Origin of the sequence: Actinomadura mexicana, from assembly GCF_900188105.1 — a bacterium.
In the GTDB taxonomy this organism is placed as follows: domain Bacteria; phylum Actinomycetota; class Actinomycetes; order Streptosporangiales; family Streptosporangiaceae; genus Spirillospora; species Spirillospora mexicana.
This window is the reverse complement of the sequence record NZ_FZNP01000023.1, coordinates 1-56,759: the sequence shown is the minus strand read 5'-3', so window position 1 is coordinate 56,759 and position 56,759 is coordinate 1. Positions and strand designations below refer to the sequence as shown.

Genomic DNA, 56,759 nt, shown 5'->3' with positions numbered 1-56,759 from the left:
GCCGGGCCCAGCTTTTCGACGATCAGGCGGTAGAGCTGGCGGGGGCGGCCGGGCTGGGGGGTGCGGTTCGGGGGCAGCGGCCAGGCGAGGCCCTCCTCGACCAGCGTGCGCAGGAGGCGGCGGGCCGTGCGGGGCGTGACGCCGAGCATCTTGCCGGCGTTCTCCGCGTCCACGATGAGGGGTTGCTCGTGGTCGCCGAGCTTGTCGGCGAGCCGGGCCAGGATCTCCAGGCCCTTCGGCTTGACCTGCGGCTGGGTGCGCGGCGGCGTGCGGGGCGCGGGGACGAGCGCGCGGCCGTCGCGGTCCAGCGCGAAGCCCTGCGCCCGCTGGGAGCTCTGGGAGCGTGCCAGGGCGGCGCGGGCGTGGTTCTCCGCCTCGTGGGCCGTGCGGCCCATGCCGATGCCGACCTCGATGGCCAGGCCGAGCTCCTCGCGGACGCGCTCGACGAACGGCGGCGTCCGGAAGCCCTCGGTGGACGCCGTGACCGAGCCGCGCGTGGCGATGACGAGGTAGCTGTGGTCGTCGACGGGCCACACCGAGGCGTTCATCCGGTGCGCCTCCTGGAGGAGCACCCGGTGCAGGGCCAGCTTCAGCTCGTCGCGCCAGTAGCGCGGGGTGACGCGGCGCGGGGTCTCGCGGAGGGTCGGGACGTCCACCAGCACGACGACGAGCTGCGACTCCTCCAGGCGGTGGTGGGCGCCGAGGAGCGCGGCGGTCTGCAGGGAGCTGCGGATCGCGGCGCCGGTCGGCCGGACCCGGATGGTCGGGACGCCCGCCATCTCCATGCGCTCGGCGGTGGCGTGCACGCAGGTCATCGCGACGGTGGTCGCGCCGCGCCGCCAGAGCCGCTCGTGGAACGCGGCGAGCGTGCCGGGACCGGCGGCCTCCTCGCGCAGGTGCACCTGCTCGGTGCCGAGGCTGATCTCGGAGTAGGCCTCCTCGACCTCGGCGCGGCCGAGCACGTCGATGCTGACCCGGGACGGGTCGAAGCGCTCGTCGAGGGACGCCCGCAGCAGCGCGCCCTGGAGGGCGGCGCCGTTCAGCGGCACGTAGGTGGCGGGCATCGTCAGGACGCCGGCCTTGCGCGCGAAGTCGTACGGGACCGGGCTGGCGAACAGGCACACGTCCACGCCCGAGCCGAGGCGCACGACCTTGTCGGCAGCCTCCTGCTCGTCGCGGTACGCGGCGGCCACCAGCCTGCTCGGTACGGGTGTGGGGCCGTGGCCCATGAGCATGACCCGTTCGACCAGGTCATGGGGGCCGACGACCCCGATCGTGAGGTCGGGGGTGACGGACCCCGCTCGCGCAGCCGTCATCGAAGATCGCTCGCTTCCCATCCGGCCTCTCGGCGGGGGCGCCGCCCCGGCCATCTGATCGCGCACGTTCCGCCCAACGGTTGACTCATGGCTTGACGCCCCTGCCTTCTGACCCAGCACCCGCAGATCCCGTGCGATTCGACTTCCCGCGAACCCGCCTCCGGAAAGTGGAGGAGGGCCGTCCGTCCCGAGCTCCCGCCCGCCTCGGTGAAGCGGAGGAGATCTCCTTCTAGCTGGCAGATCGGGTCAGGGCGACGCGATGTGACACCCAGACGCGAAATCGAATCAAGAGTGCGGCGAAAAAGTAACCTACGCGACCCCCTGGTCAGTAATTTGTCACCAATCGGCCAGCCTTGATCCTGCATCTTCGGATGTCCGAAGTTGAAAAACAAGACCCGAAATCACGGCGGGGGCCCCTTCCTGACGCTCCTACGTACTGGAGGGACCCCTGCGGCGTCCGTTTGGTTTACGCGAGGGCCGAAATCCGGCGACCCGATCTCGACCGCTCCGGAAAGACGAGTGATCCGTCCAGACCGCGTGGTCGGGGGCGGCCGGTGATTTTTTACCGCGTTACGGTCCGGTCGATTCGGACCGTTCCACGCATGACATCGCAGGTCAGAGAGTCGGTGTTCGGGTGGTAAGGAAGCTCCGTCCGAGCCGTGCGTAACCGGGCGGTAACGCACGGCTCAACGGATTTGTCGCGAACCGTTACACGGCTCGTCAGGGATCAACCAGGAGTTGGTCAGGCCCGAGGCCACATTCGGCCGATCGGTGCGCGTGATCCCGTTCGCCGCGCGGCGCTAGCCGGCTTCTCGGACGATCTCGGCACCGAGCTGGGAGAGCCGCTCGGCCGTGTGCGCGTGCCCGCGGTCGAGGTAGTAGGCGGAGGTGATGGTCGTCTCGCCCTCGGCGGCGAGGCCGGCCAGCACCAGGGCGCTGCCGCAGCGCAGGTCGTGCGCCTCGACCTCGGCGCCGCGCAGCCCGCGCGGGCCGTTGACCTTCGCGCGGTTGCCGTCCATCTCGATGTCGGCGCCCATCTTCGCCAGCTCGCCGGCCAGCTTGAACCGGCCGTCGAAGATCCGCTCGTAGATGTAGGACGGGCCCTCGGCCAGGCAGGACACCGCCATGATCGGCGACTGCAGGTCGGTGGCGAAGCCCGGGTACTCGTCGGTGATGACGTTGATCGGGCGGAGCGTCCGGTCGCGGCGCACCTGCAGGACGGCGCCCTGCTGGTGGAACTCCACGCCCATCTGCTCCAGCTTGTCGGCGGCGACGCCGAGGTGCTCCAGCGAGGCGCCGACGAGGCTGAGGTCGCCGCCGGTGATCGCGGCGGCCATCACGAACACGCCGGCGTCGATCCGGTCGGGCATCACGGTGTGCTCGACGGCGGTCAGCTCGTCCACGCCCTCGACCGTGATGAAGCCGGTGCCGCCGCCGCTGATCCGGGCGCCCATCGCCTGGAGGATGGCGATGTTGTCCAGCACCTCCGGCTCCAGCGCCGCGTTCTTGATCAGCGTGGTGCCGTGCGCCAGCGCCGCGGCCATGATCAGGTTCTCGGTGCCGGTGTGCGAGGGGGTGTCGCAGTAGAGCGTGCCGCCGCGCAGGTCGCCGGCCTTGATGTGGATGATGCCGTCGCCGTTGTCGGCCACGTGCTCGGTGACCGTGGCGCCCATCCGCTTGAAGCCGTTGTAGTGGAAGTCCAGGTTGCGGCTGCCGAGGTTGCAGCCGCCGACGCCCTCGATGACCGCCTCGCCGAGGCGGTGCAGCAGCGCCGGGACGAACAGGAACGAGCCGCGGAACCGGGACGCGATCTCGGCGGGCAGCACGGGGCTGCTCAGCGTCGAGGCGTCGATCACCAGCGTGCGCTCGGTCTCGTGCAGCTCGGCCTTGGCCCCGATGGCCCGCGCCAGCTCCACCGCCCGCCGCACGTCCTCGATGATCGGGACGTTGCGCAGCACGGTGCGTCCCCGGGAGGCCATCAGCGAGGCGCCGATCATCGGCAGGACGGCGTTCTTCGCCCCCTGAATGAAGACCGTGCCGTGCAGCTGCCGGCCGCCGCGCATGCGGTAGCGAACCTCGTGGCCCATGCTCATGCCGCCTAACTTCCTCTCGGGTGCGCTTGCGTGTGCGATCCAGTTGGGAGCACGAGGGCCGAGCGTGCCTGACGGTGTCCCCCCGCTGCCGACGCGACCCCAGTAAACCATCGGGCCGGAGGTGTGGCGTCCGGCCCGGCCCCGCGGGCGTCAGTCTGCTCGTTGAGACCTCCGGAACACGCCAAAGGTTCGCGTTCCCTCGGAAAATTCCCCGTGGGGAGCCTAGGGGCGGCGGGCCTTCGCCGCCGGGGTTTTGAAGATCATCAGGGGTGGCGGGCCGCCACGACCTCCACCGGGTCGCCCACCCTGAGCGTGCCGAGGACGCGCGGGACGCAGTTCTGGCCGAACTGGATGCCGCGGTCCCGGGTGCGGTAGGAGGCGAGCGTCCGCAGCGGCTCACGGCCGCGCTCGGCGGTGCGCTGGTCGGTGGTGGTGATGACGCAGCGGGTGCACGGTTTGACCATCTCGATGACGGCCTCGCCGACGCGCAGCAGGCGCACCTCGTCCTCGCCGTAGGGGCCGAGGCCCTCGACGACGAGGGTCGGGCGGAACCGGTTCATCGGGAGGGGCTCGTCCAGCCGCGCGTTGAGGTCGGCGAGCGACTCGGCGGAGATGACCAGCAGGGGGTAGCCGTCGGCGAACATGACCTCGCCGCCGCCGCGGGCCGTGGGACGCAGGCCGGTGAAGCGCACGAGGCGGCAGTCGGCGCCGAGCAGGTCGCCGAACCAGGCCGCCGCCTCGTCGCCCTGGTCGACGCCCCGGCACTGCGACCGCTGGACCGAGACCTCCCGCACCTCGCCCTCGTCCGCGGCCTTGTGGACGAGCCGCGGGGCGCCGGGGGCGTCCACCGTGAGGACCGTCCCGTCGTAGGACGGGCGCAGCAGCGCCATCCGGGCGTGGTCGCGCTGGGACAGGAAGCGGCCCTCGGGGGTGACCAGCATGAACTCGCGGTCGAACGGCAGGCCGCGCGCGGTCAGCTCGGCGCTGCGCAGCGCGGTCCCGCCCCCGCTCTTGAGCGGGTAGGCGTTCAGCTCGGTCACGGTCCCCTGCACGGCCCCTCCTAACTGAGAGCTGTCAGGCGGTCGAACATCTGGCCGAGGCGCTCCACGAAGCGCTCGGGGCGGCACACCTCGTCCAGGCGCTTCTCGTCCAGCGTGAGGCCCGCCTCCGCCGCGTGCACGCGCAGGGTCTCGCGGAACGGCGTGCCGGTCTCCCACGTCTGCATGGCGGCCTTCTGGACGAGCGGGTACGCCTCCTCGTCGCGCGACATGCCCGCCTCGACCAGCTCCAGCAGGACGGTCGAGGTGTAGATGAGCCCGCCGGTCGACTCCAGGTTCTCCCGCATCCGCGCCTCGTCAACGACAAGTCCGGACATGAGGCGATTCGTCAGGTTCAGCATGTAGTCGAGCGCGATGGAGGCGTCCGGCAGCGCGATCCGCTCGGTGGAGGAGTGCGAGATGTCGCGCTCGTGCCACAGCGGGATGCCCTCCAGCACCGGGACGATCTGGGCCCGCACGATCCGCGCCATCCCCGCCAGCCGCTCGGAGATGATCGGGTTCTTCTTGTGCGGCATCGCCGACGAGCCCTTCTGGCCCTTGCCGAACGGCTCCCACAGCTCCCGGACCTCGGTGCGCTGCCCGTGCCGCACCTCCAGCGCGATCGCCTCGCACACCGTCGCCATGATCGCCAGGGACGAGACCCACTCGCTGATCCCGTCCCGCAGGACGACCTGCGTCGACACGTCCGCGGCCCGCAGCCCGAGCTTGCGTGCGACGTGCAGTTCGATCGCCGGGTCGATGTTGGAGTACGTCCCGACCGCGCCGGAGATCGCCATCACGCCCACGGCCTCGCGGGCGCGCCGCAGCCGGTCGCGGGACCGGGCCATGGCGAACGCGAAGTCGGCGACGCGGTGGCCCCACACGTCCGGCTCGCCGTGGATGCCGTGCGTGCGCCCGACCCGCAGCGTCGCCTGGTGCGCCAGCGCGTGGTCGCGCAGCGTCGCGACGAGCGCGTCCGCCTTCTCCAGCAGGATGTCGGTGGCCTCGACCAGCTGCAGCGCGAGCGCCGTGTCGAGCAGGTCGGACGACGTCATGCCGAAGTGGACGAACCGGGCGGCCTCCCGGGGCTCGGTGTTGTCCGCCCACGCCGACAGGAAGGCGATCACGTCGTGCTGCGTCACCGCCTCGATGGCGTGCACGGCCTCCGGCGTCGGCGGCGGCGCCTTGCGGACCGGCCCCACCACCTCCGCCGGGATCGTGCCGGCCTCGGCGTGGGCCTCGACGACGAGGACCTCCACCTGGCACCACAGCTCGTACTTGTGCGCGTCACTCCAGACGCGTCCCATCTCCGGAAGGGTGTAGCGCTCAATCACCCGATGATTGTCCCAGGCCGGGAACCGCGGCGTCCGGCCGGGTCGCCGCGTGTTCGAGCGCCAGCGCGGCGGCGATGACCAGGACGAGGGCGGCGATCTCGGCGGCGGCCAGCCAGAGGCCCAGCGGGGTGACCGCGAGCGCGGCCGCGGCGGCGCCGAGCCGGATGCGGGACGGCCCGATGCGGACGGTCCGGCGGAACGCCACGTCGCCCGCCAGGTAGAGCGCGACGCCGCCGGCCAGGGCGAGCGCGGGGCCGGTGTGCAGGCCGTCCCAGGCGTGCCCGACGGCCGTCCCCATGCCGGCCGCCGCGACGATGATCCCGACGACCAGCGGGATGTGGGCGTAGAAGTAGCCGAACATCGTCATCTGGGTGCGGCGCACGTCGTCGGCGGCGCTCAGCGCCGCCTCGGCGCGCTCGTCGTCCCGGGCGAAGTAGCTCCACCAGACGGCCGCCGCGAGCGCCAGCCCGAGCAGCACGGCGACGACCAGGCCCGCGTCCAGGTGCGCGTGCTCGGCGCCCGCCCCGACCGCGATCACCGACTCGCCGATGGTGATCATGACGAGCAGCCCGTGCCGCTCGACGATGTGCGCGGGCTGGATGGTGAACAGCCCGCCCGCCGGCACGATGTACGGCTGGACGATCGGGACGACGAGGGCGAGCGTCCACAGCACGTACACGGCCGGCCCGTGGTCGAGGATCCCGGCGACGATGATGAGCGCCGCCGCGAGCAGGTTGGCCGGCAGGACGCGCAGGATGTTCGGATTGCCCTGCGCGTACAGCGTCACGTGGGCGAGCACCAGGACCAGGTACCCGAGGCCCCACACGACGCCGCCGCCCTTGAACGCCGTCGGGGTGGCCAGGGCGACCATGAAGAACCCGCCCATCCCGACCAGGAGCAGCAGGCGCCGTGCCGCCGTCGTGGGCGTGAGGGTGTTGGTCAGCCACGCGTAGCCGCCGTACATCCACCACAGGACGCCGAACATCAGCACGACCTGGACCAGGCCCAAGACGTTCAGTTCCTTGACCAGGACGTGGCTGAGCTGGGTCACCGCGAAGACGAACACCAGGTCGAAGAAGAGCTCCAGCGTCGTGACGCCATAGACCTCTTCGCCCGCGGGCACGGAAGGGGAAGCCATGCCTGACCTGCCTTGTATCGATGTAATCAGGTAATCATGGCATGGAGACCGCCTTCAGGGCGATGTCCGTCCGGTGGTGGGACCCGCGCAGGCCGATCTTGGAAGCGGCCTCGTAGGCGGCGGCGCGGGCGGCGGCGAGGCCGGGCCCGGTGCCGACGACGTTGAGGACCCGTCCGCCGTTCGCGACCGGCCGCCCCTCGCCGCCGAGCGCGGTGCCCGCGTGCAGGACGTAGGCGCCCTCGACCGCGGCGGCCTCCTCCAGGCCGGTGATCTCGTCGCCCTTCGCCGGCGCGGCCGGGTAGCCCTCGGCGGCCACGACCACCGTGACGGCCGCGCCCGGCAGCCATTCGAGCTGCAGGCTCGGGTCGAGCCCGCCGATCGCGCACGCCTGGAGCAGCGTGGCGACGGGCGTGGCCAGCCGGTCGAGCACCACCTGGGTCTCGGGGTCGCCGAAGCGCGCGTTGAACTCCACCACCCGCACGCCCCTGGACGTCAGGGCGAGCCCGGCGTAGAGGACGCCGACGTACGGGGTCTCGCGGCGGCGCAGCTCGTCCACGGTGGGCTGGACGACCGTGGACATGACCTCGTCCACCAGGCCGGGCGGCGCCCAGGGCAGCGGCGTGTAGGCGCCCATGCCGCCCGTGTTCGGGCCCTCGTCGCCGTCGTAGGCGCGCTTGAAGTCCTGCGCCGGCAGCAGCGGGACGGCGTGCTGCCCGTCGCACAGCGCGAACAGGGAGACCTCGGGACCGTCCAGGTACTCCTCGACCACGACGCGGTCGCAGGCGTCGGCGTGCCGCAGCGCCTCGTCGCGGCTCTCGGTGACGACCACGCCCTTCCCGGCCGCCAGCCCGTCGTCCTTCACCACGTACGGCGGGCCGAAGGCGTCGAGCGCCTCCTCGACCTGCCCGCTCGACTCGCAGACCCGCGAGTCGGCGGTGGGCACCCCCGCCGCGGCCATGACCTCCTTGGCGAACGCCTTGGACGCCTCGATCCTGGCGGCGGCCCGGTCCGGCCCGAAGCAGGGGATGCCGGCCTTGCGCAGGGCGTCGCCGACCCCTGCCACGAGCACGGCCTCCGGACCGATGACGACCAGGCCGACCCGGAGCCGCGCGGCCAGCTCCACCACCGCCGTGCGGTTCGTCGGATCGAGCTGGTGATTGTCCGCGATCTCTGCCGTGCCCGGATTGCCCGGGGCGCAGTGGAGGGCGGTGACGGAAGGGTCGCGGTGCAGGGCGCGGGCGAGCGCATGCTCGCGGCCGCCCGATCCAAGAACGAGTACTCGCACGTCGCGAGCCTACTGGTCCCCCGCCCCGCGCCGGGCGCGCACAACCCTTGCGCGAAGGGGCATGCGGCGGGGTGAGGCCGCCGTCACACCGGGGTCGTGTGAACCTCACCGATACGGGCGGCGTCCTACATATCGGCTGGTACGCTGCCACGGGCTTGACCGCCCGGTGTCGAGGTGCCCGAAAGGAGGTGGTCGGGATGAGTCCTGGTGATCCTTGCAGTTCGCCGGAGAACCCTCACAGTCCGAGCAGGACTGTTCCACCGTCCGCCTCCCTCTGGCGCCCGGTCATGGCTCTCGCGCGCTCCCTTAGCTGACCAGCCTGGGTCGAGCGCGCGCTGCGTGCGTGGCCGGCGGGTTTAGGAGCACCTCCATGGCCATGACACGAGTCCGCCCCAGCCGCGTACTCTTCAAGACGCGCGGCCGCCCCAGCGGCGTGCAGGCCGCGAACCGCGACTCCGCCGTCATCGACTGGGCCGCCTACATCGACGGCCACCGCGTCTGCACCGCCACCGTCGCCGACGCCGTCCGCCTCGTCCGCGACGGCCGGCTCGTCCCCGAGGGCGACAGCGCCGGCTTCGTGTGGGTCGGCCTCCACGAGCCGTCCGCCGGCGAGCTCTCCGACCTCGCCGAGGTCTTCGGCCTGCACCCGCTCGCGGTCGAGGACGCCATCCACGCCCACCAGCGCCCCAAGCTCGAACGCTACGACGACGTCCACTTCGTCGTCATGAAGACCGTCGGCTACGTCTCCAGCGGCCCCGGCGGCGGCGCCGAGGTCGTCGAGACCGGCGAGATCATGCTGTTCTGCGGCCCCGACTTCGTCGTCACCGTCCGGCACGGCGCCCACGGCGCGCTCGGCCCCGTCCGCCGCGACCTGGAGAAGGACCCCGCGCGCCTCGCCCTCGGCCCCGCCGCCGTCCTGCACGCCGTCACCGACCGGGTCGTGGACGGCTACGTCGGCGTCGCCGACGCCGTCATGGAGGACATCGACGAGGTCGAGGAAGCCGTCTTCTCCCCCGAGCGCACCGACGAGTCCCGCCGCATCTACCGGCTCAAGCGCGAGGTCATCCAGCTCAAGCGCGCCGTCGGCCCGCTCGCCGGCCCGCTGCGCAACCTGACCGGCCGCCGCTTCGTCCCGGTCGAGATCAAGGAGTACCTCCGCGACGTCGAGGACCACCTCACCCGCGTCCGCGAGCAGGTCGAGTCCTACGACGAACTCCTGAACCCCATCCTCCAGGCGCACATGACCCAGGTCACCGTCGCCGACAACAAGGACATGCGCAAGATCTCCGCGTGGGGCGCCATCTTCATGGTCCCCACCGCCATCGCCGGCGTCTACGGCATGAACTTCGACCACATGCCCGAAACCCGCTGGCAGTACGGCTACCCCATGATCCTCAGCGTCATCTCCCTGGCCTGCTTCGCCCTCTACCGAGGCTTCCGCCGCAACGGCTGGTTGTGATTTATTGCTTTTTTCTCCTCCTTCGGGCCTGGCGGCCCTCCATCGTCGATAAAAGCGGGCGATCGCTGGCATCGCTTCGTCTCGCCTGGCAGCTCGCTGCGCGATCAGGTTCTCGCAAGCTCGAACCTGCCTTCGGACGCGATCGCAACCATTGAGGTCGCTGCGTGGTGCGGCGGGGCTGAGCGGTGCGGTTCAGGGGGCGGAGGCTGGGCGCCGACCCCCGCCATTCGGTTGTTACTGGTTGCGGTGGTGGCTGGGCCCTCTGGACTCAGAGGGCGGGGGTTGGTGCTTGGAGGGATTTGAGGCGGTCTGGGTAGTCGGTGACTATTCCGTCTACGCCGTTCGTGATGAAGCGGGTCATGTCCGCGGGGGTGTTGACCGTCCAGACGATGACCGGGAGGGCCAGGGAGTGGGCCTGGTCTATCAGGGCGGGCGTGGTGATCTCGTGTTCGGGGGAGACGGCCGTGGCGCCCAGTGCGAAGGCGGCGGCCACCGGGTCGGCCGGGGAGTGGCCCGCCAGCCAGTCGGTTTCCGGGACGAGGGTCTTGCGTTCCATCAGGGCGACGCGGCCCAGGTCCGGGTAGTGGCGGCGGGCCTCGGCCAGGACGCGCCAGTCGAAGGCCAGGAGCTGGGCGCGTTCTGTGCAGCCGAAGGCCCTCAGGACGGCCGCGACGGAGGCGGTCAGGAGCTCCACCTCTTCGCCGGTCCAGGACGGGTCCGTCTTGAGTTCGACGGAGAGCCCGACGCCGGTGGGGGCCAGCAGGGCGCACGCCTCGGCGAGCGTGGGGATGCGGGTGCCGGGCATCAGGGCGGCCTCGCAGCTGAGGCCCGCGTCGAGCGTCCGCAGCTGCGCGAGGGACAGCTCGCGGACGGGCTTGCCGAGGTAGGGGTAGGCGGGGTCGCCCGGCCGGGCGGGGCCCGTGTCGGCGAGGACGGCGGGGGAGAGCACCTGGTCGTGGCCGAGGACGACGACGCCGTCCGAGGACAGGCCCACGTCCAGCTCGATCGTGTCGACGCCGAGGTCGAGGGCGTGGGCGAGACCGGGCAGGGTGTTCTCCGGACGGAGGCCGCGCGCCCCGCGGTGTCCGTGCACCTCGACGGAAGAGATCACCGAACGAACGCTACCGTCCGTGACCGAACGCACGAGCACAGACCCCACAAGTCCACGGCCCCCAACAGCCCGCAGACCCCAGCTCCCGCCGCAACCAAGCGTCAGCCTCAAGGGTCGCGGATCGGCGCCCACCTGCGCCTCGTGTTCCGCATCCCCGATCCTCGCTGCGCTACGCGTCAGCTCAAGGGTCGTGGGTCGGCGCCTACCTGCGCCGCATCGCCCGGTCCTAGCCGCGCCACGCGACAACATCAAGGGCCACGGCCGGGGCCCAGCCCGCGCCCTCTGCACCGCATCGCTCAGCCCGCGCCGCACCACGCAGCGACCTCAATGGTTGCGATCGCGTCCGAAGGCAGATTCGAGCGAAGCAAGAATCTGATCGCGCAGCGAGCCGCAAGGCGAGACGAAGCGATGCCAGCGATCGCCCGCGTTTATCGACGATGGAGGGCCGCCAGGCCCGAAGGAGGAGAAAAACGCCTTAAACAAGAGGCCGTAGGGAGAGGGTCTGGGTGCGGCCTGGGCCGACGCCGATCGCTGAGATCTGGGCGCCGGACATCTTCTCCAGGGCCCGGACGTACGCCTGCGCGTTGGCGGGCAGGTCCTCGAACTTCTCGGCGCGCGTGATGTCCTCCTGCCAGCCGTCCAGGTACTCCAGGACGGGCTTGGCGTGGTGGAACTCGGTCTGCGTGGTGGGCAGCTCGTCCACCCGGACGCCGTCGACCTCGTAGGCCACGCACACCGGGACCTGCTCCAGGCCGGACAGGACGTCCAGCTTCGTGAGGAAGTAGTCGGTGATGCCGTTGACGCGGGTGGCGTAGCGGGCGATCACGGCGTCGAACCAGCCGCAGCGGCGGTCGCGGCCCGTGGTCACGCCGTACTCGCCGCCGGTCGTGCGCAGGTACTCGCCCTGATCGTCCAGCAGTTCGGTGGGGAACGGGCCGGACCCGACCCGGGTCGTGTAGGCCTTGAGGATGCCGATCACGCGGCTGATCTTGGTGGGGCCGACGCCGGAGCCGACGCAGGCGCCGCCGGCCGTGGGGCTGGACGACGTCACGAACGGGTACGTTCCGTGGTCGATGTCGAGCAGCGTGCCCTGCGCGCCCTCCAGCAGGACGACCTTGCCGTCGTCCAGCGCCTTGTTCAGGACGAGCGTGGTGTCGGCGACGAACGGCTTGAGGCGCTCGCCGTAGGCGAGGTACTCCTGGACGATCGGCCCGGTCTCGATACGGCGGCGGTTGTAGACCTTCGTCAGGACCTGGTTCTTCTCGCGCAGGGCCAGGTCGAGCTTCTGCGTGAGGATGTTCGGGTCGAACAGGTCCTGGACGCGGATGCCCATCCGGTTGATCTTGTCGGCGTAGGTGGGGCCGATGCCGCGGCCGGTGGTGCCGATCCGGGCCTTGCCGAGGTAGCGCTCGGTGACCTTGTCGAGGGCGCGGTGGTGCGGCATGATCAGGTGCGCGTTCGCCGAGATCAGCAGCCGCTCGCAGCCGATGCCGCGGTCCCGCAGGCCGTCGATCTCCTGCAGCAGCACGGCCGGGTCGATCACCACGCCGTTGCCGATCACCGGGATGACGTCGGGCGACAGCACTCCGGACGGCAGCAGGTGCAGCGCGTAGCTCTTGTCGCCGATGACCACGGTGTGGCCCGCGTTGTTGCCACCCTGGTAGCGGACGACGTAGTCGACGTCCCCACCGAGCAGGTCTGTCGCCTTGCCCTTGCCCTCATCTCCCCACTGGGCACCGACAAGAACGATGGCAGGCATGCCACTTTCCCTTCCCACGACGAAGGCCCCGGTCGCCGCAAGCGCGAAGGGGCCTCTTGCGATCAAAGCGTACCCGCAGGCGGCCGACAAAGAAACCGGAGGCCGGCCGGTCCCTGGTCGAGGGCCGTGGGAGCCCGCCCGCCGGTCCCCGGCGGGCGGCCCGGGGACGGTCCGCCGGCGGCGGACCGTCCCGTGCGTCAGGAGCCGTTGAGGGCGTCGGCGGCCTCGGCGCTGCTGTCGCGGAGGAACGTCTTGCAGCGCTCGGCCTCGGGCTCCTCGCCGATGGCGGCGGCGGCCCGGGCGAGGGCGTGCAGGGCGCGCAGGAAGCCGCGGTTGGGCTCGTGCTCCCACGGGATGGGGCCGTGGCCCTTCCAGCCCGCCCGGCGCAGCTGGTCCAGCCCGCGGTGGTAGCCGGTCCGGGCGAACGCGTAGGAGTCGATGACGCTGCCCTTGGCGAAGGAGCGGTCGGCCAGCTCGGCCCACGCGCCCGGGTGGTCCGGGTGGCGCGCGGCTACCTCGAACGGGTCGACGCCCTCCTCCAGGGCCGTCCGGGCCTCGACGTTGTCCGGAAGTTCGGTCGGAGCGGGGCCGCCGAGCAGGTTCTGGGTCATGCCGGTCATGGTAAGCGGGCGCCCCCGTCCGGAATCAACCGGCCGGGGTCAGGCGGGCACGGGGAGCGGCAGGCGGAAATGGGCGGACCCGCCGTCCCTGGTGGATCGGGCCGCCGGCCAGCCGCTCCGGACGAACATGAGCGCCTGCCGGTTGGTGAGGATGACGTCCGCGTCGAACTCGGTGATGCCGCGCCGTCCGGCGAGCTCGGACAGGCAGCCGACGAGGGTGCTGCCGAGACCCCGGCGCTGCCAGGGGTCGGCGACCAGGACGGCGAGGTCGGCGCGCCAGGTCCGTGCCGTGTCGCGGACGTACTCGGCGATGCCGAGGACCTCGTCCCCGTCCAGCGCGACGAGGGCTTCGCGGTCCCAGTGGTCGAGGCCCTCCAGGAGGCCGACGTAGTGGTCGGGGAGGCGTGGCGTGCCGGAGAAGAAGCGCGTGTAGAGGCTGTCGGCCGACAGCCGGTCCGACATCCGCCGCACGCGGTCGCGGTCGGTGACGCCGTACGGGCGGATCCGGACGTCGGCCGGCTCGGTGCGGATGCGGGCGACGGTGCGCACGTCGAGTTGCTTCACGCAACTTATTGGACCGCACAAAGTTGCGTGACGCAACCTCATGGGGTCTCGCACGCCGTCGGACGGCGGCCGAGGAAGGCGAGGAGACGGTCGCCGGGCGACGCGTACGGGCCGGGATCCACCGGCTCGCCGAACAGCGGCCGTCGGCCGCAGGGCGGCGCCAGCGTCCTCGACACGTCCAGGAGGTCGGCGGCCAGGTCCGGGGGCAGGGGACGCCCCGTGCCGGTCGCCTGGGCGATGTCCCAGCCGTGCACGGCCGCCTCCAGGGCGCCCGCGCCGGCCACCGCCTCGACGGGGAGGCGCAGGTCGCCGATCGCCGCCGTCCCCGCCCCGCGGCCCGCGCGACCGGGGGAGGCCATGGTGTGGCGGAGCAGGCGGACGGCGCGGACGCGCAGCGCCGACACCGGGTCGCCGGACGCGTCGGCCGCCCCCGGGCCGATGCCGACCCGGCCCGCCGCCAGACCCTCGTGCACCGCCGCGAGGGAGTCGCCGACGTGCAGCAGCAGCATGTGGAGATCCCATGCCGCACACGGCGTCGGGTGGGCGAGCATTGGCCGCGTAACGGGCTGGACGGCGGTCAGGAGAAAGCCGATCGAGCGCTCCAGGATGCACGCGCCCGACCGGAGGGGCGCCGATGCGCCGGTCGCCTCACGCATTCGGCTCCTCAGCTCGCTGGAATGATCACCTGTATGGACCTCCGCCGCGGCGAGAAGTCATCGGTGACCGCGGCCGAATGCCTCGTGAGGGGTCGGCGAAAGCGAAGCGTCGCCGTTTACGAGGGAAGACGCACGATCCGCAGGAATGCGGGGAGCACCCAGGGGCGCCGGCCCCGAATGACGACCTTCCTGCTCAGCACCGCCCGCGCCCTGCTGATCCGTCCGAACAGCATCAGGTTGAGCGCCGTCGGGTCGAAGAAGAGCCGCACGTCGGGGCGGTCGCCGGGCTCCTCCACGGTGACGAACCCGTCGGTCATCGCCATCACCACGGGGGCGGTGTGGTCGGAGCGGAACTCGACGGTGATCCGTCCTGCGGGCGCGGGGCCGTGGCCGTCCAGCAGCCCCCCGTACCCGTACTCGGTCACCCCGACGAGGAACATCTCGAAGAAGGGGGCCGCTTCCCGCGGCGGGACGTCCCAGCGCCTGCGCATGGGCCGGGCCATGTCGCGCCCGTGGATCTGGAGTTCGTTGAGCAGGTGCGCCAGCAGCCCGCCGACCGGGACGCGCGAGCCGCCCAGCCAGGGCAGCGCCGCCGCCGGATCGGCGTCACGGGTCGCCGTCAGGACCCGGTCGACATCGCGGAGCAGGACGTCCGCGAGCGCCCGCGGATCGCGCTCGGGAAAAAGGCGCAGCAATTCCTCATTTGCGGAGTCGACCGTATCGACGATCGTGCTCCGGATGAGGTCGCCGGTCACGGCCAGTGGTTCGTCGCAACCGGCGGGATCGACCATCTGGTGATAAAGCCGTGCGAGGGTGGCGACGTGCGCCGCCGTATCGGCGACCGTCCAGGTGGCCGTGGCCTTCGTTTCCGAACCGGGCGAGGTCAGGAGCTCGGCGAACCGGTCGCCGGTTCCGCGCAGATACTTTCGGGTCGCCGCCCAGTTCTCCTCGGTGAGCCGAACCACCATGGCCTGATGGTCGCAATTTCCTGGGGATCGGGCAAGAGAGCAAAGGCGGACGGCCCTCTCCAGGACGGCCCCGTCGCCGCGGTACGCGAATCAGGCCGTCGTCGCCCGCGCGGCGGTGAACGCGGCCCATGCGAGGCATTCCAGCAGGCGGGCGTCCGCGCCGTCGTCGCGGCGGAACTCCGCGATGACCGCCGGGCCGACCCGGTGGGAGGCGAGCGCGGTCAGCAGGACCAGCCGCCCGGCGGGACGGTCCGCCGCGGGCAGCCCCGCCACGGCCCCGTCGATCCGCGCGGGTTCGGCCGTGCGCCCGTCCCACCCGGCGAGCTCGGCGGCCAGCAGTTCCCGGACCGGCTCCGGCACGACCCGCTCGCCCGCCCGGTCGATGACCGCCGACGCGCGGGCGAACGCATCGGCGATCACCTCGTTGCCCGCCGTCCAGGACAGGCCGCCGGGCGCCGTCGCGGCCGGCAGCAGGTCGAGGGACTCGCCCGGGGCGTGGTGGGCGCGCGAACTCGCGGCCATCAGGCGGCCCACCACCCGGCTCACCGCGCCGTGCGCCCGTGCCGGGGCGTTCGGGGGGAACGGCGACTCGCCCAGGAAGATGTTGACCATCCGGTTGTAGTAGTGGAAGACGAAGGCGGTGCCGACGATCTCGGGCGCCTGCTCGGGCGGGAACGGGCGGGCGGGGGCCTCGGGCGTGCCGAACCGTTCGCCCCACCCGGCGACCGCGCGGATGCGCGGGTCGCCGATGGCGTCGAGCCTGCCCGCCGCGATCGCGGCGGCGTCGCGCCCGCGCACGAGGCCGTGCAACGTGGTGCTGTGCGCCGCCACGCAGTAGGGGCAGGAGTTGCCGAGCGACACCGCCGCGGCGGCGGCCTCCTTGGCCGCGCGGTCGGCCCTCCCCGTCGCGACCAGGGTCTCGCGCAGCATCATCCACACGGCGGCGAGCAGGTCGGGGACGGGAGAGTGCAGGATCACCGGCGGCGCGAGGATGCCGAAGTCCCGTTCGAGCTGGCCGTAGACCCGCGCGACCAGCCCCTCGGCGGCGGCGTGGCGGACGGGCGAGACGTGCGCGATCTGCTCCTGCGCGCCGCTCCGGGCCACCCGGACGAAACTGTCGTTCATCGAACCGCCGATCAGTCGCGGGTCAGGGGCGGCGGTAGCGCGCCCGCGCCCCCGGCGGCCGCGGGTCGACCGCGACTGCCGGCGCTCGGGCATCTCGTCCTTCTCCGCGCCGAACCGCGCGCCCTGCCGTCCTCTGTGCGCGCCTGCGCTCGGATGGTACCGAGGGAGGGCGGGAAGCACAGCCGCCCCGGCGGGGACCGCGAGTCCGCGGGCGGCGTCTCGGGGCGTCCGGAAAGGGACGCCGACGAGGGGGCACCCGGACGGAGAGGACGTCCGGCCGACTCAGGCAGCGGGGCCGGGGCGGGGGTCCACGTCGGCGGGGCCGAGGTGCGCGCCGCAGGAGCCGCACGTGAACGTGGGGGTCAGCACGCCGTCGCAGCCCCGGTGCCCGATGATCAAGGGCGGGCCGGCGGGCGCGTAGTGCCGGTCGCCCCACATCATCAGGGTCATGACCGCGGGCCACAGCTCCACGCCCTTGCGGGTCAGCCGGTACTCGTGCCGCTCCGGCCGCTGCTGGTACGGGACGCGGCGCATGATGCCCTCGTCGCAGAGCCGGTTGAGCCGGTCGGTGAGGACGTTGCGGGCCACGCCCAGGACGTCCTGGAAGTCGTCGAAGCGCCGCACGCCCTGGAACGCGCTGCGGATCACCAGCATGGTCCAGCGGTCGCCCACGACCTCCAGCGAGCGGGCGACCGAGCAGTTCTGCGAGTCGTACGTGCGGGGCAGTGCCACGCTTCGGAGCCTACCCGCGTTTCGTCAGGCAACGGGCGTGGCCGGGGGCCGTGCGGCCCCCGGCCCGCTCCGCTACTTCAGCTTCCTGCCGGCGGACTGGAGGTTCTCGGCGGCCTCGACGATGCGGGCGGCCATTGCGGTCTCCGCCGCCTTGCCCCACGAGCGCGGGTCGTACTGCTTCTTGTTGCCGACCTCGCCGTCGATCTTCAGCACGCCGTCGTAGTTGCGGAACATGTGCTCGGCGACCGGCCGGGTGAAGGCGTACTGGGTGTCGGTGTCGATGTTCATCTTGACGACGCCGTACGACACCGCCTCCCGGATCTCCTCCAGCGTGGAGCCCGAGCCGCCGTGGAAGACCAGGTCGAACGGCTTGTCCTTGCCGTACTTGGCGCCGACCGCGTCCTGGATCTCCTTGAGCACCTCGGGACGCAGCTTGACCGAGCCCGGCTTGTAGACGCCGTGCACGTTCCCGAACGTCGCGGCCAGGATGTAGCGGCCCTTCTCGCCCACGCCGACGGCCTCGGCGGTCGCGAGCGCGTCGCCCGGCGTCGTGTACAGCTTCTCGTTGATCTCGTTGGCGACGCCGTCCTCCTCGCCGCCGACGACCCCGATCTCCATCTCCATGATGATCCGGGCCTTGGCGCACTCCTCCAGCAGGTCGGCGGCGATCCGCAGGTTCTCGTGCAGCTCGACGGCGGACCCGTCCCACATGTGCGACTGGAACAGCGGCTCCTCGCCGCGCGCCACCCGCTCCTGCGAGATCCTCACCAGCGGCCGCATGAAGCCGTCCAGCTTGTCCTTCGGGCAGTGGTCGGTGTGCAGGGCGATGTTCACGGGGTACTTGGCCGCCACGACCCGGGCGTACTCGGCCAGCGCGGTCGCGCCCGTGACCATGTCCTTCACCGTGGAGCCCGACAGGTAGTCGGCTCCGCCGGTGGACACCTGCACGATGCCGTCGCTCTCGGCCTCCGCGAACCCGCGCAGCGCGGCGTTCAGCGTCTGGCTGGACGTCACGTTGATCGCGGGGAAGGCGAAGCCGTCGCGCTTCGCACGGTCGAGCATCTCCGCGTAGACCTCGGGCGTTGCGATGGGCATTGTCAGCGTCCTTTCATACGCAGGGTGCCGCCGGGCATCCGGCCGGGCGGTAGCTCCCGGACGTCCGCGTACCCGTTGACTGCCCAGGTCACGCGGTTTCCGGGTCGGGCATGCCGTCCGCGCCCAGTATCTCGCCTAATCGAAGCGTGGGGAAAGGTACGCTCGCGGTGTGGATCTCACTGCCCTTCCCCTTGACATCACCGAGTGGCTGCATCCCACCGCGTGGCTGCAGCTTTTCGGTACGTTCGCGACGATCGGCGTGCTCGCCATCATCTTCGCGGAGACCGGCCTGCTGGTCGGCTGCATCCTCCCGGGCGACTCGCTGCTGTTCACGGCGGGGATCCTCACGGCGGTCTCGACCGTCAACGGCCAGGAGTTCCAGTCGCTGTCGCTGCCCTGGCTGCTGGTCGGCGGCCCGGTGGCGGCGATCGCCGGCGCCCAGCTCGGCCACTTCCTCGGCGCCCGCTACGGCCGGAGGCTCTTCGACCGGCCCGACTCGCGCATCTTCAAGCAGGAGTGGGTGGAGAAGGCCGAGCACTACTTCAACCGGTTCGGCCCCGCGAAGGCGGTGGTGCTGGCCCGGTTCATCCCGATCGTCCGGACGTTCCTGAACCCGCTCGCCGGGATGCTCGGCATGGACGCGAAGAAATTCTTCGTCTGGAACGCGATCGGCGGCATCGTCTGGACGGACGCGCTGTTCCTCCTCGGCCACTTCCTCGGGTCCGAAGTGCCCGACGTTGAGAAATACATCCTCCCGGGCGTTGCGGTCATCCTGGTTCTCTCGGTCATTCCGATCATTCGGGAGGTCCTGAAGGGGCGCAAAGCGGACCACGGTCCGAATAAGAATGGTCCGGAAGAGTCCCGTCCGTCGCTCAGCGGTGACAGTTATCGCTAACCTCCCCATGTGGGACGTCACCGGTCGGACCCTAGGGGTCTCGCGCGCATAGTCATCGCGGCCTTGGCCGTGATGGCGGCCTTGGCCCTGCTCATCGTCGGGGGCATGGCCCTGGTCAACGCGATCATGAGCGAGCCCGACAAGAAGGGCCCGGCGACGGGGGCCCCGCCGGCGGGTGGCGGCGGGCGCACGACGCCGAGCAGCAACGAGACCACGACGTCGCCGGCGGCGCCGCTCCCCCTGGTCATCCGGGTGACCGGCCAGCCGACGACCGTCGTCGTCCGCGTCGCCGACGCCGGTGGCAAGGTGCTCGCCAACAGCACGCTCAACACCGGCGACACCCTCCAGTTCAAGGAGGCGCCCCTGCAGGTCGTCGCCCTCAACGGCGGCTCCCTGCAGGTCGCGATCTACGGCAGGGTCCAGCCGCGCGAGCCGAACGGCCAGCGCGCCCAGTGGCTCGTCAAGGCCCGCTAACCGAGACCGAGGTCGGCGACCTCGTAGGGGTGCCGGTACTCCAGGCCCTCCCCGGCGATCCGGCCGGCCGCGCCGCGCTCCAGGATCGTCGCGACCGCCACCACCTCGGCCCCGGCCTCGCGGAGCGCCTCCACCGCCGTGAGCACGGAGCCGCCGGTGGTCGAGGTGTCCTCCACCGCGAGGACGCGGCGGCCCGCCACGTCCGGCCCCTCGATCCGGCGCTGCAGCCCGTGGGCCTTGCCCGCCTTGCGGACGACGAACGCGTCCAGCACTCGCCCGCGCGCCGCCGCCGCGTGCAGCATCGCGGCGGCCACCGGATCCGCCCCGAGCGTGAGGCCGCCCACGGCCTCGTAGTCGAGGTCGGCGGTCTCGTCCAGCATGACCCGCCCCACCAGCGGGGCCGCGGCCCCGTCCAGCGTCACCCGGCGGAGGTCTACGTACCAGGACGCCCGCTTGCCCGAGGAGAGCACGAAGTCCCCGTGCACCACGGCCCGGTCCTTGATCTTCTGCAGCAGTTCATTACGATCGCTCACGAGCAGAACCCTATTCACCCTGCGTACGCGCTCCGCCGCCGCCGTGTACGTTCGCGGGGTGACACCCGGAACCGTCGTCCTGCTGCACGCCCCCACCGCCACCGCGGCCTCCTGGGGCGACCTGCCCGAGATGCTCCGCTCGTACGGCCTGGACGTCGTGGCACCGGACGTCCCGGACGACGCCGGCCCCCGCTACATCGCCCGCGTCTCGCTCACCATCACCGCGACCGACCCCGTCCCCCCGCTGGTCCTCGTGGCCCACGGCGCCGCCGGCCCCCTGCTGCCCGGCGTCGGCCTGGCCCAGCGCGCCGCCCACCGTCCCGTAGGCGGCTACGTCTTCGTCGACGCCGATCTCCCCCGCCCGGCCCGGCACGACCATGACGCCCCGCAGGAGGACCTCCCCACGGCCCCAGATTGGCCGGAGGCGCCCTGCGGCTACCTCCGCACCCATTCGGACCGCTCCGCCTCCCCCAAGCACGATCAGGCCGTCAGAGAAGCGCACCTGCGCGGCTGGCCCATAACCGAACACGAGCCCCCCACCGCCGCCGCCCAGGCCCTGAGCGAACTCATAGCCCGGCTGTAGGCGTGTCATCCCAGGGGGGGCGACCCCCTGGGAGATCAGGAGTTCTTCAGGAGGTCGTCGAGGAGGGCGTCGTAGTCGTCTTCGTTTCGGCCCAGGTCTATGCGGGCTCGGTAGCGGAGGCGGAGGAGGGCCTCAAGGCTGTCCTCGGCCAGGGCGACGTCGTCCAAGCCCGGAGTGAGGGAGTCGGCGTCCGGGGTGGGGGCCTCGTCGGGGCCGCCGCCCATGCCGGTGCCCACGGCACGGTCGCGCAGGGCCAGGACGACGTCGGCGCCGCTGGTGGCCCATTCGTGGGCGCCGGTGGCGTCGCCCTGGGCGTAGAGCACCTCGGCCACGGCGCGGTACACCTCGGGGTCGCGCGGCTTGTCGGCGCGGATCTGGTCGACCAGGGCGCGGGCCTCGTCCCCGCGGCCGAGTTCGAAGAGCGCGTCGGCGAGGTAGGCGCGCGGATCGCCGTAGGTCTCGCCGCCGTCGTCCATGGCCCTGCGGTACAGCTCGGCGGCCCTGGCGTGGTCGCCGGCGTGCTGCCACTGCTCGCCGGCGCGCAGCAGGACGTTGGCGCGTGACACCCCGCCGGACACCGACTCGGCCAGCTCGGACAGCCTGCGGGCCGCCGAGATGTGATCGCCGGTGCGCAGGGTGTCGAACTCCAGGTCGTCGAGATCGTCTTCCGTCACATGCGTCACGGTTCAACGCTACCCGGCACCGCCCGGCCGAAGCGGGCGAATCGATGATGATCGTGGAATACCGGTGCTAATGACTGGACGTCAGGTCACCTGCGTGAACGTTCGAGCGCGTCCCAGAAGCCACGGCGCAGGGCGTGGCGGACCTCGTCGTGCAGGAGGAAGTCTATGGGCAGCGAGGAGCCCTGCAGGAGCCGTGCCTCCAGGTCGGACGGCATGCGCGGCTTGCGGGCGAGGACGGCCTCCAGCCACAGCGCGGGGGCGTCGCGTGCGACGGACTCGCCGAAGTCCTGGCCCTCCTGGTGGGCGGCCTTGACGGCGTCCGAGAGAGTCGGCGTCTGCTGCACCGGGAGGGGGGAGATCTGCTGCGGGCCGGTGTAGGGACCGTGCTGGCCGCCGGACGGCGCCGCCTGCGGCTGGACGGTCTGCGGGGGAGGCGGCGGGGAGGGCGCCGGGATGGGGGAGGAGGTGTACTGCGAACCGGGGGAGGAGGTGTACTGCGGGCTGCTGGGGGAGGAGGTGTACTGCGGGCTGGGGGTCGGCGGCGGCGCGGGCGGGGACGGGGCCTGCGTCGAGGACGGCCCGGCGGCCGGGGCGGGGTGCGGCGGGAGCGGCAGCCCGCCGGTGCCGTAGGGCGATCCGGAGTGACCGCCTCCCGTGCCGCCGGGCAGCGGCATGGGGCCGGTGCCAGGGCCGGGGCCACCGGTGGGCAGGGATCCGCCGCCCAGCCCGCCGGTCATGGCCGGGCCGAGGTCGCGGACGGCCGGGGACGGGGACGGGGACGCGGGCGGGATGCTCAGCGGGGACGCGGGCGGCGGCCCGTTGGTCGAGGTGCTCTGGAGCGGGCCGAGTGAGGCGCCGTGCCCGTTCGTGGCGCCGTGCCCGTTGGACAGCGGGCTCGTCCCGAGCGAGGAGCCGCCGTCGACCCCGGCGAGCAGGTTGACGTAGGGGCGCAGGTGGCCGGAGCCGATCTCGATGAGGTCGTCGCACTCCTGGCGCAGCACCCGGGAGATCGTCCAGTTGCCGTCGACGGCGACGTGCACGACCGTGACGCGGACGCCGAGGTCCTGGGCGTCCGCGACGACCTGGGCGAGGTCCTCGTCGCCGCTGACCAGGACGGCGTCGGCGAGCGCGGCGTTGCGGGCCAGGGCCATCAGGTCGCGGTGGATCTCGGTGTCGACGCCCTCGCGGCGGCCGGGACGGATCCGGCCGAGCCGCAGCTTGAGGCCGGGCAGGTCGGCCAGCGCGTCGTGCTCGGGGTTGCGGCGCCCCTCGACCGTCGCCTCGTACCAGTAGCAGCGCAGCAACGGCATGCCGGTGCGTTCCCTGGCGAGGTTGCCGAGGAGTTGCAGGAGGCCGCCGAAATCCCACGAGACGGTCTCGCGATGGCGCGTGCCGTGTACCGCCATGGCACCGTCCGCCAGCAGGTAGCCGGCGTCCACGAACAGCGCGCAGCGATCCATGCGGCACCGTCCTTCCTCAACACGGGAGCTCACAGCGTGCCCATTTTCGGCGTAGCGACACCGGGCGCATATAGCGTAGTGAAGCCCGTCTGCCCGGTAGGCCGTTACGGCGATTCGCCACTCTTTCATGGCAAGCCGCCGGTTGGCGACTCCTCGGTAACAAGGATTCGGAGCCGCGGCGGACGCTACCAGCCCTTTAGGCTCCGTCCGGCCCTTCCGATGGATCTTTACGGGAAGAATCAGATGGCGGGTTCAGTCGATGCGTGCCCGCGACCCTCGCTTCAACCCCGGATGACGGCCGTGACCGTGTGCGGTGCTTTAAGAGGCGGCGCGGTGCCGTATGGAGCGGAATTCGCAGATCGGCGTGTCGATGCCCAGGTGGACGCGCACCTCGGCCGACAGTAGCGGCACCCACAATTCGATGTGGATCAGAAGTCCACCGGGGTGTTCGATCGGAGGACGAGGCGGTGCCGGGTCGGGCTTGGATGGCTTTTTCACCTGCGGCGGCCTCACCCGAGGCTTCGGCGCCGGGTGCGGCGGCCGGGCGCGGGGTTCGGCCCCCGCCGGTCGGACGGAAGCGTGCCGCTTCGCGAGCGGCTCAGGGACGGGTGCCCTGGCGGCGGGCGGCTTCAGGGCGGGCGGCTTCAGGGTGGGCGGCTTCGCGGCGGGCGGTCGGGCGGCGGGCGGGGCGACCGGCTCGGCGGCGGCAGGCGGTGTGCGCGGTTCCGGTGCGGGCTGGTCGTCGGACACGAGCATCAGGCCGAATGCCATGGCCCCGGCGACGGTCACCGCGGCACCGGCGAGCACCCGCCGCCGCCTGGGCAGGTGCCGCACCCACAGGAAGAAGCCGCCCCTGGACGCCAGGTAGGCGGTGCTCGCCGAGCCGAGGACGAGCGGTCCGATGACGTCGCGCAGCGCCGTGTCCACCTGCGACAGTTCCCTGTAGAGGCCCTTGCAGCGCTTGCAGCCGTCCAGGTGGCGTTCAACCCTGCGGGAGTCGCGGCCCGGGAGCGCGTCCCGCACGTAGGCGCCGAGTTTGTCCAGGACGGGACGGCACGCGTCGCCGGTGTCGAGGCCGTCCAGGTGCATCTGGAGGTAGGCCTGCCGCAGGCCGTCGCGGGCCCGGTAGGCGAGCGCGGCGGCGTCGTTCGCGGTCAGGCCGAGGATCGGGGCGACGTCGGCCGGCCTCCCATCCTCGACCTCGGTGTGCCAGAGGACGGTCTGCCACCGCTCGGGCAGCGACCGGAACGCCCGCGCGACCATCGAACGTTCCAACTCCTCGGCCGCGGGGTCGCCGAAGGGCTCCCCGGCGCCGTACGCCTCGATGCCGTCGGTGTCGGTGTCGGTGTCGGTGTCGGCCGTGTCGATGTCGTGCCGGTCCGCGCGCTGCCGGTCGTGGACCGTCCGCCGCACGGCCGTGAGCAGGTACGGCCGGAACCCGGAGCCGGGCACGCCGCCGCGCCTGAGCACGGAGAGGACCTTCGCGAACGCGTCCTGGACGGCGTCCTCGGCGGCGTCGTGCCCGGCCAGATGGCCCGCGAGCCCGCGCGCGGCGGGCAGGTGCCGCTCGCAGAGCATTCTGCAGGCGGCGTCGTCGCCCTCACGGACCCGGGAGATGAGTGCGGCATCGCTGGGCTCGGCGTCGCGCGGCGCCGTCGCGTCGTCCCGTGGCTCCATGTTTGCTCATTGTGACCGACCGACCACCGGTTGTCGCTCGGTTCGGTCACAGACATCCGCGCGAGCCGACCCGCCCGTCACGTGATCCCGGCGCGTCCCATCTCGGACATCGTGCCGCTGCTCCCCGGCGTCTCCCACCGCACGCCGCAGTCGCGTCCGGACAGTTCGACGGTGGCGATGGCGTTGTCGAACCAGGGGCCGTTCGTCATCCGCCACCGGATCGGCGGGGCGGGCACCTTCGCCAGCTTCGCCAGGACGCGGAACGGCCGGCCGGCGGCCCGCGAGTAGGCGATGCGGTTCGCCCACCGGAACTTGCCCTCCAGCGGGTTGCGCAGCGGCGAGCAGACGATCTGGGTGATCTTCGACCGGGTGGCGGGAGCGGTGATCCGCGCCAGGTAGGAGTAGTGGATGTCGCCGGACAGGAACGAGATGCTCGCCGGCGCCGGGCCGCGCTCCCCGCGCCCGACGGCGACGACGCCGGCGGCGACGGCGCGGAACGACCGTTCGAACGCGGCCCAGTGCTCCAGGTCGGCGGCCTGGCGGATCTTCTCGCCGACCGCCGCCCCGCGCCTGCCCCACGCGCCCTCGGCGACGGCCTCGTTCCACGACTCGGCGTGGTGGATCGCCATGGGCAGCAGGTAGGGGAGCGAGCTGGCGATGAGCAGGTGGTCCATGCCGCCCTGGCACTGACCGTCCAGCCAGTCGAACTCCTCGTCGTCGAGCATGCCGCGCCGGTCGGCCGTGAGCAGGCGGGAGCACCGGCTGTCGACGACGATCAGGCGTGTGCCGGCCCAGTCGTGGGCGTAGCTCCAGCGCATGGTCTCGGGGTGCTTGTCGGCCTTCTCGGCGAACGCGTCCAGGACGGCGCCCGCGTCGCCGGTCGCGTCGGAGGCCGCCCGGACGGCCTCGAAGACGGAATCGGACGCCCGGTCCTCGGGCGACATGTTCCCGAGGTGCTGGTAGATCCAGTACGACCCGATGCCGCCTGTGATGCGCGCCTTCCACCAGGGCTGGGCCCACATCTCCCGGCGCCAGGTGTAGGAGGTGTTCCAGTCGTCGCGGATGTCATGGTCGTCGAAGATCGTGAAGGTGGGGACGGTGGACAGCAGCCACCGGACGGACGGGTCGTCGTGCCAGGCGAGCTTGTAGAGCTGGGTGTAGTCCTCGTAGTCGGCGACCTCGCCGTCCGGCGGCGAGCCCGGGGCGCGGCGGCCGCTGATGAACTCGCGCATCTGGGGGGTCAGCTCGTCGGCGTACACCTGGTCGCCGACCATGAGCAGGACGTCCGGCCAGACGGCGTCCTCCCCGCCGGTCCGGAGCCTGTCGGCGAACGCGGTGAGGGCGTCGTGCCCGTACTCCTCCACGGTGCCGGGCGAGCGGCGGCAGGAACCGAAGGAGATGCGCAGCCCGCCGTGCTCGCGCAGGGTCCTGATATGGGACGGGGGGAACCCGGCGCCGGCCTCGGGCCAGACGGTCTCGCCGTCCGCCACCACCTCGTACGGGATCCGCGCCCCCGGCGCGAGCCCGTCGAGCTCGACGACGGCGTAGTGGTGGCCGTGCGCCGTGAAGGTGCGGGCGGCGGCGTCCACCCCCTGCTCCCGGTTGACGACCCTGACCTCGCACGGACGATCGGTCTCCACCCAGATCGTCGCGGTGCGGTGACTCACGTGCCGGAGGTGGGGGCCGAGTACCAAAGCGGTCATAGAACGCCTCTCTAGCGGACGGGCGCCCTATGTGTCCACCGCGAGGTGGTGAGGCGGCCGGGCCACCGCCGGAGGTCAGCGGGCGCCCAGGACCTCGTCCTCCTTCTCGGGCGTCAGGCCGAGCACGGGACGGTCGGGACGCTGCGGAGCGGTGCCGCCCATCGACCGGAGCCAGGCCCAGGTGTCCGCGACCGTCTCCTGGACGGGCCTGCAACGCAGCCCCGCGGAGAGAGCCTTCCCGACGTTGCCCCGGTGCAGGGTGTCGTACGCCTCGCCAGGCGGGAGCCAAGCGGGAAGGTCGGTCCACGGCTCGATGCCCGCTTCCAGGATCGTTTCCGGGGCCGTCCATACGAGGTGCGCGCTCGACCCCGTCACGTCGACGCAGGCTTGGAGCAGCTCGCCCATCGTCGTGTGGTCGGGTGGGCTGACCAGGTCGTAGGGTCCGCCGAGCCCGTGCTCGACCGCGTCCAGGGTCCAGAGGGCGAGGTCCCGCACGTCGATGTACTGGAGGCCGGCGTCGCGCGGGCCCGGCGCCAGGACGTCGCCGCCCCGCGCCATGCGTGACAGCCACCAGGGCAGCCGCCCGATGTTCTCGTACGGGCCCAGGATGAGGCCCGCCCGCACCAGGAGGGCGTCGTCCCCGTACACGCCGAGTGCCGCCAGTTCTCCGCCGCGCTTCGCCGCCGCGTAGTCGACATCCCCGTCATCCGGGGAGCCGTCCACCACCTCGGCTGCTTCGCCGAGCCCGGCCGGTTCTGGGTACCGGTACACCGAGCGGCTGGAGATGTAGACGTACCGTGCGACACGTCCGTCGAGCAGGCGCGCTGTTTCTCGGACGACGGACGGTGCGCCGGACCAGGTGTCGACGACGGCGTCCCACTCCCCGTCCTCAAGCGCTTCGAGACCGCCCTCTGCGGTGCGGTCGCCGTGCAACGACCCGACTCCCTGGGGCGGCTCATGGCGCCCCCTGTGGAAGACCGTGACGTCCCAGCCGCGGGCAAGAGCCTCCTCGGTGATGGCCCGTCCGACGAACTCCGTCCCGCCCAGCATCAGAAGCCGCATGGGAGAACTCTGCCCTCTGTACGTTCTGTACGGAACGACTGCACGCTCACAGCGTAAAGAGCCGCCTCCGCCGCCGTGCCGGCGAGGTCCGGCGCGAACTGACGCGGTTGCGGACGCCTCAATCGGCGGCGCGGTGGAAACCGATTCCGGGGGTCGGTGCCTCACACCGATCCTGACCGCCCGTCATACCGGGTGGTATTTATACCCCATACATGATTGTCGCGGGAAATTTATGGATTGGCGTTGCGGGCGGCAATGTTCTGGCTATGGTCGAGTTCTTGCAACTCTCATTCGGTGGGGAAATGGGCTTGGGCATTGACGGGTGCCTCGCGTCGATGATGACCATTCCGGGGGCGCGGCGGGTCACGCTGGTCGACTGCGCCAGCGGGCTCGCCGTGGCGGCGGCCGGCCGGGAGGACGTCCTCGACCAGCACGAGGACGCGGCCGGCGCGACCGACGTGGTGCGGGCGGTGCTGGCGTCGCCGGCGCTCAGCGCCACCGCGGCGGGGGACGACGTCGAGGAGATCATCGTTTGCGGAACGGACGGATATCACTTGCTGGCCCTGACCGGAGCGAATCTCGACGGGCACCTCTTCGTCCATTTACTGCTCGATCGGGAAAAGGGCAACATCGCGCTCGCCCGGCTCCGCATGCGCGACCTCCTCGGCGATATCACGGGCGGATGACATGGCGGATGCGGACAAGGGACGGGTCGCCGGAGCCCTGGCGGCGCTGGAACGGGAGAAGGCCACCGGCCTGCTGCGGGTGGGCGGCGACGGCGCGTTCCACGTCGACCGCGGGGCCGTCACCCTCGCCGAGAGCCGGCACACGCCGGGTCCCGGCGACCTGCCGGACGGGCCCGACCCGGAACTGGCGGCGCTGCTCGCGATGTTCGACGCCGCCTGCCTCCTGCTGGCCTCGCGGGCCGAGCCGGCGTTCACCGAGGGGCCGCCGAGCGGCGGCTCCCGGCGGGTCACCGTGGCGACGCTCGTCCACGAGCAGCGCCGCCGCCGCGCCCTCCTCGACGCCGCCTGGCCCGACGGGAGCGTGGACGCCGCGCCGGTGGTGCCGGTCCGGCGCGTCAGGCGGCAGCGCGTCATCCTGACCGGCCTCCAGGCGGAGATCCTGCTCAACGCCGACGGTCGGCGCACCCCCGCGCAGCTGGCCCCCGAGCTCGGGCGGACGGTGTTCGCCTGCCTGCTCGCCGTGCGCGGGCTCGCCGCGGCGTCGCTGGTGCGGACCGGTCCGCCGGACGGGCCCGGCGCCGCGCCGGTCCGGGACGAGGTCGGCGCCGCGCCGGTCCGGGACGAGGTCACCGCCGACTGGGCGCCCACCGACCACGACCTGCTCGTCCGGCTCCACGCGGCGCTGGTGGAGCTCCGCTGACCGTGCTGGGGACCGGGTGGCTCACTTGATCGAAAGGCTGGCGAAGGTGGCGAAACGAGCGGGGGCGGGCATACCGGGCGCGCCGGACGCGGGGCCCGCGGGGGCCGCGGCGGTGCGGGCGACCGGGCAGGCGGTGGCGGCCGAGCTGAGGTCGCTGCGGGCCCGCGTCCCGCAGCTCAACGGGAGCCTCGTGGCCTCCGTGGACGGGCTGCTCATCGCGCACGACCTGCCCGGATCGGTCGAACCCGCCGGCATGGCGGCCGTGACGGCGACGGGCCTGTCCCTCGCGCACCGGATCGCGCAGACCGCGCACGGCGGCGCCTTCCACGAGGTCGTGATCCGCGGCGTGGACGGCTACGTGGTCATCTACGCCGCCGGCCCCACCGCGTCCCTCACCGTCCTCGCGGATCCGGACGTCAACGTGGGCCGCCTCCACCTGGAGTCGCGGCCCGCCGCCCGCGCCGTCGCCGCCTGCCTCACGGGCACGCGCCGTCCCTGACGGCGCGGCACGCACCACCACGAAACACCCACGACCAGGAAAGGGGAGCACCCATGTCCAACCTCGATCTCGCCCTCAAGGACATGATGACGATCGACGGGGCCATCGGCGTCGCCGTCGTCGACTACAACAGCGGGATGGCCCTCGGCCAGCTCGGCAGTTCCAAGACCCTCGACCTGCAGGTCGCGGCCGCAGGGAACACCGAGGTGGTGCGCGCCAAGCTCCGCACGATGGACCAGCTCGGCATCAAGGAGGAGATCGAGGACATCCTCATCAGCATCTCCAGCCAGTACCACGTCATCCGGCCGGTCACCGGCCGCAAGGGCAAGGGGCTGTTCCTCTACATGGCCCTCGACCGCACCCGCGGAAACCTGGCGCTGGCCCGCCACCGCCTCCGCGAGATCGAGGAGAACCTCGAGATCTGACGCACCGCGAAGGCGGCCCCGGGGAGGACCCCCGGGGCCGCCTCCGGCACGTCACTTCGTCAGGTTCAGGCCGCCGGACCGCTCGACGGTCAGGCGGTCGGCGGCCTCGTCGAGGTCGACGACCACCTCGTCGCCGTCGCGGACCTCGCCGGACAGCAGCTCGCGGGCGAGCTGGTCGCCGATCGCCGTCTGCACGAGGCGGCGCAGCGGGCGCGCGCCGTACAGCGGGTCGTAGCCGGTCAGCGCCAGCCACTCGCGGGCCGCCGGCGTGACCCGCAACGCGAGCTGCCGGTCGGCGAGGCGGTCGGCCAGCCGGTCCACCTGCAGGTCGACGATGCGGGTCAGCTCTTCGGTCGACAGGGCGTCGAACAGGATCACGTCGTCCAGGCGGTTGAGGAACTCCGGCTTGAACGAGTTGCGGACGGCGTTCCACACCGCCTCCCGCTTGGCCCCGTTCTCCAGCGTCGGGTCGACGAGGAACTGCGACCCGATGTTGGAGGTGAGGATCAGGATCGTGTTGCGGAAGTCGACCGTGCGGCCCTGGCCGTCGGTGAGGCGGCCGTCGTCCAGCACCTGCAGCAGGATGTCGAAGACCTCCGGGTGCGCCTTCTCCACCTCGTCCAGCAGGACCGCCGAGTACGGGCGGCGCCGGACGGCCTCGGTGAGCTGGCCGCCCTCCTCGTACCCGATGTATCCGGGCGGCGCGCCGACCAGGCGGGCGACGCTGTGCTTCTCGGAGTACTCGCTCATGTCGATGCGGGTCATCGCCCGCTCGTCGTCGAACAGGAACTCCGCGAGCGCCTTCGCCAGCTCCGTCTTGCCGACGCCCGTCGGGCCGAGGAACAGGAACGAGCCGGTCGGGCGGTCGGGGTCGGAGATGCCCGCGCGGGCGCGGCGCACCGCGTCCGACACCGTGCGGACCGCGGCCTCCTGCCCGATCAGCCGCCGGCCGAGGTCGTCCTCCATGCGCAGCAGCTTCGCGGTCTCGCCTTCGAGCAGCCGCCCCGCCGGGATGCCCGTCCAGGACGCGACCACGTCGGCGACGTCGTCCGGGCCGACCTCCTCCTTGACCATCGTGTCGCGGGTCTCGGTCGCCTCCGCCGCCTCCTCCAGCTGCTTCTCCAGCGCCGGGATCTCGCCGTAGACGAGCCGCGAGGACGTCTCCAGGTCGCCGTCGCGCTCGGCCCGCGCCGCCTCGCCGCGCAGCTGGTCGATCCGCTCCTTGATCTCGCCGACCCGGTTCAGCTCCGCCTTCTCCCGCTCCCAGCGGGCGTTCACGCCGCTCAGCTGCTCCTGCCTGTCGGCGAGGTCGGCGCGGAGCCGTTCGAGGCGCTGCCGGGACGCCTCGTCGGTCTCCTTCTCCAGGTTCATCTGCTCCATCTTGAGCCGGTCGACGGCGCGCTGGAGCTCGTCGACCTCGACCGGCCGGGAGTCGATCTCCATGCGCAGCCGGGACGCGGCCTCGTCCACCAGGTCGATCGCCTTGTCCGGCAGGAACCGGGAGGTGATGTAGCGGTCGGACAGCGTCGCCGCCGCCACCATCGCCGAGTCGTTGATCTGCACCTTGTGGTGCGCCTCGTACCGGCCCTTCAGGCCGCGCAGGATCGCGATCGTGTCCTCGACGGTCGGCTCCCCGACGAACACCTGCTGGAACCGGCGCTCCAGGGCGGCGTCCTTCTCGATCCGCTCCCGGTACTCGTCCAGCGTCGTCGCGCCGATCATCCGCAGCTCGCCGCGGGCCAGCATCGGCTTCAGCATGTTGCCGGCGTCCATCGCGCCCTCGGCCGCGCCCGCCCCGACGACGGTGTGCAGCTCGTCGATGAACGTGACGACCTGCCCCTCGCTCTTCTTGATCTCGTTCAGGACGGCCTTCAGCCGCTCCTCGAACTCGCCGCGGTACTTCGCGCCCGCGACCATCGCGCCGAGGTCCAGCGAGACCAGGCGCTTGCCGCGCAGCGACTCGGGGACGTCGCCCGCGATGATCCGCTGCGCCAGGCCCTCCACCACGGCCGTCTTGCCGACGCCGGGCTCGCCGATCAGCACCGGGTTGTTCTTCGTCCGGCGCGACAGCACCTGGATCACGCGGCGGATCTCCGGGTCGCGGCCGATGACCGGGTCGAGCCTGCCGTCGCGGGCCGCCGCCGTCAGGTCGACGCCGTACTTCTCCAGCGACTGGTAGGTGCCCTCGGGGTTCTCGCTCGTGACGCGGGCGTGGCCGCGCACCTTCTCGAACGCTTCGAGCAGCGCCTCCGGCGCCGCGCCGAACTCCTTCAGCAGGCCGGCCGCCGGACCGCCGTCCGCCGCCAGCCCGACCAGCAGGTGCTCGGTCGAGACGTACTCGTCCTCAAGCTGCTGCGCGCGGTTGGCCGCCGTGTTGACCGACCGCTGAAGCTGGCCGGACAGCCGCGGCGTCGCCACCGTCGACCCCTGCGCCTTCGGCATCGCCGCGAGCTGCTCCTCCGCCCGCCGCCGGACCACCTGCCAGTCGGCGCCGACCGCCTCCAGCAGCGGCACCGCCGTCCCGTCCGGCAGTCCGATCAGCGCCACCAGCAGGTGCTGCGGCTCCACCTCGGGGTGCCCCTCGGCCGCCGCCCTGCGGACCGCGACCGACAGCGCCTCCTGGCTCTTCTGCGTCAGCTTGTAGTCCATGACCCCACCCCGTAGCCGTGTTCCATCTGGGGGACCCCCCAGACCCCCGACAACTGCCCTTGCTCAATCCGAGTTGCGCTCGTGCCACACGACGACGCTCGTATGCCTGATGGGCACGAGGTCGGCGCCGGGAGTGCCGCCCGGTTCCCCGTGCCGCCGCTGCTGCGCCAGCCGCGCCGCGACCGCACGGGTCGATTCGAGTTCGTTCGCGAGCTCCTCCAGCGCCGCGTGCGCCTTGGTGAGCTCCTCGCGGAGCCGCACGTTGTCGCGCTGCAACTCGAGGATGTGCTTGATGCCGGACAGGTTGATGCCCTCCTCCTGGGAGAGCCGCTGGATCTCGCGGAGCATCACGATGTCCCGCATCGAGTAGCGGCGTCCCCGGCCCGCCGTCCGACCGGGGGACACCAGGCCCATCCGGTCGTAGGTGCGCAGCGTCTGCGGGTGCAGCCCGGACAGCTGCGCCGCCACGGAGATCACGTAGACCGGGGTGTCGTCGCCGAAGGGATCCACGAAGATCACTCCTGTCTGGCCTGCTGGAGCAGGTCGGCGCGCAGGTCCTCGCCGGCGCCCGCCGTCCGGAGCCGGTCGAGCGCCTCGCGCGACTGCTCGTCCAGCTTCTGCGGGACGTGCACGTCGACGGTGACCAGCAGGTCGCCCTTCGTGCCGTCGCGCCGCGGCGCGCCCCGGCCCTTCACGCGGAACCTGCGGCCGTTGGGAGTGCCCTCCGGCAGCTTCAGCGTGACGGGCTGCCCCTGGAAGGTCGGCACCCGGATCTCGCCGCCGAGCGCTGCCTCGGGGAAGGTCACCGGGATGGTCAGCGTCAGGTTGTCGCCGCTGCGCCCGAACACCTTGTGCGGCAGCACCTTGATGTTCACGTACAGGTCGCCGGCCGTGCCGCCGTTCTCGCCGGGCGCGCCCTTGCCCTTCAGCCGGATCTTCTGCCCGTCCGCGACGCCCGCCGGGATGCGGGCCTGGATCGTCCGGGTGCCGGTCGCGCGGCCGCTGCCGTGGCAGATCGGGCACGGGTCGTCCACGACCAGGCCCCGGCCGCGGCACTCCTTGCACGGCTCCTGGAAGCCGAAGTTGCCGAGGTTGCGGGTCTCGTGCCCGGTGCCCTCGCAGTTCGGGCACACCCGCGGCACGGTGCCGGCCTTGGCGCCCGTCCCGTGGCAGCCGTTGCAGGCCGCCTCGCTGGTCAGCTTGATCGGCACGGTGACGCCGTCCATCGCGCGGCCGAACGACAGGGTCACCTCGGTCTCGACGTCCGCGCCGCGCCGCGCGCGCCGCGTCCCCGCCGTGCGGGTGCCGCCGCCGGCGCCGCCGCGCCCGCCGAACAGGCCGCCGAACAGGTCGCCGATGCGCTCCCCGGCGCCGCCCGGCTGCGTCCCGCCGCCGGTCTGGCCGAACAGGTCGCCGAGGTCGAAGCCGAACCCGCCCCCCTGCTGCCCGCGGAAACCGCCCGGCATCGAGCGCACCGCGTCGTACTCCTTGCGGCGCTTCTCGTCGGACAGGACGTCGTAGGCCTCCGAGACCTCCTTGAAGCGGTCCTCGGCCTCGGCGTCGCCCTTGTTGGCGTCCGGGTGGTACTTGCGGGCCAGCTTCCGGTAGGACTTCTTGATCTCCTCCTGCGAGGCCGTCTTCGCGACACCGAGGACCTTGTAGTAGTCCTTCTCCAGGTAGTCCTTGGTGCTCACGGCGCCCCGCCTTCTGCTATCGCCACTTGCCACATGTCTTCAGGCCCTCGCGGGGCCCGCCCTCGCGGGCGGGCCCCTGGGGATCATTCGTCCGGTTCGTCGTCCGCGTCGCCCGGCCCGCCGCCGGGCTCGCCGGCTGCGGAGTCCGGGTCGGGGTCGGCCACCGCCACGCGGGCGGGCCGCAGGACCCGCTCGCCGATCCGGTAGCCGGGCTGCAGGACGTCGGTGACGCTCGTCTCGGTCACCTCGGCCGAGAGCGAGTGCATCAGCGCCTCGTGCACGACCGGGTCGAAGGGCTCGCCCTTCTCCCCGTACCGCTCCAGGCCGAGCTTGCCGGTGACCGCCTCAAGGCTCTCCGCGACGGACTTGAACCCGCCGGTGAGCTCCTCGTGGTCCCGGGCGCGGCCGATGTCGTCCAGCACCGGGAGCAGCTCGGACAGCACCTGCCCGAGGGCCTGCTCGCGGACCGCGACCCGGTCGCGCTCGACGCGCTTGCGGTAGTTGTCGTACTCCGCCTTGAGGCGCTGGAGGTCGGCGAGCCGCTCCGCCAGCTGGGTCTTCAACGAGGAGTCCTCCTCGCCCGTGGCCTTGGCGCCGCCCCCGTCCACCGGGGCCTCCGGGGCCGGCGGGGACTCCCCCGCCTGCGCCCGGACCTCCCCCGTCTCGGGATCGATGCGCCGCTTGTCGCGGATCACCGGGCCCTCCTTCTCCTCGCCCCCGCTGGGAGAGGACGTCACGATGCATCACCCTTCGGCTTGTCCTCGTCCACGATCTCGGCGTCGACGACCTCGTCGTCCTGCGGCTCGCCGCCCGTGGCGTCGGCCGTCGGCCCGTGGTCCTCGGCGCCGGCCTGGGCGCCCTCGGGGTTCTGCGCGTACATCGCGGCGCCCATCTTCTGGCTCACCTGCGCGAGCTTCTCGGCGCTGCCCTTGATGGCGTCGACGTCGGTGCCCTCCAGGGCCTTCTTGACCTCGGCGACCGCGTCGTTCACCTCGGTCTTCAGCTCCGCGGGGACCTTCTCGTCGTTCTCCCGCAGGAACTTCTCGGTCGAGTACGCGAGGGTGTCGGCCTGGTTGCGGACCTCGGCCTCCTCCTTGCGCCGGCGGTCCTCCTCGGCGAACTGCTCGGCGTCGCGCATCATCTTCTCGATGTCGTCCTTGGGCAGCGCGCTGCCGCCCGTGATGACCATCGACTGCTCGCGGCCGGTGCCCTGGTCCTTCGCGCTGACGTTCACGATGCCGTTGGCGTCGATGTCGAAGGTGACCTCGATCTGCGGGACGCCGCGCGGCGCCGGCGGCAGACCGGTGAGCTGGAACGTGCCGAGCTTCTTGTTGTACGCGGCGATCTCGCGCTCGCCCTGGTAGACCTGGATCTCCACGGACGGCTGGTTGTCGTCGGCGGTGGTGAACGTCTCCGACCGCTTGGTCGGGATCGTGGTGTTCCGCTCGATGATCTTGGTGAAGATGCCGCCCTTGGTCTCGATGCCGAGGCTCAGCGGGGTCACGTCCAGCAGCAGGACGTCCTTGACCTCGCCCTTGAGCACGCCGGCCTGGAGGCTGGCGCCGATCGCGACGACCTCGTCGGGGTTGACGCCCTTGTTCGGGTCCTTGCCGCCGGTCAGCTCCTTGACCAGCTCGGAGACCGCGGGCATCCGGGTGGAACCGCCGACCATGACGACCTGGTCGATCTCCTTCACCGAGATGCCGGCGTCCTTCAGCACCTGCTGGAACGGCGCCTTGGTGCGCTCCAGGAGGTCGGAGGTCATCCGCTGGAACTCGGCGCGGGTGAGCTTCTCGTCCAGGTGCAGCGGGCCCTCGGCGGACGCGGTGATGTAGGGCAGGTTGATCTGCGTCTCGGACGAGCCGGACAGCTCGATCTTGGCCTTCTCCGCGGCCTCGCGGAGCCGCTGCAGCGCCATCTTGTCCTTGGACAGGTCGACGCCGTTGGCGTTCTTGAACCGCTCGACCAGCCAGTCGACGACCTTGTTGTCCCAGTCGTCGCCGCCCAGGTGGTTGTCGCCGCTGGTGGCCTTCACCTCGACCACGCCGTCGCCGACCTCCAGCAGGGACACGTCGAACGTGCCGCCGCCGAGGTCGAAGACCAGGATGGTGGCCTCGTTCTCCTTCTCCAGGTGGTAGGCCAGGGCCGCCGAGGTCGGCTCGTTGATGATGCGCAGGACGTTCAGCCCCGCGATCTGGCCGGCCTCCTTGGTGGCCTGCCGCTGGTGGTCGGAGAAGTAGGCGGGCACGGTGATGACGGCGTCGGTGACCGTCTCGCCCAGGTAGGACTCGGCGTCCCGCTTGAGCTTCTGCAGCACGAACGCGCTGATCTGCTGCGGGTTGAAGTCCTTGTCGTCGATCTTGGTCTTCCAGTCGGTGCCCATCTCGCGCTTGACCGACCGGATCGTCCGGTCCACGTTGGTCACCGCCTGGCGCTTGGCGACCTCGCCGACCAGGACCTCGCCGTTCTTGGCGAAGGCGACGACGGACGGCGTGGTCCGCGACCCCTCCGCGTTCGCGATGACGGTGGGCTCGCCGCCCTCCAGGATCGCGACGACCGAGTTGGTCGTCCCGAGGTCGATGCCGACCGCACGTGCCATGTTTCTCGTCCTCCGTCGTATCCGGTGTTATCGCAGCCCCGGTCGCCCCCGAGGCGCGGCCGGTTGAGTCTTCTGTCCGCTAGGTTGCCCGGCGTCCTCGTCCTTGTCAAATGACTTGAGTCGGCCGGACTCAACTTTGCTGACGACCTCTACAACAGGACGAGTGAGCGCCCTATTCCGGTTCCCGGCCCTGTCCGCGATATCCGGCTCGTTGTCCGGGCGGAGGGCGCATGCGCGTGAAGGGTGATCGGGGGATCGGTTGACAACGGGTGACCGAGCACTCCCCCGACGACGAGGATCACCCCATGGCCCACCACCACCCGCCGGATCCCGGGTCCCGGTCCGGTGCGGAGCCGGACGCGTCCGGCTCCGACGCCTCGGACGCCTCGGACGCGGCGGACGCGGCGGCGATCGTGCGGTCGCGGCACGAGCCCGCCGCGTTCGCGGAGATCTTCCACCGCCACTTCTCCGCGATCCACGGGTACGCGGCGCGGCGCCTCGGCGCCGACGCGGCGGACGACATCGCCGCCGAGACCTTCCTCGCCGCGTTCAACAAGCGCGGCCGGTTCGATCCCGACCGCGGCACGGTCCGCCCGTGGCTGTACGGCATCGCGACCCGGCTGATCGGGCTGCACCGGCGGACGGAGGGCCGCCGCTTCCGGGCGCTGGCGCGCACGCCCGCCGAGCACGTCCAGCACGGCCACGAGGACCGGGTCACGGCGCGCGTCACGGCGGGCGGCGCGGGCGCGGACCTCGCCGACGCGCTGGCCCGGCTGCCGCGGGGGGATCGGGACGTCCTGCTGCTGGTGGCGCTGGCCGACCTGACCTACGAGGAGGTCGGGCAGGCGCTCGGCCTCAAGACGGGCACCGTCGCGTCCCGCCTGCACCGCGCCCGGCGCCGCCTGAGGGAGTCGCTCGGTGGAACCAATCCCGCGCTGATCGTTGAGGAGACGCCCGCGTGAACGAGATCGACATGAACGAGACGGCCCGGGTCCGCCGGCTGCTGGGCGAGCCGCCGCCCCCGTCGGCGGAGGCGTCGGCGCGGGCGCTGGCCAGGCTGGAGAGGGCGATGGCGCCGGGCGGCGCGCGCGTCCGGCCGTCCAGGTCGGGACGGCGGCGCTTCGGCCGGCCGGTCCAGTTGGGCGCGGGGCTCGTCGCGGCCGGAGCGGCGGCGGCCGTCGCCATCGTGGCCACCGGCCAGGGTTCGCCGGGTTCGCCGCCGGACGCGCCGCCCGCCGCCGTCGACCTGGGCAGGCAGGCGGTGCTCGTGGCGGCGGACAAGGCCGCCGAGCAGCCGACGGGCAACTACTGGTCCGCGGAGAGGATCAGCGGTCAGGCCTACGTGGTGCGGGCGCGGACCGGAACGTACGCGATCTTCGGTGCGCACGACGAGACGTTCGACTGGGCCGGGGCGAGGAAGGGCATGGGGGAGGCGTACTACGCCCGTGACCTGCCGGCCCGTCCGCAGACCCCGGAGGACGAGGCGCTGTGGCGCAAGGCCGGGTCGCCGTCGGCCATCCGCGTCTGGTCCAACGACCACTACTCCACCTACACCACCAAGGCGACCCGGTGGCGGTCGGAAGGGCCCGAGGTGGGCCTCGACCGGGAGGGAGGCGGGACGTTCATGAAAAAGTCGGTCGAGGAGCTGCGGAACCTGCCGACCGACCCGGCCAAGCTCGCCGAGATGTTCCTGGGTGACGACCTGATGCAGAAGGGGGCGGGCCTGGACCCGAAGCGGGCGAAGGCGGAGCAGTCGCGGCTGCGGCCCGGGCAGGCCGCCACCCTCAAGATCATGCGGGTGGCGGGGCTCCTCGGCACGCCGATGCCGCCGAAGGTGCGGTCGGGCCTGATGAAGGCGCTGGCCGCGCAGCCGGGCGTCCACGCGATCGGCCGCGTCACCGACCCGCTGGGCCGCCGCGGCGTCGCGCTGGCCTCCGGGGACCGCGCCGTCACGGTCACGGGGGAGTACGGCACGCCGGAGGCCGAGCAGGGCACCTACCGCGCCCGCCAGACGATCGTCTTCGACGAGCGGACCGGCGCGCTGCTCTCCCGGCAGTACGTGCTGACCCGGCCGGGCGGTCCGTACGCGCGGATGAAGCCGGGCTTCGTCATCGAGTACCAGGCCGTTCGCGGGGCGGGGTGGACCGACGCCAAGCCGAAGCCGCCCGCGGAGCTGCCCTTCTGACCCGGTCATGACCGGCTTGCGCGCAGGCCCCCCGCCCGCTACCGGGCGGGGGGCCTGCGGGCTTCCAGGCCGTCGAGGACGCAGGCGAGCCCGAACGCGAAGCGGCCCTCCAGGACGTCGCCGGTCTCCTTCATCCAGATCTCGCGGATGTGGGACGCGAGGCCGGGCCGCTCCTCGTCCAGCCGGCCCAGGTAGGAGCCGAGGTTCTCGACCCATTCGGCGGCGGACGTGCCGGGCTGGGCGCGCTGCCAGCTCGCCTCGCTGCCGGCCGCGCCGATGACGTAGTCGACCACCGCCGACCAGGCGTACTCGAGGTCGAATCCGGTGAACCCGGCGGACCCGAACGCGGCGAGGACCTCGTCCAGGACGCGGGTCGCGTTCGGGCCGATCATCGGGCGGCCGCCGAACAGCGTCACCGTCCACGGATGCCGCTTGATCATCGTGCGGAGGCTGCGCGCGTAGCCGGTCGCGGCGGACCGCCAGCCTTCCCCGGACGGGACCGCCACCTCGGCCATGACCCGGTCGAGGGCGAGCTCCAGCAGCTCGTCCTTGTTCGCCACGTGCCAGTACACCGACGTCGCGCCCGAGTTCAGGCGGGTGCCGAGGCGGCGCATGCTGAGCCCGTCCAGCCCCTCGGCGTCGAGCAGGTCGAGCGCGGCGTCGACGATCTGCGGCCGGCTGAGGGCGGGCTGGGCGCGCCGCGCTCGCTCCGGCCGCACCCAGACGGACGGCGCCCTGTTCTCCTCGGCCATCGGCATGCCCCTCCCGCTCTCGTACAGGGTACCGGGACTTGAACACCGTGCGAGAACAGTCGTACAGTGTGCGAGTTCACTCGAACACCGTACGAGAAAGTGGGAGTGGTCATGGACGAATCCCCCGCCCCGCATCCGCGGCGCTGGCAGATCCTCGGCGTGCTGTGCCTCAGCCTGTTCGTCGTCGTGGTCGACAACACGATCCTCAACGTGGCGATCCCGTCCCTGCTCCGGGACCTCGACGCCACCACGTCCGACGTCCAGTGGGTGATCGACGCCTACTCGCTGGTGTTCGCCGGCCTGCTGATCACGGCGGGCAGCCTCGGCGACCGGCACGGGCGCCGCCGCGCGATGCTGGTCGGCTTCGCGCTGTTCGGCGCCGGATCCCTGCTCGCCGCCTTCGCGCAGAGCCCCGCCCAGCTCGTCGCGATGCGTGCGCTGATGGGCGTCGGAGGCGCGTTCCTCATGCCCGGGACGTTGTCGATCATGGCGCAGGTGTTCGGTCCGGACGAGCGGGGCAAGGCGTTCGCCATCTGGGGCGCGACGTCCATGGTCGGGCTCGCCGCCGGGCCGACGCTCGGCGGGTTCCTGCTGGAGCACTTCTGGTGGGGCTCGGTCTTCCTCGTGAACGTTCCCGTCGCCGTGGCCGCCGTCGCCGGGCTGCTGATCCTCGTCCCCGAGTCGCGCGGGCCGCGCGGGCCGCGCCGCCGGCCGGACGTGCCCGGCGCCGTGCTGTCCACGGCGGGCATGTCGGCGCTGGTCTGGGCGGTCATCTCCGGCCCCGCGCACGGCTGGACCGGCGCCCGCACGCTCGGCGGGCTGGCCGCCGGCATCGCCGCGCTCGCCCTGTTCGCCGCGTGGCAGCACCGCAACCCCGAGCCGATGCTCGACCTGCGCCTGCTGCGCGACCGCGACTTCTCCGGGGCCGCCGCCATGATCGCGCTGTTCGGGTTCGCGCTGGCCGGGATGCTGTTCGCCCTGACCCAGCTGCTCCAGTTCGTGCACGGCTACGGGCCGCTCAAGGCCGGGCTCGCGCTGCTGCCGGTCGCCGTCTCCGCCGGCCTCGGCAACGGCCTCGGCGCGTCGCTGGAGTCGCGGTTCGGCGCCCGTCCCGCCCTCGTCACCGGGTTCTGCGTCGCCGCGGCCGGGTTCCTGGTCCTCGGGCTGACCGGACCGGACGACGGCTACGGCGCGCTCGGCCTCGGGCTCGCCATCCTCGGCTTCGGCGCCGGGCTCGGCACGCCGCCCGCCTACAGCACGCTCATGGCCGCCGTCCCGCCCGCGGAGGCCGGGGTCGGCTCGGCGGTGAACGACGCCGGTCAGGAGCTCGGCAGCGCGCTCGGCGTCGCCGTCCTCGGCAGCGTCGTCTCCGCCGCCTACGCCCGCGGCCTGCCGGGCACCGCGCCCGCGGCCGCGCGCCACTCGCTCGGCGAGGCCCTGGCGATCGGCGACCCCGGCCTCGCCCGCGCCGCACGCGACGCCTTCGCCCACGCGGTGTCGGCCGCCTCGTTCGCCGCGTGCGGCGCGATGCTGGCCGCCGCCCTGTTCGCCGCGTTCGTCGTGCGCGCCCGCCGTCCCGCGGCCGCGGACGCGCCGGAGGCCGTCAGGACGTGAGGTCGGACGGGGCGGTCCCCGTGCCGGTGAGCGGCAGGCCGAGAGCGACCCGCTCGGCCAGCCAGGCGCTCGGACGGTAGCGCGGGTCGCCGGTCGACACGTGCATCTGGTTCAGCACGCCGAGCACGCGCTCGGCGCCCACGTGGTCGCCCCACTCCAGCGGTCCGCGAGGGTAGCCGAGCCCGAGCCGGACGGCGGTGTCGATGTCGTCGGGACCGGCCAGCCGCTGCTCGGCGATGCCGCAGCCCACGTTGACGATCGACGCCAGCAGCCGCGGCGCGACGGCGACGGGCGCGTCCCGCACGACGGTCACCGGCCGTCCCGTGGCGAGCAGGGCGGCGAGCGCCGCGCGGCCCGCCTCCGGGTCGAGCGCGGGCTGCACGGTGAGGGTGATCCGGCCGAAGAACCCGAAGAACCCGTCGATCCCCAGGGTCCGCTCCCCGGGGAGGCCCCCCGCGACCTGGTCGGCGACGCTCATGTCCGTCGCGGCGTCGACCAGCAGGACGGCCTCCCCGGACGGCTCGTCACCCCCCTCGACCTCCACCCCGGCCTCGGACAGCAGCAGCCCCAGCGTCTCGCGGTGCTGCGGCTCCTGGAACCAGACGGGCCGGAAGTCGGTGGCCGGGGCGCCCGCCTCGGCGGGCTCCTGCCTCACCCCGTCCACGTACCTGTAGAAGCCCTCGCCGGTCTTGCGTCCGAGGAGCCCGGCCTCGAGGCGCGCCCTGCCGATCCTGGACGGACGGAACCGCGGCTCGGTGTAGAAACCCGTCCAGATGGACTCCATCACCGGGTGCGACACGTCCATCCCGGTCAGGTCGAGCAGCTCGCAGGGCCCCATCTTCAGGCCGAGGACGTCCCGCGCGATGCGGTCGATGTCCGCCGGCTCGGCGGCGCCCTCGGAGAGGATCTGCAACGCCTCCGTCACCAGGCCGCGCCCTGCGTGGTTGACGAGGAAGCCGGGCGCGTCGGGCGCGAGCACGGGGGTGTGGCCGAGACGCCTCACCAGGTCGGCGAGCGCGTCGGGAATCCACTCGGCCGTGCGCGTCCCCGGAATCACCTCGACGAGCTTCATCAGCGGCACCGGATTGAAGAAGTGCAGCCCCGCGAGCCTGGACGGGTCGTCCAGCGCCGCGGCGATCGCCGTCACCGGCAGCGAACTGGTGTTGGTCGCGAGGATGGTGTGCGCCGGGCAGACCTTCTCCAGGGACCTGAACAGTTCCCGCTTGGTCTCCATGTCCTCCCGGACGGCCTCCACGACGAGGTCGCAGTCCTGGAGCGGGGTGAGCGGCTCGCCGACCGGCCGCAGCCGCCCCTTCGCCGCCTCCGCGTCCGCGGCCGTCATGCGTCCCTTCGCCGCGAGCCTGTCGAACATGGCCCCGACGTACTCGGCCGCCTCCATCACGGCCTGCGTCCGGATGTCGGCCAGCTCCACCGTCAGCCCGCCCGCCGCGGCGAGCTGCGCGATCCCGCGCCCCATCGCCCCGGCCCCGATCACCCGGATCGTCGTCGCCCTGCCCGCCCACCGCTCCACGTCGCCTCCCGCGCTCGCCCAGCCCTCTGGCCCACGTCCCGGTTCGCCACCGCCATGGGTACCCAGCATTCAACCCTCCCCTGGGCGGAAGTACGGACGCCGCCCTCCCGGGCGAGGAGCCGTACTCTGCGAAGTGCCCCGCGCCCCCGTCCCGAGGAGCCCACCATGCGCGACGCGGTGATCTGCGAACCGCTGCGTACCCCCGTCGGCCGGTTCGGCGGGGCGCTCAGGACCGTCCCGCCCGCCGAGCTCGCCGCCGCCGTCGTCCGCGCCCTGGTCGAGCGGACCGGCCTGCCCGGGGACGCGGTCGACGAGGTGATCCTCGGGCACTGCTACCCCACCTCCGACGCCCCCGCCATCGGGCGCGTCGCCGCGCTGGACGCCGGGCTCCCCGTCACGGTCGGCGGCACCCAGCTCGACCGGCGGTGCGGGTCCGGGCTCCAGGCCGTCCTGAACGCCGCCATGCAGGTCCAGACCGGCGCCGGCGACGTCATCATCGCGGGCGGCGCGGAGAGCATGAGCGGCGCGCCCTTCTACACGACCGCGGCGCGCTGGGGCGTGCGCGGGCCGTCCCTCGAACTGCACGACGCGCTCGCGCGGGGCCGCCTCACCGCCGGCGGCGTCCACCACCCCGTCCCGGGCGGGATGCTGGAGACCGCCGAGAACCTGCGCCGCGAGTACGGCATCGGACGCCGGGAGCAGGACGAGCTGGCCGTCCGGTCGCACGAGCGCGCCGTCGCCGCCCAGCGGTCGGGGGTGTTCGCCGAGGAGATCGTTCCGGTGACCGTCCGGTCGCGGAAGGGCGACACGGTCGTCGGCACCGACGAGCACCCGCGTCCCGGCACCACCGTCGAGGGCCTGGCGAGTCTGCGCCCCGTCCTCGGCCGGAAGGACCCCGAGGCCACCGTGACCGCGGGCAATGCCAGCGGCCAGAACGACGGGGCCGCCGCCTGCGTGGTCACCACCCCCGAACGCGCCGCCGAGCTGGGCCTGCGGCCCCTCGTCCGGCTCGTGTCCTGGGGCCGCGCCGGGGTGCCGCCGGAGACGATGGGCATCGGGCCCGTCCCCGCCACCGCCAGGGCCCTGGACGCCGCCGGCCTCACCCTCGCCGACATGGACCTCATCGAGCTGAACGAGGCGTTCGCCGCGCAGGTCCTCGCCGTCACCCGCGAATGGGGCCTGAAGGACGCCGACTGGGACCGCGTCAACGTGCACGGCTCCGGCATCTCCCTCGGCCACCCCGTCGGCGCCACCGGCGCCCGCATCCTCGCCACCCTCGCCCGTGAGATGGACCGCCGCGAGGCCCGCTACGGCCTGGAGACCATGTGCATCGGCGGCGGCCAGGGCCTCGCCGCGATCTTCGAGCGGGTCCGGCCGAACACCGCGGGGGCCGGAAGCGTCTGAGGGGGTATGAGCCCGAGGTGCGAACGGTGTGAGGGTCCGCTGGTCCCGGTGGAGTACGGCATGCCCGTCGGCGACGAGCCGTACCGGCGGCACGAACGCCGTGAGATCTACTTCACCGGCGGCTGCATGGGCGGACCCGAGCCGTGGTGGTGCTGGTCGTGCGAGCGGTTCGCCGACCCCGAGCCGCGTCCCCCGCGTTCGATGACCCTGGAGGGCTACCAGCTGTCCGTGCTCGACGACATGCGCGGCGTCGCCCCGGAGTCCCTCCCGGAACTGCCCGCGCCCTACGACGACCCGCCGGCCGGCCTGGTGGAGGAGGCCGGCCGGTGGCGCGTCATGCAGTCACCGAAGATCGTGGACCTGGCGGCGATCCTGGGCGGGCCGGTCAGCGGCGGCCCCTCCCGGCACCGGTTCGCCCTTCCGCTCTGGCCCGGCTTCTGGCTGGAGCACACCAGCCTGGACACCGAGGCCGGCGAGTACGTCCTCGACCGGAGGTTCGTGCGCAGGTCGGGCGAGCCGATGCGGTCGGCGGACGACCTGCGCCCCTGGTCGGTCCTGCGGCCGGAGGCCGAGGCGTTCTTCGGCTGGGAGCCCACGCGGAGTCCTAACGCGTACTACCACGTCGTGCCGTTCCGGCTTGGAGGGCGCCCGATGGAGGCGTGCTTCGTCCACGACCTCCTCCTGCAGGTCTCGGAGCGCTCGGAGGGTTAGCTCCGTTCCGCCGTCCAGGACGGGTCCCGGCCGGTCATGGCGATGAGGCGGTCGAGAGCGGGCGCGTCCGCACCCACGTCGACGGCGGGGCCGAAAAGGCCCGGGACGCCCCGGCCGCCGCTCTGCTCGACCGACGGGGCGACGAAGGCGAGGCACGCCTCGATCTCGTCCGCACCGGCGTCGTAGGACCGGCCGACGGCGCGGGAGATGTCCCAGCCGTGCACGACCAGCTCGTTCATCGCGACGTGGCCCGCCTGGTCGCCGGGCAGTTCGATGCCGCCGGCCCAGGTCATGCCCTGCCACGCCTCCGGGGAGCGCCAGGCCGCCGCCATCGCGTCGAGCCGCTCGGGGATGCGGGACCGCCAGTCCGGGGCGAGCGGGGCGGCGTCGGCGGACGGCGGCTGCGAGGGGCCGTCCGGGAAGTCCTTCGCCGCCGCCCAGGTGAAGGCCAGGGCCAGGCCGTTCACGTGGTCGATGAGGGCGCCGAGCGGCATGTCGCCGGAGGGCGTCGGCGCGGTCAGCTGGGAGTCGCGCACGTCCGCGAGCAGGCCGGCCATCCGCCGGGCGGCGGGGCCGAGGTCGGGCATCGAGGCCATCTGGGGATCCTTCCGTTCGTATACCGCTGGACGGGACGCCGGTGGACGCGTCCCGCCCAGTGGTATGGACTCGGGAACCGCCGGATACTCATCGCTGCGCGGGTAAGACCGGAGATCGAGGGCCTCGGCGGGCCGGAAATCGGCGCGGACTGTTCTGACCAGGGGATGTGACTCGTAAGCTACTACCGAGTAGTATTCGGGCCCCGGATGGAGAGCAGTCCGACGCGAGCCCTACGCTGGCTGCCATCGCCCGTACCCCAGGAGGACGGAACAGTGTTCTGGATCACATTGGTCATCGGGCTCGCCGGAACGGCGGTCGCGCTGGGGCTCGCCGGGAGGCGAGTGCTGTTCCTCTACGCGATCGCCAGGAGCGGGCAGCCCGACCCCGAGCGGACGCTGCAGGTCAAGCGTGAGCCCGCCAAGGCCGTCGAAGGCCAGGCCGTCGAGGTCCTCGGCCAGCGCAAGCTGCTGAAGTGGACCGTCGCCGGCGTCTCGCACGCCGCGGTCATGTGGGCGTTCATCCTGCTGGCCACCGTCTACCTGGAGGCGGCCGTCGCGCTGCTGTTCGGGCTGGACGCCAAGATCCCCGGCGTGCAGACCTGGCCGCCGATCGGCTTCGTCCAGGACACGATCGCCCTCGCCTGCACCGCCGGCCTGGTCGTCTTCACCGCGATCCGGATCAGGAACTCGCCGAAGCGGCTGGACCGCAAGTCCCGGTTCAAGGGCTCGCACCTGTCCGGCGCCTGGATCACGCTGTTCATGATCTTCAACGTGATCTGGACGATGTTCTTCTTCCGCGGCGTGGAGTGGGCCAGCGGCAACCTCCCCTACGGCAAGGGCGCCTACTTCTCCACCCTGGTCGGCCACCTGTTCGACGGGCTGAGCGGCCACACGCTGGAGGTCCTGGAGTCGGTCGGCCTGCTGGTGCACATCGCCGTCGCGCTGGTCTTCCTGGTCTTCGTCGTCCACTCCAAGCACCTGCACATCTTCCTGGCCCCCCTGAACGTCATGTTCAAGCGCCGCCCCGACGGCCTCGGCGCCGCGCAGCCGATGATGTCGGGCGGCAAGCCGCTCGACTTCGAGGAGGCCGACCCCGACGAGGACGTCTTCGGCCGCGGCAAGATCGAGGACTTCACCTGGAAGGGCTTCCTCGACATGGCGACCTGCACCGAGTGCGGTCGCTGCCAGTCGCAGTGCCCCGCCTGGAACACCGGCAAGCCGCTGTCGCCGAAGATGCTCGTCCTGGAGCTGCGCGACCACGCCCTGGCCAAGGCGCCCTACTTCACCGCGTCGGAAGAGGCCCGAAACGGGTTCACCGACGAGCAGAAGCTCGCCATGGAGGTGGACAAGGCCCTCGTCGGCGACGACGGCGTCATCCACCCCGACGTCCTGTGGTCCTGCACCAACTGCGGCGCGTGCGTCGAGCAGTGCCCGGTCGACATCGAGCACATCGACCACATCCTGGACATGCGCCGCTTCCAGGTCATGATCGAGTCCTCGTTCCCCTCCGAGGCCGGCGTCATGCTGAAGAACCTGGAGAACAAGGGCAACCCGTGGGGCATGTCCGAGATGAAGCGCCTCGAATGGATCGAGGAGCTCGACTTCGAGGTCGACGTCGTCGACGACAAGGTCTCCGAGGACACCGAGTACCTGTTCTGGGTCGGCTGCGCCGGCGCCCTGGAGGACCGTGCCAAGAAGACCACCAAGGCCGTCGCCGAGCTGCTGCACATCGCGGGCGTCAAGTTCGCCGTCCTCGGCCCCATGGAGGCGTGCACCGGTGACCCGGCCCGCCGCCTCGGCATGGAGTTCGTCTTCCAGATGCTCGGCCAGCAGAACGTCGAGACGCTGAACGACGCGGGCGTCAAGAAGATCGTCGCGACCTGCCCGCACTGCTTCAACACCCTGGCCAACGAGTACCCGCAGATCGGCGGGAACTACGAGGTCGTCCACCACACCCAGCTGCTGGCGCATCTGGTCGAGGAGGGCAGGCTCACCCCGGTCACGCCGATCGAGGAGAAGATCACCTACCACGACCCCTGCTTCCTCGGCCGCCACAACAAGGTCTACAAGCAGCCGCGCGACATCATGGCGACCGTCCCCGGCGTCAGGACGCAGGAGATGCACCGGCACAAGGACCGCGGCTTCTGCTGCGGCGCCGGCGGCGCCCGGATGTGGATGGAGGAGCGCATCGGCAAGCGGATCAACACCGAGCGCGTGGACGAGGCGCTGGAGACCGACCCCGACACCGTCTCCACCGCCTGCCCGTTCTGCCTGGTCATGCTGGGCGACGCCATCAACGAGAAGAAGAACGCGGGCGACGCCAAGGAGTCGCTGGAGGTCGTCGACGTCTCCCAGCTCCTGATCCGCTCCATCAAGGGCGAGGGCACCGCCCCCGAGAAGGAGGCGGTCGCCGCCGAATAGGGCGCCCGCTCGACGGCCCCGCTCCCGCTCCGGCGGGGGCGGGGCCGGTTCGCGCTCCGGGCGCGGTTGAGGGCGCGGCTCGCTGGTAAGACCTGGGGATGGCCGTGCTCGTGTCCCTCCTCGCGTTCCTGATGACGCTCGCGGGCGGCCTCACCGCGATGCGCGTCCGCGACCACCGGCACCTCGTCCTCGGGCTCGCCGGCGGGCTCATGCTCGGCGTCGTCGCGTTCGACCTGATCCCCGAGTCGCTGGAGCTGACGCGGCACCGCCCGTTCGGCGTCCCCGTCCCCATGATCGGCTTCGCGGCGGGGTTCGTGCTCCTGCACGTCGTCGAGCAGGCGGTGGCGATCCACCGCGCCCACGAGGAGGAGTACGCCCCGCACGAGCACGTCCGCGGCTCCGGCTCCGGCGGGCTGCTCGCCGCGCTCGCCCTCGTCCTGCACAGCCTCGTGGACGGCCTCAGCATCGGCTTCGGCTTCCAGAGCGGCACCGAGACCGGCGTCTTCGTGGCGCTCGCCGTCGTCACCCACGACTTCGCGGACGGGTTCAACACCTTCACCGCCGCCTCGCTGTACCGCGGCGACCGGCGCCCCGCCGTCCTGCTGCTGCTCGCCGACGCGGCCGCCCCCGTCGCCGGGGCCGCCATCGGCATGCTGGCGACCGTCCCGGACGCCGTCCTCGGCCCCTACCTCGGCGTCTTCGCCGGCGTCCTGCTGTACCTGGCCGCCGCCGAGATCCTGCCCGAGGCGCACAGCGTCCACCCGCGGATCATGACCCTGGCGGCCACCGGGCTCGGGCTCCTCGCCGTGCTGCTCAGCGTCGGGCTCGCGAGCTGACGCAGGGCCGCCCGGAAACCCGGACGGCCCTCTTCGGGAACGTTCCCGGCGTCAGCCCGTCAGCGACGTGGCGTAGCTCTGGTTCGACTTCAGCCACGCGTCGACCGCCTGGTCGGGCTTGCCCTTGTACTGGTTCTCCATCAGGTCCTCAAGGGAGCCGAGCTGCTTGTCGTCCATCCTGAACTTCTTCAGCCAGCCGGTGACCTCCGGCTGGTCCTTGCCGAAGTCCTTGCGGGCGATGGTGTTGATGCCGTCCGGCTTGCCCATCGCGCCCTTCGGGTCCTGCAGGTCGCGGATGGGGTACTTCGTGTAGGCCCAGTGCGGGCGCCACAGCGTGACGACGATGTCCTTCTTGGCGTCGATGGACTTCTTCAGCTCGGTCAGCATCGCCGCCGTCGAGGACGTCGTCACCTTGTACTCGTCCTTCAGGCCGTAGGCGGGGAGCATCTCCTCCTGCGACACCCGGTACAGCCCGGAGCTCTTCTCAATCCCGACGATCTTGCCGCCGTACTGGCCGCCCTTGCCCTTGAGGTCGTCGAGCGTCTTCAGCGGGGAGTAGTTCGGAACCGCGATCGTCAGCGGCGCCGAGTCGTACCAGACGCCGACCTTCTCCAGCTTGTCGCCGTACTGCTTCCAGTAGTCCTCGTGCGTGCCCGGCAGCCAGGAGTCCACGAACAGGTCGACGTCGCCCTTCGACATGCCCGCGTAGAGCGGACCCGTGTCGAGGTTCTTGACCTCCACCTTGTAGCCCTTGTCGGTCAGGAGCCGCTTCCACAGGGCCGTGGCGGCCTCACCCTCGGCCCAGCCCGAGACCACGCCGATGGTGATCTCCTTGTCGTTCCCACCCCCGCCGGAGTCGGAGTCGCCGCACGCCGCGGCGCTCAGCCCGAGCGTCAGCGTCAGCGCGGCGACCGTCAGGCCCTTGAACTTGGAGCGCATGCGCGTCCTTTCGTTGGCTTGCATAGTGAAGGGGGAGCGGGAGGTCAGTTGGACGTGCCCGCGGCGGACGCGACGGCGACCGGGACGGGCGCGGCGGCGCGGCGGCGCGCGAACAGCGCGCGCAGCATGCTCGGGCCCTCGCCCAGGGCGCCGGTCAGGCGGTCCAGGTAGATGGCGAGGACCACGACGGCGATGCCGCCCTCGAAGCCCTTCGCGACGTCCACCCGGTTGATGCCCTCCAGCACCTCGCCGCCGAGGCCGCCCGCCCCCACCATCCCGGCGATGACGACCATGGACAGCGACAGCATGATCAGCTGGTTGACCCCGGCCATGATCGACGGCATCGCGAGCGGGATCTGGATCCGGGTCAGGATCCGGCCCGGCGGCGTTCCGAACGCCTCGCCCGCCTCGACCATCTCCGGGTCCACGCCGCGGATGCCGAGCTCGGTCAGCCGCACCCCCGGCGGCATCGCGAAGATCACCGTCGCCACCACGCCGGGCACCGAGCCGATGCTGAAGAAGAAGATCGCCGGGATGAGGTACACGAACGCCGGCATCGTCTGCATGAAGTCCAGGACCGGCCGGACGATCCGGCTCACCACGTCGCTGCGCGCCGCCGCGATGCCGATCGGGATCGCCACCACGGTCGACACCACCGCCGACACCAGCACCAGGGCCAGCGAGTCCATCGCCGGCTCCCACAGCTCCATGCTGTCGACCAGCGCGAACCCGAGGATCGTGAACAGGCCGAGCCTCCAGCCGCTCAGCACCAGCGCGATCACGGCCAGCACCAGCGTCAGCGCCAGCGGCGGCAGGAACGTCAGAACGCTCGTCAGCCCGTCCACCGACGCCTCGATCGCCGAGCCGATCCCGTCGAACAGCCACGACAGGTTGTCGGTGCACCAGGTCACCAGGCCGTCGAACCACTCGCCGACGGGAACCCGGGGCAGCTTCATCGCCGCGTCACTCATCGCCGCCGCCCTCCTTCGCCAGCGCCAGTTCCGGCTCGTCCTCCCCGACCATCTCCTCCACGTGGGAGTTGATCGCGCCGAGCGCCGCCAGCAGCGTCACCCGGGGGATCACGCCGAGCAGCGTCCCCTCCTCGTCCGCCACCGGCACCGGCAGATCGCTCTCGGCGACCCGCACGAACAGGTCCGCGACCGGGGTGTCCGGCGCCACCGGCTCCGGGTCCTCGGGGTCGATCAGGCCGTCCAGCGTCTGGACGTTCTCCTGCACCGCGTCCGCGATCACGGTCGCCCGGACCCGTCCGACGAGCTTGCGGTCCCGCCCGACCACGAACGCCGCCGACGTCTGCTGCTCGCGCATCGTCCGCAGGGCGGTCCGGGGCCCGGTCGACGCCAGCACCGTGACCAGCGGCTTCTCCATCACCGAGGCCGCCGTCAGCACTCTGGTACGGTCCACATCCGCGACGAACTGGGCGACATAGTCGTTGGCGGGATCGGTGAGGATCTCCTCGGCCGTCCCGATCTGCACGATCCGGCCCTCCCGCATCACCGCGATGCGGTCGCCGATGCGCATGGCCTCGTTCAGGTCGTGCGTGATGAAGACGATCGTCTTGCCGAACCGGCTCTGCAGGTCCAGGAGCAGGTCCTGGACCTCCCGGCGGATCAGCGGGTCCAGAGCGCTGAACGCCTCGTCCATCAGGATGATGTCGGTACCCGAAGCGAGCGCGCGGGCGAGCCCCACCCGCTGCTTCATTCCACCCGACAACTCGCCGGGGGCCTTGTTCTCCCAGCCTTCGAGACCCACCAGAGCCAGGAACTCCCGGGCGGTCTTCTCTCGTTCCTCCCTGGGAACACCACGGACCTCGAGCCCGTAGGCGGCATTGGCCAGAACCGTCCGATGGGGGAACAGCGCGAAGTGCTGGAAGACCATGCTGACCTTGTTCTGCCGAAGCGCACGCAGCGCCTTCGGCGGCAGCTTGGCGATGTCCTGGCCGTCGATCTCGACACTTCCGGACGTGACGCCGAGCAACCCGTTCAGCATCCGGATCAGGGTCGACTTCCCCGACCCCGACAGGCCCATGACCACGAAGATCTCGCCCTGCCGGACCTCGAACGTGGCGTCCACCACCGCGGGGGTGACCCCGAGGTCGCGAACCGCCGACAGATCAGCGCCCGCCGTGAGTTTTCGCTGCGCCTCCGCCGCCCTGCGGCCGAAGAGTTTGGAAACGCTTTCCGCGCGGAGTACTGACACGATCTCCTTCCGGGTTTCCACGTCGATGCGCGGAAACGGGTCGCCTCGTCCGTCCAGGCGCCCGGGCCTCACGTAAAGAGGCTGTCAACCAGACGCCATGCCTGTGCGTCGCCCGAAACTACCCGGCCGGAGAACATGTTTCATCTTTTGGTGATTTCCGTCACATTCGGGTAACGGACTGACTACACTTTCGTCCGGTGAAAGTTCTGGTACGACCGCGACGGCGTCGGCCCCCGCTGATCCTGGTACCGCGACCCGTACTTCGCCGACCCGTAGGGGTACTCCGCCGGCGAGCTCGTCCGGAACAGGCACATCTGCCCGATCTTCATCCCCGGCCACAACTTGATCGGCAGCGTCGCCACGTTCGACAGCTCCAGCGTCACGTGCCCGTTGAACCCCGGATCGATCCACCCCGCCGTCGAGTGCGTGAGCAGCCCCAGCCGCCCCAGCGAGCTCTTGCCCTCCAGCCGCGCCGCGAGATCCTCGGGCAGCCCGAACACCTCGTACGTCGAGGCCAGCACGAACTCCCCCGGATGCAGCACGAACGCCTCGTCGGCCTCCACCTCCACCAGCCGCGTCAGATCCGGCTGCTCCACAGCGGGATCGATGTGCGGATACCGGTGGTTCTCGAACACCCGGAAGTACCGGTCCAGCCGCACGTCCACACTGGACGGCTGAACCATGACCGACTCGAACGGGTCGATCTTCACTCGCCCAGACTCAAGCTCGGCCCTGATGTCGCGATCGGAGAGAAGCACCCCAGAAAGCTATCCCACGCCACGCCCCCACCGACGATCCGGTACAGTAACCAAGGCGCGGGCGCCTCCAGGCCGCCCCACGCGGGTGTAGTTCAATGGTAGAACTTCAGCTTCCCAAGCTGACAGCGCGGGTTCGATTCCCGTCACCCGCTCCACACAGATGGCCCAGGTCAGGGAGTGCTACCCCACCTGGGCCTTGATCATTTCAGAGCCGCCTACAGGTCCTCGTGCCATTAGCGTGCAATTAGGCCCCCGGCACCAGAGGCTGTCTACGCCACCGTCTCACCCCTCAGCCTCCTTCCCGACTCTGAGCAAGGGCGAAGCTTGAGACTTGCGCCGGAGCAGCTGCTAGGGCGAAGGCCTGGGGAGATGTGCCGAAGGTACTCTGGGCGAGTACCCGCACCGACCTCGACCGGAGGCATCAGGACCCATGCCCGCGATGACTCTCCCCCTGCCGTCCGGTGACACCTGGACCCGGGCGGACTACGAGGCGCTGCCCGAAGACCTTCCAGTACGCGTGAGCCTCATCCACGGAGAACTTGTCGTGAGCCCACGGCCCCGCCCGATCCACCAGCGAATCGCGCGGCGCCTGGCGACCCGCATCGAAGACGCTGCTCCCGACGCCTGGCAGGTGGACACGGATGTGGACGTGCTGCTGGACGACGACGAGGTGGAACCGGTCGAGATCGCCCCCGACATCGTCGTGTACTCCACCGAGCACGACCCCTATGACCGTCCTATCCGTGCCGAGTCGGTCACCCTCGTCGCCGAGGTCGTGTCCCCGTCGACCAAGCGTAAGGACCGGCGGATGCAGCCGGCCCTGTACGCGGGAGCCGGCATCAGGCACTACTGGCGCGTGGAGACCGACCAGACCGCACCGGCGTTCGCGGTCTACACCTATGAGCTGGACGACGCCAGCGGCGCATATGTCGCCACCGGCGTGCATCACGACCGGATCACTGCGACCCAGCCCTTCGCCCTCGACATTGACCTCAAGTCCGTTCGTGAACGCTGACATCGTGTAGCGCGTTGCAGTCCGCCGGGACAGCCGTCTGGGCGAGCGGCGATCGCCGCCGCGCGGCTTCCAACGCGCGGGCCGTGACCGGTTCAGCGCTCCGGGTCTGCTCGCCCTCGGATCAGTCGAGTGCCCTCGTTGCGATCAGCACGAGGGCGCGCAGATCAGCGGCTAGGGTGGCGGGCCATTAACCAGGGTGATCGAGGGGCACTCACGGTTACTTGCGGAAGGGCCCTATGCCAGGTCAGCGGGCCTAGCAGGCAGGTTCGGGACTTTTCCCAAGCTGACAGGGCGGGTTCGATTCCCGTCACCCGCTCACATGCAAAGGCCCAGGCCAGGGAGTAAGTGCTCGCCTGGGTCTTGATCGTTTCACGGCCGTCCGCAGGCCCTCGTGCCATTAGCGTGCCGTTAGGCCCCCGGCACCAGGGCGCCGGCTGATCCGTCGTCATCCTCGTCATCGTCCTGGGTCTGCTCCGCCTGGACGAGCGCGTCGAAGCCGTCTGCGATGGCCCGATCAGCCTTGGCGGATCGGTGCTGATACCAGAGCGGCCCGCTCGCTGTCGTGCCCCATGCGCACCATCAGTTTGCGCAGTGAGACGCCCATGTCAGCCGCCAACGTGTTGCCGGAATGCCGAAGGTCGTGGAAGTGCAGGTTCGGCACCCCCAACGAGCTGACGACGTGGCTCCACCGGGTCAGCTGTTGAAGCCGCTACGCCTCAGCGGCCCGCCCTTGATCCCGGTGAAGACGAGGGCATCGGCACCCGGCCGGACTTACTTGTTCAGGTGGGAGCCTGGTGAGGAACGAGCGCCGCCGGGACAGAGACGGTCCGCATCCCTGCTCGTGACTTTGGTGGGCCCGAGGATCATCTCCCCGTTGGCCCGCTCGACGTAGGTGAAGCGCCCCGGGTCGGATGGAGGCTCGTTTCCCTGAGAGGATCGAGTCATGGCACGTCCGTCCCCCTATCCCCCTGAGCTGCGCAGGCGCGCGGTCCGCATGGTGGCCGAGGTCCGCCCGGACTACCCCAGTGAGTGGTCGGCGATGAAGGCCGTCGCGGCCAAGTTGGGAGTCACCTCGACCGAGACGGTGCGCAGCTGGGTGCGTCGGGCCGAGGTCGATGTCGGTGCCCGGCCGGGGACCACGACCGAGGAATCAGCCGAGCTCAAGCGGCTCAAGCGGGAGAACGCCGAGCTGCGGCGGGCGAACGAGATCCTGAAAGCCGCTGCGGGTTTCTTCGCGGCCGAGCTCGACCGGCCACACAAGTACTGATCGCGTTCATCGACGCGTTCCGCAAGGTGTTCGGGGTCGAGCCGATCTGCCGGGTGCTGTCTGCGCACGGCACCAAGATCGCACCGTCCACCTACTACGCCGCCAAGTCACGTCCGGCCTCGCCGAGGGCGGTGCGTGACGAGTGGCTCAAGACCGAGATCACCCGCATCCACACCGACAACTACCGGGTCTATGGCGCCCGGAAGGTCTGGCGGCAGTTGCAGCGCGAGGGCCACCAGGTGGCGCGCTGCACGGTTGAGCGGCTGATGCGCGAACTCGGTCTGCACGGTGCCCGCCGCGGCCGCAAGATCCGTACCACCGTGCGCGACGACGGACATGAGCGGGCCGTCGATCTGCTGCGCCGAGACTTCACCGCCGGCAGCCCGAACCGCCGGTGGGTGGCCGACTTCACGCACGTGACCACCTGGGCCGGCGTGGTCTACGTCGCGTTCGTGGTCGACATCTTCTCCCGCGCGATCGTCGGCTGGGCCGCCTCGACCACCAAGCGGACCCGGCTGGTGCTGGACGCCCTGGACATGGCGCTGTGGCGGCGCAACCGGGCCGGACACCCCGTCGGGCCAGGGCTGGTGCACCACAGCGACGCGGGATCGCAATACACCTCTTTCCGGTTCACCACGCACCTGGTCGACGCCGGTATCGACGCCTCCATCGGCACCGTCGGCGACGCGCTCGACAACGCACTGATGGAGTCGGCGATCGGCTTGTACAAGACCGAGCTGATCAAACTGCGTGGGCCGTGGAAGAACCTGACCGGCGTCGAGCTGGCCACCGCCGAGTACGTGGACTGGTACAACACCACCCGGCTCCACGGTGAGATCGGCCACGTACCACCCGACGAATACGAAGCCCTCCACTACCGCCAGAACCACACAGAACCACAGGTCACAGCCACAACCTAGAGCCTCTACCGAACCCGGGGCGCTTCAGACGTTGGTGTTGTCCGCGCGGCTGTTGGTGGCGTCCAGGGACACCGGGTTCGGTGCCGCGCGCTGGGGGGTGGAGGCCGCGGCGGCAGCCGCCGGGGCGGTGGCCATCACCGCGAGGGCCAGGGCCAGGCCGGTCAGGGGAAGGTGCTTGATCACGGGGGGTCTCCATCTCGCGTGTACTGGAGTGTCTGAGTCCCCATGAGCATCACTAATGGTATTTGAGTGACTACTTACCGTCATGATTGGTGTTTCGTCACCACTGGTCCGACCCGACCGCGAGGAAGCCGGTCCGCGCCGGCCTTGTCCAGTGAGGTCGAGTGGCCTACGCCCCGCCTGTCGTGGTCGCCCCGCCTCCCACCTATGGGCGCATCCGGCCGAGTTTGACCGGTTCGGGGGCTTTCGCCGAGGCCGAGGCTATGGTGTGCGGGGAGGTACTCCAAGCCGCATACCGAGCCCCGCTCACCCAAGCGACCTCGCCGGCCTCTGGGAAGCGGGACCGCCGACCACGCGTCCTAGGAGAAGGGGTCCTCGAATGGAGATGGACGGCGCCGCCCGGCGGGAACTCGTCTTACGAGTGCTCGGTTGGGGAACGATCGTCTACTTTCTGATCATCGGATTCGCCCTGGACGAACATGCGCTCTTCGAGCTGAGGTCGCCGCCTGGTTGGACCCAGCTCCAGCAGGCGCAGCGTGCTCACGCCAAGACGCTCGACTCCAAGGCCCAGAGCCTGGCCATGACCGATCCCGCGGCGTCTGCCGACCTCGAGGCCCAAGCCGCCAAGATCAGATTCGATGTTGGCGCCGCCGACCACGACCGGTCCGACGGCCGCTTCCGCGCGATCGGCCTCATCATCGGTATGAGGGGCCACGCGTTTTCCGGACAGCTTCTTGATCGGTGATCTGCGGGCAGATCTACGCCGCTCGCTGTCGGCTCAGGTACTCGGTATGGACCT

At 71.6% G+C, this 56,759-nt stretch carries 51 protein-coding genes, 1 tRNA gene, 1 pseudogene and 1 other annotated feature (1 of these 54 running past the window's edge); of the genes and pseudogenes, 19 read left to right on the top strand and 34 right to left on the bottom strand.

Annotation, left to right across the window (positions count from 1 at the left end; all coding sequences use genetic code 11):
* The 6 genes from CHC11_RS36690 to purD all read right to left on the bottom strand — a co-directional run.
* Positions 1–1,316, bottom strand: the 5' portion of a protein-coding gene (locus CHC11_RS36690; RefSeq protein WP_089316495.1) for a transcriptional regulator. It extends 13 nt beyond the left edge of the window; 1,316 of the gene's 1,329 nt are visible here — the first part of the coding sequence; it begins with the start codon at positions 1,314–1,316; its stop codon lies beyond the left edge, outside the window.
* A gap of 800 nt (positions 1,317–2,116) precedes the next feature.
* A complete protein-coding gene (gene murA, locus CHC11_RS36685) occupies positions 2,117–3,403 on the bottom strand; it encodes a UDP-N-acetylglucosamine 1-carboxyvinyltransferase (protein WP_089316538.1) in 1,287 nt (428 codons plus the stop codon).
* A 269-nt stretch (positions 3,404–3,672) separates the two neighbouring features.
* Positions 3,673–4,461 carry an MOSC domain-containing protein gene (locus CHC11_RS36680; protein WP_089316494.1) on the bottom strand — a complete coding sequence of 263 codons (789 nt, stop codon included), beginning with the start codon at positions 4,459–4,461 and terminating at the stop codon, positions 3,673–3,675.
* 8 nt (positions 4,462–4,469) lie between these two features.
* Complete coding sequence (purB, locus tag CHC11_RS36675; protein ID WP_089316493.1) at positions 4,470–5,780, bottom strand: adenylosuccinate lyase; 1,311 nt, start codon at positions 5,778–5,780, stop codon at positions 4,470–4,472.
* Positions 5,773–6,918, bottom strand: a complete 1,146-nt coding sequence (locus CHC11_RS36670; RefSeq protein WP_089316492.1) for a low temperature requirement protein A — start codon at positions 6,916–6,918, stop codon at positions 5,773–5,775. The genes purB and CHC11_RS36670 overlap by 8 nt, the downstream gene beginning before the upstream one ends.
* Before the next feature lie 34 nt (positions 6,919–6,952).
* Complete coding sequence (purD, locus tag CHC11_RS36665; RefSeq protein WP_089316491.1) at positions 6,953–8,203, bottom strand: phosphoribosylamine--glycine ligase; 1,251 nt, start codon at positions 8,201–8,203, stop codon at positions 6,953–6,955.
* A 370-nt stretch (positions 8,204–8,573) separates the two neighbouring features.
* Between purD and CHC11_RS36660 the strand changes: the two genes are divergently transcribed.
* Positions 8,574–9,662: a magnesium and cobalt transport protein CorA gene (locus CHC11_RS36660; protein WP_089316490.1), complete on the top strand. Its 1,089-nt coding sequence runs from the start codon at positions 8,574–8,576 to the stop codon at positions 9,660–9,662.
* A gap of 268 nt (positions 9,663–9,930) precedes the next feature.
* Here the strand turns inward: CHC11_RS36660 and CHC11_RS36655 are convergent, their stop codons facing one another.
* The 9 genes from CHC11_RS36655 to fbaA form a co-directional block, all read right to left on the bottom strand.
* Positions 9,931–10,773 carry a glycerophosphodiester phosphodiesterase family protein gene (locus CHC11_RS36655; protein ID WP_245920235.1) on the bottom strand — a complete coding sequence of 281 codons (843 nt, stop codon included), beginning with the start codon at positions 10,771–10,773 and terminating at the stop codon, positions 9,931–9,933.
* Positions 10,774–11,248: 475 nt separating this feature from the next.
* Positions 11,249–12,532: an adenylosuccinate synthase gene (locus CHC11_RS36650; protein WP_089316489.1), complete on the bottom strand. Its 1,284-nt coding sequence runs from the start codon at positions 12,530–12,532 to the stop codon at positions 11,249–11,251.
* A 197-nt stretch (positions 12,533–12,729) separates the two neighbouring features.
* Positions 12,730–13,152 carry a DUF3151 domain-containing protein gene (locus tag CHC11_RS36645; RefSeq protein WP_089316488.1) on the bottom strand — a complete coding sequence of 141 codons (423 nt, stop codon included), beginning with the start codon at positions 13,150–13,152 and terminating at the stop codon, positions 12,730–12,732.
* A 39-nt stretch (positions 13,153–13,191) separates the two neighbouring features.
* The gene (locus tag CHC11_RS36640) at positions 13,192–13,716 is read right to left on the bottom strand and encodes a GNAT family N-acetyltransferase (protein WP_245920233.1); all 525 of its coding nucleotides are present in this window, start codon (positions 13,714–13,716) and stop codon (positions 13,192–13,194) included.
* Between the two features lie 38 nt (positions 13,717–13,754).
* On the bottom strand, positions 13,755–14,372 hold the full coding sequence (locus CHC11_RS36635; RefSeq protein ID WP_089316486.1) for a TIGR03086 family metal-binding protein: 618 nt from the start codon (positions 14,370–14,372) through the stop codon (positions 13,755–13,757).
* Positions 14,373–14,488: 116 nt separating this feature from the next.
* On the bottom strand, positions 14,489–15,340 hold the full coding sequence (locus tag CHC11_RS36630; RefSeq protein ID WP_089316485.1) for a maleylpyruvate isomerase N-terminal domain-containing protein: 852 nt from the start codon (positions 15,338–15,340) through the stop codon (positions 14,489–14,491).
* Positions 15,341–15,430: 90 nt separating this feature from the next.
* On the bottom strand, positions 15,431–16,465 hold the full coding sequence (locus CHC11_RS36625) for a carboxymuconolactone decarboxylase family protein (protein WP_089316536.1): 1,035 nt from the start codon (positions 16,463–16,465) through the stop codon (positions 15,431–15,433).
* A gap of 282 nt (positions 16,466–16,747) precedes the next feature.
* On the bottom strand, positions 16,748–17,197 hold the full coding sequence (locus CHC11_RS36620) for a winged helix-turn-helix transcriptional regulator (RefSeq protein WP_089316484.1): 450 nt from the start codon (positions 17,195–17,197) through the stop codon (positions 16,748–16,750).
* A 72-nt stretch (positions 17,198–17,269) separates the two neighbouring features.
* Positions 17,270–18,292: a class II fructose-bisphosphate aldolase gene (fbaA, locus tag CHC11_RS36615; protein ID WP_089316483.1), complete on the bottom strand. Its 1,023-nt coding sequence runs from the start codon at positions 18,290–18,292 to the stop codon at positions 17,270–17,272.
* A 169-nt stretch (positions 18,293–18,461) separates the two neighbouring features.
* Here fbaA and CHC11_RS36610 point away from each other — a divergent pair, with 169 nt between their 5' ends.
* Entirely contained in the window at positions 18,462–19,187 is a 726-nt protein-coding gene (locus CHC11_RS36610; protein WP_089316482.1) for a DedA family protein, read from the top strand.
* Between the two features lie 72 nt (positions 19,188–19,259).
* Positions 19,260–19,661 (top strand): RodZ domain-containing protein, encoded by a 402-nt coding sequence (locus tag CHC11_RS36605; RefSeq protein WP_143227444.1) that lies wholly within the window; start codon positions 19,260–19,262, stop codon positions 19,659–19,661.
* Here CHC11_RS36605 and pyrE read toward each other — a convergent pair.
* Positions 19,658–20,194 (bottom strand): orotate phosphoribosyltransferase, encoded by a 537-nt coding sequence (gene pyrE / locus CHC11_RS36600; RefSeq protein WP_089316480.1) that lies wholly within the window; start codon positions 20,192–20,194, stop codon positions 19,658–19,660. The two genes, CHC11_RS36605 and pyrE, sit on opposite strands and share 4 nt — an antisense overlap.
* 58 nt (positions 20,195–20,252) lie before the next feature.
* On the opposite strand from pyrE, the gene CHC11_RS36595 reads away from it, so the two are divergent.
* Entirely contained in the window at positions 20,253–20,777 is a 525-nt protein-coding gene (locus CHC11_RS36595) for a lipase family protein (protein WP_089316479.1), read from the top strand.
* Between the two features lie 35 nt (positions 20,778–20,812).
* Here CHC11_RS36595 and CHC11_RS36590 read toward each other — a convergent pair whose 3' ends face one another.
* The 5 genes from CHC11_RS36590 to CHC11_RS36570 form a co-directional block, all read right to left on the bottom strand.
* A complete protein-coding gene (locus CHC11_RS36590) occupies positions 20,813–21,460 on the bottom strand; it encodes a tetratricopeptide repeat protein (protein ID WP_245920230.1) in 648 nt (215 codons plus the stop codon).
* 86 nt (positions 21,461–21,546) lie between these two features.
* A complete protein-coding gene (locus CHC11_RS36585; RefSeq protein WP_089316477.1) occupies positions 21,547–22,920 on the bottom strand; it encodes an NYN domain-containing protein in 1,374 nt (457 codons plus the stop codon).
* A 318-nt stretch (positions 22,921–23,238) separates the two neighbouring features.
* Positions 23,239–24,597, bottom strand: coding sequence for a sigma-70 family RNA polymerase sigma factor (locus CHC11_RS36580; protein ID WP_089316476.1), 1,359 nt, complete (start codon positions 24,595–24,597; stop codon positions 23,239–23,241).
* Positions 24,598–24,674: 77 nt separating this feature from the next.
* Positions 24,675–26,300, bottom strand: a complete 1,626-nt coding sequence (locus tag CHC11_RS36575) for a DUF7800 domain-containing protein (RefSeq protein WP_089316475.1) — start codon at positions 26,298–26,300, stop codon at positions 24,675–24,677.
* 75 nt (positions 26,301–26,375) lie between these two features.
* Complete coding sequence (locus CHC11_RS36570; protein WP_089316474.1) at positions 26,376–27,362, bottom strand: NAD-dependent epimerase/dehydratase family protein; 987 nt, start codon at positions 27,360–27,362, stop codon at positions 26,376–26,378.
* Positions 27,363–27,628: 266 nt separating this feature from the next.
* Here CHC11_RS36570 and CHC11_RS36565 point away from each other — a divergent pair, with 266 nt between their 5' ends.
* From CHC11_RS36565 to CHC11_RS36550, 4 genes are read left to right on the top strand one after another with little or no spacing between them, the layout of a single operon-like run.
* The gene (locus tag CHC11_RS36565; RefSeq protein WP_245920228.1) at positions 27,629–28,048 is read left to right on the top strand and encodes a hypothetical protein; all 420 of its coding nucleotides are present in this window, start codon (positions 27,629–27,631) and stop codon (positions 28,046–28,048) included.
* Position 28,049: 1 nt separating this feature from the next.
* A complete protein-coding gene (locus CHC11_RS36560) occupies positions 28,050–28,748 on the top strand; it encodes a hypothetical protein (protein WP_089316473.1) in 699 nt (232 codons plus the stop codon).
* Between the two features lie 25 nt (positions 28,749–28,773).
* The gene (locus CHC11_RS36555) at positions 28,774–29,247 is read left to right on the top strand and encodes a roadblock/LC7 domain-containing protein (RefSeq protein ID WP_245920226.1); all 474 of its coding nucleotides are present in this window, start codon (positions 28,774–28,776) and stop codon (positions 29,245–29,247) included.
* A 53-nt stretch (positions 29,248–29,300) separates the two neighbouring features.
* Complete coding sequence (locus CHC11_RS36550; RefSeq protein ID WP_089316472.1) at positions 29,301–29,672, top strand: hypothetical protein; 372 nt, start codon at positions 29,301–29,303, stop codon at positions 29,670–29,672.
* A 51-nt stretch (positions 29,673–29,723) separates the two neighbouring features.
* On the opposite strand, the gene clpB is transcribed toward CHC11_RS36550, so the two are convergent.
* The 5 genes from clpB to dnaK all read right to left on the bottom strand — a co-directional run bounded on the left by clpB (position 29,724) and on the right by dnaK (position 36,614).
* Positions 29,724–32,321: an ATP-dependent chaperone ClpB gene (clpB, locus tag CHC11_RS36545; RefSeq protein WP_089316471.1), complete on the bottom strand. Its 2,598-nt coding sequence runs from the start codon at positions 32,319–32,321 to the stop codon at positions 29,724–29,726.
* Positions 32,322–32,384: 63 nt separating this feature from the next.
* Positions 32,385–32,831 carry a heat shock protein transcriptional repressor HspR gene (locus CHC11_RS36540; RefSeq protein WP_425427374.1) on the bottom strand — a complete coding sequence of 149 codons (447 nt, stop codon included), beginning with the start codon at positions 32,829–32,831 and terminating at the stop codon, positions 32,385–32,387.
* A gap of 5 nt (positions 32,832–32,836) precedes the next feature.
* The gene (dnaJ, locus tag CHC11_RS36535; protein WP_089316470.1) at positions 32,837–34,015 is read right to left on the bottom strand and encodes a molecular chaperone DnaJ; all 1,179 of its coding nucleotides are present in this window, start codon (positions 34,013–34,015) and stop codon (positions 32,837–32,839) included.
* An 83-nt stretch (positions 34,016–34,098) separates the two neighbouring features.
* Positions 34,099–34,755: a nucleotide exchange factor GrpE gene (grpE, locus tag CHC11_RS36530; RefSeq protein WP_425427376.1), complete on the bottom strand. Its 657-nt coding sequence runs from the start codon at positions 34,753–34,755 to the stop codon at positions 34,099–34,101.
* Positions 34,749–36,614 (bottom strand): molecular chaperone DnaK, encoded by a 1,866-nt coding sequence (gene dnaK, locus CHC11_RS36525; protein WP_089316468.1) that lies wholly within the window; start codon positions 36,612–36,614, stop codon positions 34,749–34,751. Before dnaK ends, grpE begins: the two co-directional genes overlap by 7 nt.
* Positions 36,615–36,883: 269 nt before the next feature.
* Between dnaK and CHC11_RS36520 the strand changes: the two genes are divergently transcribed.
* Together CHC11_RS36520 and CHC11_RS36515 are read left to right on the top strand one after the other, a co-directional pair.
* On the top strand, positions 36,884–37,576 hold the full coding sequence (locus CHC11_RS36520) for an RNA polymerase sigma factor (RefSeq protein ID WP_245920224.1): 693 nt from the start codon (positions 36,884–36,886) through the stop codon (positions 37,574–37,576).
* Positions 37,573–38,799: a CU044_5270 family protein gene (locus CHC11_RS36515; RefSeq protein ID WP_089316467.1), complete on the top strand. Its 1,227-nt coding sequence runs from the start codon at positions 37,573–37,575 to the stop codon at positions 38,797–38,799. Before CHC11_RS36520 ends, CHC11_RS36515 begins: the two co-directional genes overlap by 4 nt.
* A 38-nt stretch (positions 38,800–38,837) precedes the next feature.
* Here the strand turns inward: CHC11_RS36515 and CHC11_RS36510 are convergent, their stop codons facing one another.
* Complete coding sequence (locus tag CHC11_RS36510) at positions 38,838–39,551, bottom strand: TetR/AcrR family transcriptional regulator C-terminal domain-containing protein (RefSeq protein WP_218826398.1); 714 nt, start codon at positions 39,549–39,551, stop codon at positions 38,838–38,840.
* Between the two features lie 111 nt (positions 39,552–39,662).
* Between CHC11_RS36510 and CHC11_RS36505 the strand changes: the two genes are divergently transcribed.
* The gene (locus tag CHC11_RS36505) at positions 39,663–41,165 is read left to right on the top strand and encodes an MFS transporter (protein ID WP_089316531.1); all 1,503 of its coding nucleotides are present in this window, start codon (positions 39,663–39,665) and stop codon (positions 41,163–41,165) included.
* Here the strand turns inward: CHC11_RS36505 and CHC11_RS36500 are convergent.
* Positions 41,155–42,696, bottom strand: a complete 1,542-nt coding sequence (locus CHC11_RS36500) for a 3-hydroxyacyl-CoA dehydrogenase (protein ID WP_089316465.1) — start codon at positions 42,694–42,696, stop codon at positions 41,155–41,157. The genes CHC11_RS36505 and CHC11_RS36500 overlap by 11 nt on opposite strands.
* A gap of 165 nt (positions 42,697–42,861) precedes the next feature.
* Between CHC11_RS36500 and CHC11_RS36495 the strand changes: the two genes are divergently transcribed.
* Together CHC11_RS36495 and CHC11_RS36490 are read left to right on the top strand one after the other, a co-directional pair.
* Positions 42,862–44,100 carry an acetyl-CoA C-acetyltransferase gene (locus tag CHC11_RS36495; protein ID WP_089316464.1) on the top strand — a complete coding sequence of 413 codons (1,239 nt, stop codon included), beginning with the start codon at positions 42,862–42,864 and terminating at the stop codon, positions 44,098–44,100.
* A gap of 60 nt (positions 44,101–44,160) precedes the next feature.
* Positions 44,161–44,811 (top strand): hypothetical protein, encoded by a 651-nt coding sequence (locus tag CHC11_RS36490; RefSeq protein ID WP_143227443.1) that lies wholly within the window; start codon positions 44,161–44,163, stop codon positions 44,809–44,811.
* On the opposite strand, the gene CHC11_RS36485 is transcribed toward CHC11_RS36490, so the two are convergent.
* Positions 44,808–45,407 (bottom strand): TIGR03086 family metal-binding protein, encoded by a 600-nt coding sequence (locus tag CHC11_RS36485; protein WP_218826396.1) that lies wholly within the window; start codon positions 45,405–45,407, stop codon positions 44,808–44,810. The genes CHC11_RS36490 and CHC11_RS36485 overlap by 4 nt on opposite strands.
* A gap of 273 nt (positions 45,408–45,680) precedes the next feature.
* On the opposite strand from CHC11_RS36485, the gene CHC11_RS36480 reads away from it, so the two are divergent.
* Positions 45,681–47,828, top strand: coding sequence for a (Fe-S)-binding protein (locus tag CHC11_RS36480; RefSeq protein WP_089316462.1), 2,148 nt, complete (start codon positions 45,681–45,683; stop codon positions 47,826–47,828).
* A 98-nt stretch (positions 47,829–47,926) separates the two neighbouring features.
* On the top strand, positions 47,927–48,664 hold the full coding sequence (locus CHC11_RS36475; protein ID WP_089316461.1) for a ZIP family metal transporter: 738 nt from the start codon (positions 47,927–47,929) through the stop codon (positions 48,662–48,664).
* Positions 48,665–48,715: 51 nt separating this feature from the next.
* On the opposite strand, the gene CHC11_RS36470 is transcribed toward CHC11_RS36475, so the two are convergent.
* The 4 genes and pseudogenes from CHC11_RS36470 to dcd form a co-directional block, all read right to left on the bottom strand.
* Positions 48,716–49,603, bottom strand: a complete 888-nt coding sequence (locus tag CHC11_RS36470) for a glycine betaine ABC transporter substrate-binding protein (protein ID WP_089316460.1) — start codon at positions 49,601–49,603, stop codon at positions 48,716–48,718.
* 44 nt (positions 49,604–49,647) lie between these two features.
* A pseudogene (locus tag CHC11_RS36465) lies at positions 49,648–50,409 on the bottom strand (ABC transporter permease); the annotation flags it as partial.
* A 157-nt stretch (positions 50,410–50,566) separates the two neighbouring features.
* Positions 50,567–51,820: a quaternary amine ABC transporter ATP-binding protein gene (locus CHC11_RS36460; protein ID WP_089316528.1), complete on the bottom strand. Its 1,254-nt coding sequence runs from the start codon at positions 51,818–51,820 to the stop codon at positions 50,567–50,569.
* Positions 51,821–52,002: 182 nt separating this feature from the next.
* The gene (gene dcd / locus CHC11_RS36455) at positions 52,003–52,578 is read right to left on the bottom strand and encodes a dCTP deaminase (protein WP_089316459.1); all 576 of its coding nucleotides are present in this window, start codon (positions 52,576–52,578) and stop codon (positions 52,003–52,005) included.
* A gap of 81 nt (positions 52,579–52,659) precedes the next feature.
* Between dcd and CHC11_RS36450 the strand changes: the two genes are divergently transcribed.
* From CHC11_RS36450 to CHC11_RS36440, 3 genes are all read left to right on the top strand, one after another.
* Positions 52,660–52,733: transfer RNA gene (locus CHC11_RS36450), tRNA-Gly, on the top strand.
* Positions 52,734–53,008: 275 nt separating this feature from the next.
* The gene (locus CHC11_RS36445; RefSeq protein WP_089316458.1) at positions 53,009–53,593 is read left to right on the top strand and encodes a Uma2 family endonuclease; all 585 of its coding nucleotides are present in this window, start codon (positions 53,009–53,011) and stop codon (positions 53,591–53,593) included.
* 943 nt (positions 53,594–54,536) lie between these two features.
* Positions 54,537–55,780 (top strand): IS3 family transposase gene (locus CHC11_RS36440; protein ID WP_245920222.1). Its coding sequence is split into 2 segments (ribosomal slippage): positions 54,537–54,819 and positions 54,819–55,780, totalling 1,245 coding nucleotides; the frame shifts between segments, so codons are not numbered across the junction.
* Positions 54,815–54,946, top strand: a sequence feature (AL1L pseudoknot). It overlaps the preceding gene by 132 nt.
* Positions 55,781–55,804: 24 nt before the next feature.
* Here the strand turns inward: CHC11_RS36440 and CHC11_RS41795 are convergent.
* A complete protein-coding gene (locus tag CHC11_RS41795; RefSeq protein ID WP_179279185.1) occupies positions 55,805–55,963 on the bottom strand; it encodes a hypothetical protein in 159 nt (52 codons plus the stop codon).
* 376 nt (positions 55,964–56,339) lie between these two features.
* Here CHC11_RS41795 and CHC11_RS36435 point away from each other — a divergent pair, with 376 nt between their 5' ends.
* Entirely contained in the window at positions 56,340–56,705 is a 366-nt protein-coding gene (locus tag CHC11_RS36435) for a hypothetical protein (RefSeq protein WP_089316457.1), read from the top strand.
* Positions 56,706–56,759 lie beyond the last annotated feature (54 nt).

Bases quoted from the DNA above. Each gene is read 5' to 3' on its own strand.
- dnaK (WP_089316468.1), bottom strand. From the start codon at position 36,614: ATGGCACGTGCGGTCGGCATCGACCTCGGGACGACCAACTCGGTCGTC.
- CHC11_RS36550 (WP_089316472.1), top strand. From the start codon at position 29,301: ATGTCCAACCTCGATCTCGCCCTCAAGGACATGATGACGATCGACGGG.
- CHC11_RS36565 (WP_245920228.1), top strand. From the start codon at position 27,629: ATGGTCGAGTTCTTGCAACTCTCATTCGGTGGGGAAATGGGCTTGGGC.
- CHC11_RS36475 (WP_089316461.1), top strand. From the start codon at position 47,927: ATGGCCGTGCTCGTGTCCCTCCTCGCGTTCCTGATGACGCTCGCGGGC.
- CHC11_RS36490 (WP_143227443.1), top strand. From the start codon at position 44,161: ATGCCCGTCGGCGACGAGCCGTACCGGCGGCACGAACGCCGTGAGATC.
- CHC11_RS36495 (WP_089316464.1), top strand. From the start codon at position 42,862: ATGCGCGACGCGGTGATCTGCGAACCGCTGCGTACCCCCGTCGGCCGG.
- CHC11_RS36575 (WP_089316475.1), bottom strand. From the start codon at position 26,300: ATGACCGCTTTGGTACTCGGCCCCCACCTCCGGCACGTGAGTCACCGC.
- CHC11_RS36470 (WP_089316460.1), bottom strand. From the start codon at position 49,603: ATGCGCTCCAAGTTCAAGGGCCTGACGGTCGCCGCGCTGACGCTGACG.
- CHC11_RS36510 (WP_218826398.1), bottom strand. From the start codon at position 39,551: ATGGCCGAGGAGAACAGGGCGCCGTCCGTCTGGGTGCGGCCGGAGCGA.
- CHC11_RS36585 (WP_089316477.1), bottom strand. From the start codon at position 22,920: ATGGATCGCTGCGCGCTGTTCGTGGACGCCGGCTACCTGCTGGCGGAC.
- CHC11_RS36630 (WP_089316485.1), bottom strand. From the start codon at position 15,340: ATGGTGGTTCGGCTCACCGAGGAGAACTGGGCGGCGACCCGAAAGTAT.
- clpB (WP_089316471.1), bottom strand. From the start codon at position 32,321: ATGGACTACAAGCTGACGCAGAAGAGCCAGGAGGCGCTGTCGGTCGCG.
- fbaA (WP_089316483.1), bottom strand. From the start codon at position 18,292: ATGCCCATCGCAACGCCCGAGGTCTACGCGGAGATGCTCGACCGTGCG.
- CHC11_RS36485 (WP_218826396.1), bottom strand. From the start codon at position 45,407: ATGGCCTCGATGCCCGACCTCGGCCCCGCCGCCCGGCGGATGGCCGGC.
- CHC11_RS36560 (WP_089316473.1), top strand. From the start codon at position 28,050: ATGGCGGATGCGGACAAGGGACGGGTCGCCGGAGCCCTGGCGGCGCTG.
- CHC11_RS36635 (WP_089316486.1), bottom strand. From the start codon at position 14,372: ATGCGTGAGGCGACCGGCGCATCGGCGCCCCTCCGGTCGGGCGCGTGC.
- CHC11_RS36435 (WP_089316457.1), top strand. From the start codon at position 56,340: ATGGAGATGGACGGCGCCGCCCGGCGGGAACTCGTCTTACGAGTGCTC.
- murA (WP_089316538.1), bottom strand. From the start codon at position 3,403: ATGGGCCACGAGGTTCGCTACCGCATGCGCGGCGGCCGGCAGCTGCAC.
- CHC11_RS36645 (WP_089316488.1), bottom strand. From the start codon at position 13,152: ATGACCGGCATGACCCAGAACCTGCTCGGCGGCCCCGCTCCGACCGAA.
- CHC11_RS36570 (WP_089316474.1), bottom strand. From the start codon at position 27,362: ATGCGGCTTCTGATGCTGGGCGGGACGGAGTTCGTCGGACGGGCCATC.
- CHC11_RS36670 (WP_089316492.1), bottom strand. From the start codon at position 6,918: ATGGCTTCCCCTTCCGTGCCCGCGGGCGAAGAGGTCTATGGCGTCACG.
- CHC11_RS36505 (WP_089316531.1), top strand. From the start codon at position 39,663: ATGGACGAATCCCCCGCCCCGCATCCGCGGCGCTGGCAGATCCTCGGC.
- CHC11_RS36605 (WP_143227444.1), top strand. From the start codon at position 19,260: ATGGCGGCCTTGGCCCTGCTCATCGTCGGGGGCATGGCCCTGGTCAAC.
- CHC11_RS36650 (WP_089316489.1), bottom strand. From the start codon at position 12,532: ATGCCTGCCATCGTTCTTGTCGGTGCCCAGTGGGGAGATGAGGGCAAG.
- CHC11_RS36660 (WP_089316490.1), top strand. From the start codon at position 8,574: ATGGCCATGACACGAGTCCGCCCCAGCCGCGTACTCTTCAAGACGCGC.
- CHC11_RS36580 (WP_089316476.1), bottom strand. From the start codon at position 24,597: ATGGAGCCACGGGACGACGCGACGGCGCCGCGCGACGCCGAGCCCAGC.
- CHC11_RS36445 (WP_089316458.1), top strand. From the start codon at position 53,009: ATGCCCGCGATGACTCTCCCCCTGCCGTCCGGTGACACCTGGACCCGG.
- CHC11_RS36625 (WP_089316536.1), bottom strand. From the start codon at position 16,465: ATGAACGACAGTTTCGTCCGGGTGGCCCGGAGCGGCGCGCAGGAGCAG.